Consider the following 56,538-nt stretch of genomic DNA (forward strand, 5'->3'; position numbering starts at 1 on the left):
CGCACTTATTGGTGGAGGTAAGCGGGATCGAACCGCTGACCTCTTGCATGCCATGCAAGCGCTCTCCCAGCTGAGCTATACCCCCTCTGGTGCAGAAATAATAAAAGCCGCCTTCGCGACTTTTGTTTTCACTACTTGTTGCTATCCAGCGTAAAGCCAAACATCAAACAATCAGTACAAACAACGTCAAACTACATCTACTGCTTTACAACTTGGCGTCCCCAGGGGGATTCGAACCCCCGTACTCACCGTGAAAGGGTGATGTCCTAGGCCTCTAGACGATGGGGACCGCGAACAACCAAACTACTTCTTCAACACGATCAGAACCGACTGCATTCTGATACTGGTGGAGGTAAGCGGGATCGAACCGCTGACCTCTTGCATGCCATGCAAGCGCTCTCCCAGCTGAGCTATACCCCCGTGTGCTGCAGAAGCAAGATTATAGCAGGGTTATCGTTTTGTGCAAATACCCTTCTGCAACCTTGCCGGCTTATTCTCTTAGTCGCTAAAAGCAAATTCAGAGAAATTTGGCCAGGCGCGAGAGAATAACGTCTCGGCCGAAAATTTGCAAGACCGAATCGATGGCCGGCGTTTGCAATTGCCCCGTCACGATCAGGCGCAGCGGCATCGCCATCTGCGGCATCTTCAAACCGTTCGCCGCCAGCACTTCCTTGATCATGGCCGACAAGGCTTCCTTGGTCCACTCCACCGTCTTGCAGCGCTCCGCGAATTGCGCCAGCGCCGGCTTCACGGCGTCCGTGAAGTGCTGGGCCAGCAGCGCCGCATCAGGCTTGGGTTCGCGGTAGAACAGCATGGCCGCATCGGCCAGCTCGTTGATGGTGTTGACGCGCTCCTTCATCAGCCCCAGCACGACCGGCAGCGCGGGCGCGCCGTCGAAGTTGGCGCCGTCATCGATCATGTGCGGCATGGCCAGGTCGGCCAGGCGCTGATTGTCGGCCAGCTTGATGTAGTGGTTGTTCAGCCAGGCCAGCTTTTCATTGTTGAACTGGGCGGCCGAGCGGGTCAGGTGATCGAGGTTGAACCATGCGCAGAACTGCTCCATCGAGAACACTTCATCATCACCGTGACTCCAGCCCAGGCGCGCCAGGTAGTTCAGCATCGCTTCCGGCAGATAGCCTTGCGCCGGGTAATCCATCACGCTGACGGCGCCGTGGCGCTTGGACAGCTTCTCGCCGTCCGCGCCGAGGATCATCGGCAGGTGGCCGTACAGCGGCAGCGGCGCGCCGATCGCGCGCAGGATGTTGATCTGGCGCGGCGTGTTGTTCACGTGGTCGTCGCCGCGCAGCACGTGGGTGATGCCCATGTCCCAGTCGTCCACCGCCACGCAGAAGTTATAGGTCGGCGTGCCGTCCGGGCGCGCGATCACCAGGTCGTCCAGCTCCTTGTTGGAGATGGTGATGGTGCCCTTGACCACGTCGTCCCACGTCACATCGCCGTCGAGCGGATTCTTGAAACGCACCACCGGCTTGCGGTCGGCGGGGATGGCCGGCAGCGTCTTGCCCGGCTCCGGGCGCCAGGTGCCGTCGTAACGGGGCTTCTCGCCGGCAGCGCGCATGCGCTCGCGCATCGCCTCCACTTCTTCAGGAGACGAATAGCACAGGTAGGCCGTGCCCTCTTTCAGCATCTGCGCCACCACCTCGCGGTAGCGGTCCATGCGCTGCATCTGGTAGAACGGACCCTCGTCGTGATTCAGCCCCAGCCACTGCATGCCGTCGATGATGGCCTGCACAGCCTCCGGCGTGGAGCGTTCCAGATCGGTGTCTTCAATACGCAGCACGAAGGTGCCGCCGAAGTGACGGGCGAAGGCCCAGGAGTACAGCGCCGTGCGGGCGCCGCCCAGGTGAAGATAGCCGGTGGGGCTGGGAGCGAAACGGGTGCGGACTGGCTTGGCGGGTGCGGTGGTCATCGAAGTAAGAAAGCTTGTGTGTAAAAGAAGCTATTTTACCGCGTTGCCGCGCGATCGCGAACATGGCTTGGCCGATGCACCGGTGTCCACACCGGTGTCAGGTCTGTCATTCGGACAGCCGCCGCGCACCTTTGAGATTTATCAAGCCGCGTCTATTAACGATCAACCGGACCTGGATGAAGGCCACCTACCATAGGTGACCTCTATTCCGATTGATCAAACTCAAAGGTGCGATCTTGGTGTCCGATTGACAGACCTGGCACCGGTTACTTGACTGTCACCTTGATACTGTTGCTCAACTGCGGGCCGTACGACTGGTGCGCGCCGTTGGCGAACTGCAGCGTGAGCGTGTAGCTTCCAGGAGGTAACTGGACCTCCGTTTCCGTCTGCCCCTTGCCGAAGTGCAGATGACTGGCGTCGAACGGCACCGGATCGCCCGCTTTGATGGCGTCCGCGTTGATCAGCAGGTGGTGGTGCCCGGTGTTGGCGCTCATGTCGCCCGCCGGTTTCACCTCCATGCCATCCACGCCGAACTTGACCTTGAACGGACTGCTGACCGTGGCGCCATCGGCCGGCTCGACGATCTTGACCGATTGGGCTTCGGCTTGGGCGCCAGACGCCACGCCGGCCATCAGGACCACGGCAGCCGCCATGCGGCTCATCATGCTTGCTGCGATTTTCATTGCGCGCATCTCCAGGTTAAACCACGGGGTCAAACAACGGCAGCATCAATCGTTCTTGATCACGATGCTGGGGAACTTGCTGGTCATGTCCTTGGCCTTCTCGGACACCTGCACCGCGATCTTGCGCGCGATATCCTTGTAGATGGCCGCCACCGGGCCATCGGGTTCGGCCACCACGGTCGGCTTGCCGGAGTCGGTCTGCTCGCGGATCGCCATCGTCAGCGGCAAGGCGCCGAGGAACTCCACGCCGAAATCCTTGCACATCTTGGCGCCGCCGCCGGAACCGAAGATCTCCTCCGCGTGGCCGCAGTTGGAGCAGATGTGGGTGCTCATGTTCTCGACGATGCCGAGGATGGGGATGCCCACCTTCTCGAACATGCGCAAGCCCTTGCGCGCGTCCAGCAGCGCGATGTCCTGCGGGGTGGTGACGATCACCGCGCCCGTCACCGGCACCTTCTGCGACAGCGTGAGCTGGATGTCGCCCGTGCCCGGCGGCATGTCGACGATCAGGTAATCGAGGTCGCGCCAGTTGGTCTGTTCCAGCAGCTGCTGCAGGGCCTGCGTGACCATCGGGCCGCGCCACACCATCGGCTCGTCCGGGTCGATCATGAAACCGATCGACGACACCTGCAGGCCGTAGTTCTCGAGCGGCTCCATGGTCTTGCCGTCGCGCGTCTCGGGCCGGCCGTTCACGCCCAGCATCATCGGTTGCGACGGGCCGTAGATGTCGGCATCGAGCACGCCGACCGACGCGCCCTCGGCCGCCAGCGCCAGCGCCAGGTTGACGGCGGTGGTCGATTTGCCCACCCCGCCCTTGCCGGAGGCGACGGCGATGATGTTCTTCACGTTGGGCAGCAGCTTCAGGCCGCGCTGCACCGTGTGCGAGATGATCTTCGATTGCACGCTGACGGTCACGGCGCCGGCGCCGGGCAGCGCCCGCAGCGCGTCCGTCACGCTGGCGCGGATCGCGTCGAACTGGGATTTGGCCGGGTAGCCGAGTTCGATGTCGACCGAAACGGCGCCGCCGTCGACCTTGATGTTCTTCACGGCCTTGCCGCTGACGAAGTCCTTCGTTGTATTCGGGTCAAGTACTTTTGCCAATGCCGCTTTGACGTCTTCTGCAGTGATGCTCATGGAAATCTCCGTAAGTGATGCAGCAGTCTAGCGCAAAATAGCCGAAATTACAGGATTGCCCCTGCCCCGAAAGTGCGCATTCCGCACTTCCGCTGTTAAAATGCTTCTTTTATCCACCCACAAAGTGCATCAATCATGACCCGCAAGCTGTTCGTCACCACTGCCCTGCCTTATGCCAACGCCGCCTTCCACATCGGTCACATGATGGAGTACATCCAGGCCGACATCTGGGTGCGCTTCCAGCGCATGCAGCGCGACGGCGACGGCCAGCGCGAGGTGCACTTTGTCGGCGCCGACGACACCCACGGCACGCCGATCATGATCGCGGCCGAGAAGGAAGGCATCACGCCGCAGGAATTCGTGGCCAAGATCGCGGCCGGCCGGGCCCAGTACCTGGACGGCTTCCACATCGCCTTCGACAACTGGTACTCGACCGATTCGCCGGAAAACGTCGAACTGTCGCAGGGCATCTACCGCAAGCTGCGCGACGCCGGCCTGATCGCGACCAAGGTGGTGGACCGCTTCTTCGACCCCGTCAAGGGCATGTTCCTGGCCGACCGCAACATCAAGGGCGAGTGCCCGAAATGCGGCGCCAAGGACCAGTATGGCGATAACTGCGAGGTGTGCGGCGCGGCCTACCAGCCGACCGAACTGGTGAACCCGTTCTCCGTGTTCACCGGCTCCACGCCGATCCTCAAGCCTTCCGAGCAGTACTTCTTCAAGCTGTCCGACCCGCGCTGCTTCCAGTTCCTGCGCGACTGGCTCAACACGCCGGGCCGTCTGCAGCCTGAGATGGTCAACAAGGTCAGCGAATGGCTGGGCGAGGCCGGCGAGAAGCTGGCCGACTGGGACATCTCGCGCGACGCGCCCTACTTCGGCATCCCGATTCCCGACGCGCCGGGCAAGTTCTTCTACGTGTGGCTGGACGCGCCGGTGGGCTACCTGGCCAGCCTGAAGAACTACTGCCAGAAAAAGGGCATCGACTTCAACGGCCTGCTCAACGACCCGGCCACGGAACAGATCCACTTCATCGGCAAGGACATCGTCTCGTTCCACCTGCTGTTCTGGCCCGCCATGCTGAAGTTCGCCGGCCACCCCGTGATCGACAAGCTCAAAGTGAACGTGCACGGCCACCTGACCGTCAACAACGAGAAGATGTCGAAGTCGCGCGGCACCGGTATCTCGCCGCTGCGCTACCTGAACCTGGGCATGAACCCGGAATGGCTGCGCTACTACATCGCCTTCAAGCTCAACGCGAAAGTGGAGGACCTGGACTTCACGGGTGATGACTTCGTGGCCCGCGTGAACTCGGACCTGATCGGCAAATTCGTCAACATCGCCTCGCGCTGCGCCGGCTTCATCACCAAGAAGTTCGACGGCAAGCTGGCGTCGTCGCTGTCGGACAACGCGCAAGCGTGGATCAAGCGCGCCCTGCTCACCGAAGCCGGCGCCGAGCGCCAGGCCAGCATCGCCGCCCACTTCGAGGCGCGCGAGTTCGGCAAGGCCCTGCGCGAGATCATGGAGGTGGCCGACATCACCAACCAGTACGTGGACGACAACAAGCCTTGGGTACTGGCCAAGGATGAAGCCAAACTGGCCGAGCTGCACGACGTCTGCACCACCGCCCTGATCCTGTTCCGCCAGCTGACCATCATGCTGTCGCCGGTGCTGCCGGGCGTGGCCGCCAACGTGCGCAAGTTCCTCAACGATGCGCAGCTGGTGTGGGCCGACACGGAAGTGTCGACCGGCGCCGTCTGGAACACCATGCTGGGCCGCACCATCGGCGCCTACGACCACCTGATGAAGCGCGTCGAGCCGAAGATGATCGACGACCTGTTCGACGCCCCCGCGCAACAGGCTGCGGCAGCGGCGACGCCCGCCGCCAAGCCCGAGAAGGCGGCCAAGGCCAAGGCCGCGCCGGCCGTCGCCGTGACCGAGACCGGCATCGAAGTGATCGCGCCGGAGATCTCGGTCGACGACTTCTTCAAGGTCGACCTGCGCATCGCCAGGATCGTCAACTGCGAACACGTGGAAGGCTCGGACAAGCTGCTGCGCCTGACGCTGGACGCCGGCGAAGGCCGCATGCGCAACGTCTTCTCCGGCATCAAGTCGATGTACCAGCCGGAAGACCTGATCGGCAAGCTGACCGTGCTGGTCGCCAACCTGGCGCCGCGCAAGATGAAGTTCGGCGTCTCCGAAGGCATGGTGATGGCCGCCTCGGCGGTCGATGAGAAGGCCAACCCCGGCATCTACATCCTCAACCCATGGCCGGGCGCCACGCCGGGCATGCGGATCAGCTAACGGACCCGGGCCAGGCAACCGCATGAACATCCTGGTGCGCGAAGCGACGGCGGACGACGCAAAACTGATCGCCGAGCTCACGCGCGCCGCGTGGGCCGGCAAGGTCAGCGTCACCTCCAGCGGCCACCGCGAAACCGCCGTCCTCGTCGCGCAGCACCTGCGCGACGGCGGCGGTTTTATTTTGCTGGTCGATGACGCGCCGGTCGGCTCCGTGCGCTGGCTGCCGCTCGACGCGGAGCCGGACGTGTGGGAGGTGGCGCGCATGGGCGTGCTGCCCGGCCACCGTGGCCAGCACCTGTCGCAGCACTTGCTGGAGGCGGTGATCCACCACGCGCTGGCGAGCGGCATCGAGGAGGTGCGGCTGGCCGTGCGCAGCGACCAGCCCAAGCTGATCGATTTCTACACGGCCTTCGAATTCGAGCTGGCCGGGGAGCTCGAATACTCGCACGCCAATCCGCTCGAACCGGCCCCGGTGGTGATGCGCCGGCTGCTGCGGCGCTGAGCGCCCCATCCATGCAGGCGTTTTTTCACACCGAGATGATTTGACGCATGCACGGCGCCAACACTGGCGCCGTTTGATTTTCACCGGCACGGTATATTGACCAGGACAAGTCAACGCACCGACCAGGCAGTTCCCATTCCACCAGGTTCACCTTCCTGATCATTGGCGCCGGGGTCCGCCGGGACGGCATGGCGCGGGCGCGACGCTACCACAGTCGGAGGGGAAAATGGCGCAGGCGATGGCCGCGGTGACCGGCGAGGAATTGCCGGGTGAAAGTCCACACTACATACGGGCCGCCACGGCGATGGGCGATGCGAGGCCGGTCGTCACCACGGCCGACATCTTCGCCAGCAACGGCATGTTATTGGTGGCCAAGGGGGCGCGCATCGACAGCCGGCAGTTCGAACGCCTGACCTGCCACCGGCTGGCGGCCCCGATCGACGGCATGCTCACCGCCGAGCATGCGGTCGACCCGCACGCGCTGGCGCTGGAGGCGGACCGCATCATCGAGCGCGACCCAGTCTACCGCCGCATCCTCACGCGCGGCGGCGACCCGGGGCGCCTCAAGTACAGCCTGAACAACCTGAAGCTGCCGGCGCCGGCACAGTTCCGTCTGACGGTCATGCGCGAGCAGCGGCCCGAGATCTACCAGCACGGTTTGCGCGCCGCCATGATCGCGTTCGCGATCGCGCACCGGCGCCAGCTGCCCGAGGACGAGTGCAACGGGGCCTTGCTGGCCGCGCTCTTCCATGACGTGGGGGAAATGCACACCGATCCCGACGTGCTCGACCCCGGCCACGCCATCACGACCGCCGAGCGGCGCTTCGTCCACGTGCACCCGATCACCGGTTACGTGCTGCTGCGTGACATGGAGGGCTTCTCGGCGCCGACGGTGCAGGCCATCCTGCAACACCATGAACGGCTCGATGGCAGCGGCTACCCGCATGGTCTGGCCGGCGACAAGATCGGCCGCCTGGGACGGCTGGTGGCGATCGCCGATGTCGCGCAGGCGGTGATCAAGCGCTTCCCTTTGCCGCGGGTCGACATGCTGTTCCGGATCAACCAGGGCCGCTTCGATCCGGCACTGACGGCGACGTTGCGCGACCTGTTGCATGTCGGCCCGGACGATCTGCGCGCCCCGCCCAATGAGGAGGCCGCCGCCGCGCAGGCCAACCATCTGGCCGCGCTGCTGCAAGCGTGGCACCGCATGCGCAAGCCGCTGGCGGCGCCGGTGGAAGGGGCGCTGACGTTTCTGGCTGAGCGCATGGGCAACTTGCGCTCGCTGGTGCTGCAGGCGGGATTCGATCCCGACAATATGAGCGCCTTGCTGGAAGTGGCCCAGGAAGACACCACCATGCAGGTCGAGCTGTGCAGCCTGCTCGACGAGATGGATTGGCTGATGGCCGATATCGCCCACGAAATCGAGCGCCGTTCGCCCGAACTGGCCGGGCTGTCCCAAGGCATCCTGAAGGACATGCTCGGCAAGCTGCGTCAATGAGGGCCGGGCGCACCAGGGTGTGCCGGCCCCGTCCGCTTATTTGCCGCCGCTCAGGCAACCCTTCATGAAGGCCTTGCGCTCGTCGCCCTTCTTGCCGGCCGCGTCGGCGTTGCACGATTTCATCTTTTCCTGCTGGGTCATCGGCGCCGCGGCAGCGGCTGGCTTGTTGCTCAGGCACTCCTTCATAAAGGCCTTGCGCTCAGCGCCCTTCTTGCCGGCGGCGTCGGTGTTGCAGGTGGCCATCTTGGTTTGCTGGGCCGTCTTGGGCGCGGACGCGGTCTCAGGCGCGGCGGCGAAGGCGGCGGTCGAAACCAGGGCGGCGATACATGCGGCACCTGCGGCGATCATCTTTTTCATGGATTTTTCCCTTTTTTAAAATTAAATCAACGTTAACACTGCACCCGCCACACGGCGCCCAGGGCGCCGCGCGGTCATCCCAACCACTTCGCCGCCAGCAGGGTCAACCCCTGCGACAGCAAGCCACCTTCCTGCAACTGGCCACCGGGGCTCAGATGATCTATCAGTTGCGGCAACAATTGCGCCAGGCCGCTGGCCGCGTGTTCCGGTTCCACCCCCGCCTGCTGGGCCACCTGCGCCAGCTGACCGGCCCCCAGGGCCTCGGCCACCTGGCTGGCGGAGACGGGCAGGTTGGCGCCGGTGCCCAGCCACGACGCCACATGCTCGCCCAGGCCGCTGGCCTGCAATTGCGCCAGCACGGCGGGCACGCCGCCCGCGTTGTCGATCATGGTCATCACGCCCGCGATCAGGGTCCCCTGCGGCGCACCTTCCTGGCCTTGTCCGCCGGCCGCCGCCGCGACCTGGCCCACCAGTTGATCTAGCAATCCCATCATGTTCTCCCAAATAAGCGCTGCGCGGAAAGTGAACGATATGTCGCCATGTCAATCTTGCGACATATGAACAACCCTATGTTACTGTAAATGGCTGAGCTCGCAATACCGATTTTCTATCGTGGCGGCCCCGTGCGCCACAGGCGGGCAATTTGCGCTAGATTGGGCAGGTGGCGTGCCCCCGTCCGCTGAGGAGAACAGAATGTCCCTGACGCTGTACTACCATCCGCTGGCATCGTACTGCCACAAGGTGTTGATCGCGCTGTACGAGAACGGCACCCCGTTCGAGAAGCGCCTGATCGACCTGGGGAAGGCGGACGACCGCGCCGCGCTGGGGGCGATCTGGCCGCCGGTCCGCTTTCCCGTGCTGCGCGACCACGCGCGCGGGCGCGACGTGCCCGAGTCCACCATCATCATCGAATACCTCGACCATCACTTCCCCGGCCACCGCCCGCTGATCCCCGCCGACTGGAACGAGGCGCTCGACGTGCGGTTATGGGAGCGCTTCTTCGACGGCTACGTGCAAGACCCGATGCAGCGCATCGTGGCCGACCGCCTGCACAACAGCGGGGCCGACCTGGCGCCGCAACGGGCCATGCTGGCCACGGCCTACGACATGCTGGAACAACAACTGAGCGAGCGCAACTGGGTGGCCGGCTCCGGCTTCAGCATGGCCGATTGCGCGGCGGCGCCGGCCCTGTTCTACGCCAGCACACTGGTGGCCATCCCGGCCGACCGGCACCATCTGCACGCCTATTTCACCCGCCTCATGGCGCGGCCATCGGTGCACCGGGTGCTGGAGGAAGCCAGGCCCTATTTCCAGTTCTACCCGTTCCAGGAGGCGATCCCGCAGCGTTTCCGCTGACCTTCAGCGGCGCGACGACACGACGATGCCGCCCACGATCAGCGCGAACGCGGCCACGTGGTAGCCGTGCGGCGCCTCGCCCAGGAAGGCCGACGACATCAGGGCCGCGAACAGCGGCGTGAGGTTGACGAAGAAGGCGCCGATGGCCGGCCCCGCCTCGCGCACGCCCTCGCCCCAGCAGCGGAACGCGATGATGGCCGGCCCCACGGCCACGTACAGCAGGGCCGCCGCCAGCGGCCAGCTCCATTGCACGGCCGCGCTGCCGAGCGCCCACTCGCCGGCCGCGAACGCGCCCGACCACAGCGCGCCGAACCCCACCTGCGCGAGCAGGAAACCGGCCCAGCTGGCACGCAGGTCGGCCGGTTCCAGCGCGCGCGTGAGCAGCCAGCTGTACAGCGACCAGGCGATGCTGGCCAGGATCATGAACAGGTCGCCCGCCACCAGCCGCAGCGCCATCAAGTGCTGCCATTCGCCGCGCGCCAGCACCAGCAGCACGCCGGCGACCGACAGCACGGCGCCGGCCATCTGGCGCCGCGTGACGCGCGCGCCGAACCACAGCCAGCCCGTGAGCATCATCCACACCGGCATGCCGGAGGCCACCAGCGTCACGTTGATGGGGGTCGACGTCTGCAGCGCCAGGTATTGCAGCGCGTTGTACATGCCGATGCCCAGCAGACCCAGCATGGCGAAGCGGCGCCAGTGCGGCCACAGGCTGCTGCCGCGCCGGAACACGGGGCCGGCCAGCGGCAACAGGATGACCAGGGCGATCAGCCAGCGCAGGAAGTTGAGCAGGATGGGCGGCACCATCTCGTGCACCAGACGGCCGACGATGGCGTTACCGGCCCACAGCAGGGGCGGAATGGTCAACAGCAAGGCGGTCCGGGGCGTGAGGCGATGGGTCATGCGGCGTATCCAATAAGAGCAAACAGGCAAGTGTAGCCCTTGAGCATAACCGATTGCGCACCATCGCGCCGTGACCTGGCAGCAACGGGCCTGTACCGGCGCCGCCACAATGGCCGCGCAATCGTCGTCCAGCCCATCAATTGAAGGTAAAATTGTGTTCAACCTTTTATAACATTGCATGCCGCCGGCGCCGCCGGACATGCCCCCCCCCCGCCAGCCGGACTGAAAGGAACCGCCATGCGCCCCACCCTGTCCGCCCTGGCGGCCGCCTTGTTGCTCTGCCTGGCCGCACCGTGCATGGCGCAGCAGACCGGCGTCCGGGTCTACGGCACGCTCGACGTGTTCGCCGGCAATGTCAACACCAGCGGCGGCGTGGCCGCCAGGGCCGTCAACAACGGCGGCATGACCACGTCCTACTACGGCATCGGCGGCGGCGAGGAGCTCGGGCGCGGGCTGAAGACCGTGTTCGCGCTGGAGGGCGTGGTCCGGCTCGACACCGGCGAATCGGGCCGCTTCGCCAATGATCCGCTGTTTTCCCGCGCCGCCTATGTGGGCCTGAGCGGCGGCTTCGGCACCGTCAAACTGGGCCGGGTGCCCAATCCCCTGTTCCAGGCCTCGGCCGCCGTCAATCCCTACGCCTTCTCGACCCGGTTCTCGCCGCTGATGACGCAGTTGTGGAGCCCGCCCTACGGCGGCGCCGTGGCCGGCGACACGGGCTGGAGCAACGCCCTGCACTACACGTCGCCCACCCTGGGCGGCGTCACGCTGGTGGGCCAGTACGCGCCCGGGGAGAACCCCGCCACGTCCAGCCACAACGCGGCCGCCGTGCTGCGCTACGAGGCCGGGCCGCTGCTGCTGGTGGCGGGCGGCCAGCGGGTCGAGGCGGGGCTGGGCATCACGGCCGCCGCGCCGCGCCAGGACACGTGGCTGACGGGCGTGGCCTACGACCTGCGCACCGTCAAGCTGTATGGCAGCTACGACCGCAACCGCATGGATGGCAGCGGCCGCCGCACGCGCACCACGCAACTGGGGCTGCAAGTGCCGTCCGGCGCCGGCCGCTACCTGCTGGCCTGGGCCCGCTCGCGCGAGGAAGGCCAGAACCGGCCCGAATTCCGGCGCGACACGGCCACGGCCGGCTACGACTACAGCCTGTCGGTGCGCACCGACGTCTACGCCGTGTTCGTGTACGACAGGCTGAGCACATCGAGCGACGGCAACACGACGGCGCTGGGCATACGCCACAAATTCTAGGCGCGGGCGCCTAAACTTGCCCGGTAGCAGCGATAGAATTACCGCCCCCGGCGCCGGGCGCGGTAAAATACGCGCTGCTGACCCACCCAACTCGCTAATATGAAACTCACTAAACAACATCAGTTGTACGAATCCGACCACACCCTGTTCATCAAGGCGCTGAAGGCCAAGCACCCCGAGATCGAAAAAGGCCAGCAGGAAGGCCGCGCCCGCCTGTGGGACAAGGCACCGCTGTCGCTGGACGAGCAGCAACGCCAGCTGGCCTCGGCCGTCAAACAACAAGCGTACGTCTACCAGAACAAAGTCTAAGCACTGCGGGCGGGCACCATGTTGCCAGAGGAAACGGCGAGCGCCGGTACGCTGACGCCGGCCGGTGACGCCGCGCTCGCCGTGGCCGAACCGCCGGCCGACGCGCCGGCTTCGGCCGGCGAAGCGGCCACGGCGGCGGCCAGCGTGCTCGCGCAGGCGGCCGCGCCCGGCGACACCGCCGACGGCGCCCCGGCCCAGGCCGGGGGCGCCGCCTTGGCACGCCTGTACGGCGAGCCGCTGCTGCGCCTGCCGACCGACCTCTACATCCCGCCGGACGCGCTGGAGATCTTCCTCGAAGCGTTCGAAGGCCCGCTCGACCTGTTGCTGTATCTGATACGCAAGCAGAACTTCAACATCCTCGACATCCCGATGGCGCAGGTCACGCTGCAATACCTGAAGTATGTCGACCAGATCCGCCTGTCCAACCTGGAGCTGGCGGCCGAATACCTGCTGATGGCGGCCATGCTGATCGAGATCAAATCGCGCATGCTGCTGCCGCAGAAGAAGGCCGAGCACGAGGACGAGGCCGGCGACCCGCGCGCCGAGCTGGTGCGCCGCCTGCTCGAATACGAGCAGATCAAGCTGGCCGCCTACGACCTCAACACGATCCCGCAGGTCGGGCGCGACTTCGTGCGCACCCAGATCTTCATCGAACAAAGCCTGGTGCCGACCTGGCCCGACGTGGCCACCGTCGACCTGCAGCAGGCGTGGCTAGCCGTGCTCAAGCGCGCCAAGCTGACCCAGCACCACAAGATCAGCCGCGAGGAATTGTCCGTGCGCGAGCACATGACGGCCATCCTGCGCAAGCTGCAAAGCGCGCGCTTCGTCGAATTCGCCGACCTGTTCGAGATCGCCGGCGGCGTGCCGGTGGTGGTGGTCAACTTCGTCGCGCTGCTGGAACTGGCCAAGGAAACCCTGATCGAAATCACCCAGGCCGAACCGTTCGCACCGATCTACGTGCGCCTCGCCTACTCGCCCGCCTGACGGCCGCCCATCGCATTCTTTTTACGCCCATCGCACCCTAGCCATGAAAATCATCTCCTCCATCGAAGAACTGCGCGACCAACTGAGCGGTCAGCTGCGCACCGCGTTCGTGCCCACCATGGGCAACCTGCACGAAGGCCACCTGTCGCTGATGCGGCTGGCGCGCAAGCACGGCGACCCCGTGGTGGCGTCCATCTTCGTCAACCGGCTGCAGTTCGGCCCCAACGAAGACTTCGAAAAATACCCGCGCACCTTCCAGGCCGACGTCGAAAAGCTGGAAAAGGAAGGCGTGTACGTGCTGTTCGCGCCGACGGAAAAGGACCTGTATCCGGAGCCGCAGGAATTCCGCATCCGCCCACCCGACGACCTGGGCAACACGCTGGAAGGCGAATTCCGTCCCGGCTTCTTCGCCGGCGTGACGACGGTGGTGATGAAGCTGTTCGCCTGCGTGCAGCCGCGCGTGGCCGTGTTCGGCAAGAAGGATTACCAGCAGCTCATGATCGTGCGCAACATGGCGCGCCAGTTCGCGCTGCCGACCGAGATCATCGCGGCCGAGACCTACCGCGCCGACGACGGCCTGGCGCTGTCGTCGCGCAATATGTACTTGTCGGAAGCGGAGCGGGCCGAAGCGCCGGCCCTGTTCCAGAGCCTGAACTTCGTGGCCAACGAGATGCGCGCCGGCCACCTCGACGTCTTCCAGCTCGAACACAAGGCGATGGAGGATCTGGCCAAGCGCGGCTGGAAGCCCGACTACATCTCGATCCGCAAGCGGATCGACCTGCAGCCGCCGAGCGCCGGCGACCTGGCCCAGGGCGCGCCGCTGGTGGTGCTGGCCGCGGCCAAGCTGGGCGGCACCCGCCTGATCGATAACCTGGAAATCTAAGCCGCCAGCGGGGTCAGTTCCGGCATCACCGGCTTGGCCCCGGACGAAAAAAAACCAGCCTCGGCTGGTTTTTTTTCGCGCCGGCGCCGGTCAGTTGGCCAGGTTCTGCGCCCAGCACAGGGCCGACAGGTGGGCCTTGTTCACCTCCAGCGGCGTCAGGTTCAGCGACGCCGCCAGCGAGGCCACCAGCGCGGAATTGAGTTCGCACGCTTCGGCCAGCGCCAGGTACGGTCCGTATTTGCCGCCGCGCGTGAGCAGCGCGGCCACCACGTCGTCCGACAGCTGGATCGCTTCCAGCACTTCCTGCATCGGGATGCCGAGCAGCCGGTCCAGCAGCGAGAACATGCCGGCCACGAAGATGTTCTCCGCCTCGCTCTTGCCCAGCGCGCCCTGCCCCAGCAGTTCGGCCAGGCGGCCCCGCACCACGGCCGTCTCCAGCAGCACCGGCGAATAGCCGCTGGTGCTGGCCGTGGCCAGCAGCAAGGTGAGCCAGCGGTACAGCGGCGTGTAGCCGAGCAGGGCCAGGGCCTGGCGCAGCGATTGCACTTCGCGCCCGGCGCCGAAGCCGGCCGAGTTGATGAAGCGCAGCAGCTTGTACGACAGCGTGGCGTCGCGCTTGAGCACGGCTTCGATCTGCTGGATGTCGGCCTCCTGCTTCACCATCTGCATCAGCTGCATGATGATGGTCTGGGCCGGGTTCATGCCCTTGGTGTCGGCGCCGGGCCGCGGCGTCAGGTGCAGCTTGCCGACGAAGGCGTCCAGCCCCAGCGCGGCGCAGGCGTCGAAGTCGGCCCAGGTGGTCACGGGACGGCCCACCATGTGCACCGTCGATTGTTTGAGCAACGCGTAGCTGCGCGCCTGGGCCGCCACGTCGGCGCCCGAGAAGCGCACTTCCACGTAGGAGGCGATGGTGGGCAGGCGGTTGCCGATGCGGGCCAGGTCGGCCTCGCGCAGCAGGATGCCGACGCCGCCGGCGCGCAGCGCCTGCACCGCCTGCAGCGTGGAGGGATTGGCCAGCTCGCTGGTCCTGATCGACAGCACCGTGTGCTCGGGCGGCATGTTGTACAGGGCGTCCGTCGACAACATGGCCGGCACCGCTTGCAGGAACAGGGTCTTGTCGCGCAGCAGCCAGCCGCCGTCGTCGCCGTTGACCTGGCCGGCCACGAAGCCGACCAGCTGCTCCAGGTCGTCGGCCGTGAAGGCGGCCGCCGACGCTTGTTGCCACGTGAGTTCGTACCCGACCACGCGCTGCTTGGGATCGAGCAAAGGCTCGCGGACTAGAAAATTGGTTTGATGCATGGTGATGTTCCGCCGGTCGGGGCTACCCGCGGCCCGTTCAGCAAGCTGTTTTCATGCCCCTTGCGCATCGCTTCGGGGCGCCGCTGGGATGCGGCCCCCTCTCATCAGGCCCCGAGTTTCTCGAAGATCTTGTTGAGCTTTTCGTCCAGCGTGGCGGCCGTGAACGGCTTGACCACATAGCCATTGGCGCCGGCCTGGGCCGCCGCAATGATGTTTTCCTTCTTCGCTTCGGCAGTCACCATCAACACGGGCAGCTTGGCCAGCGCGGGATCGGCACGGATGTTCTGCAGCATGGTCAGGCCGTCCATGTTCGGCATGTTCCAGTCCGACACCACGAAGTCGAACTGCTCGGCGCGCAACTTGGCCAGCGCCATCACGCCGTCCTCAGCCTCGTCGACGTTGGCATAACCCAGTTCTTTCAACAGATTCCGGACGATGCGGCGCATCGTCGAAAAATCGTCTACGACTAAAAATTTCATCTTTGGATCAGCCATGAATTACTCCGTTGATTCTCTTACGCGTTGTTAATAGTGACTACAATTGCCAGCAAGTTGTAGGATAGCATTTTCGTTGCTTGAAGGCGAACAAAGTAGCAGTAAAACGTCATCCTTGCACGGATTACACGCGCAACGCCCGCATGCCGTGGGCCGCCAGGTAACCGAGCACCATGCCGGGCAGCGCCTGCAGCGCGCCCACCTCGTGCGCGGCGCCGATCGCGATCGCCTCGCGCGGCATGCCGAACACCACGCAGCTGGCCTCGTCCTGCGCAAAATTATACGCGCCGGCCGTTTTCATCTCCAGCATGCCCTGCGCGCCATCCTTGCCCATGCCCGTCAGGATCACGCCCACCGCGTTCTTGCCCGCGCACTGGGCGGCCGAGCGGAACAGCACGTCCACCGACGGGCGGTGGCGGTTGACCGGCTCGCTCTGCTCGATCTTGGTCATGTAGTTGGCGCCGCTGCGCGTGAGCAGCAGGTGCGAGTGGCCGGGCGCGATGTAGGCGTGGCCCGGCAGCACGCGTTCGTTGCCGGCCGCCTCCTGCACCGAGATCTTGCACAGCGAGTCGAGCCGCTTGGCGAACGAGCGCGTGAAGCCCTCGGGCATGTGCTGGGTGATCAGGATGCCGGGGCAGTCGGACGGCATCTGCATCAGGAATTCGCGGATCGCCTCGGTGCCGCCGGTGGAGGCGCCGATGATGATCAGTTTTTCGGACGAGGTCAGCGGATTGCGCAGCTGCGGCAGCGGCGCGTGGCCGTCCGCGCCCGGCTGCGGCAGGGTGCGGGCCCGCACGCGCGCCTTGGAGGCGGCCCGGATCTTGTCCGTGATCAGCTCCGTGTATTCGCGCATGCCGGCCTGGATCGAGATCTTGGGCTTGGTGACGAAATCGACGGCGCCCAGCTCCAGCGCCCGCATCGTGATCTCGGAGCCGCGCTCGGTCAGCGACGACACCATCACCACCGGCATCGGGCGCAGCCGCATCAGCTTCTCCAGGAAATCGAGGCCGTCCATCTTCGGCATCTCCACGTCCAGGGTCAGGACGTCGGGGTTGTGCTGCTTGATCAACTCGCGCGCCACCAGCGGGTCGGGGGCGGCGGCCACCACTTCCATGTCGGGCTGGCTGTTGATAATTTCCGTCATGACGCTGCGGATCAGCGCGGAGTCATCGACGATCAGGACTTTGATCTTCATACAGGTCTTTCCGGGCTTGTCGCCCTCTTCTTGTCAGAACAGATCAGAACAGATCGATGGCGCCGGCCACCGGCGCCACCTTGAGGCGGCTGGCGTATTCGATCTCGCGCCGCGCCAGCGTATCGTTGTGGGTCTGCATCAGCTTCTTGACCAGCACCTTGCCGGTGCGGGGGAAGAAATACACCTTGCGCGGGTGGATATCGTTCAGATCCTCGGCCACCACGCGGATGCGCTCGACCTTGAGGAAGTTGAGCACGAAGGCGGCGTTGCGCTCGCCCACGTTGATGGCCGTGAAGCCCTTGAGCACGGCGCCGCCGCCGAACACCTTGGCCTCCAGGTTTTCGCGCTTGGCGCCGGCCTTGAGCAGGTCGTTGATCAGCACCTCCATCGCGTAGGTGCCGTAGCGGGCCGAGGCCGACACGGGGCTGCCGTCGCCGCCGCCGTCGGGCAGCATGAAGTGGTTCATCCCGCCCAGCCCCGTGGTGCGGTCGCGGATGCAGGCCGACACGCACGAGCCGAGCACGGTCACGATCAGCATGTCCTTGTTGGTGTAGTAGTACTCACCGGGCAGGATCTTGGCGGCGTCGCAGTCGAACGTCCTGTCGTAATAGACGTTCGTGGCAAATTGTTCGAGGTCCATGTTCTAGTCTCACGCGCGGTGGGCCGCGACCTTGTGCACCGGGCCCTGGTGCTGGGTATCGAGCTCGTACACGGTCTTGCCGCGCAGCTTCAGCGAGTCCGACACGTACAGGAAGTTCTCCGAATGGCCCGCGAACAGCAGGGCATGGGGCTTCATCAACGGCACGAAGCGCGACAGGATCTTGCGCTGGGTGGCCTTGTCGAAGTAGATCATCACGTTGCGGCAGAAGATGACATCGAACGGGCCCGTGATGGGCCAGCTGTCGGCCAGCAGGTTGAGCTGCTTGAAGGTGATCAGCTGGCGCAGCTCGGGCCGCACCCGCACCAGGCCCTCGCGCTCGCCCTTGCCCTTGAGGAAGAAGCGGCGCTGGCGCTCGGGCGACATCTTCTCGATCCGGTCCATGCCGTAGACGCCGTTGGCGCCCGTGGCCAGCACGTTGGTGTCGATGTCGGTGGCGATGATCTGGCACGGCGGGGTCAGCGTGTTGAACGCCTCGCACACGGTCATGGCGATCGAATACGGCTCCTCGCCGGTGGAACTGGCCGAGCACCAGATGGTGATCGGCCCCTGCAGGTGGCGCACATGCTCGGCCAGCAGCGGGAAGTGGTGGGCCTCGCGGAAAAACGACGTGAGGTTGGTGGTCAGCGCGTTGGTGAACGCTTCCCACTCCTCGCCCAGGCGGCCCGCTTCCAGGTCGTCCAGGTATTTGCCGAAACTGCCTATGCCGGTGGCGCGCAGACGCCGCGCCAACCGGCTGTACACCATCTCCTGCTTGCTGTCGGCCAGCGAGATGCCGGCCCGTTTGTAGATCAGGCCACGGACCCGTTCGAAGTCCCTGGCGTTGAAATCAAACTCCTTGATGGTGTCTTTACCATTCGGCATTTGTTTTACCCTTCAATGAATCTTGTAACAATGCCTGTCCCGCTCGACTGCCTCAGAACTCTTCCCAGTCGTCGCCGGGCGCCGAGGCGGCCAGCTTCCTGGGGGCGGCCGGGCGGGCCGTGACGGCCGGACGCACGGGCGCCGGGGCCGGACGCGGCGCGGCCACCACGGCGGCCGGGGCCGGACGCACCGGCGCCGCCGGACGGCGGGCCTGCTCGTCATGCGACAGCTTGAAGATGCTGACGGCCTCGGCCAGGTTGTGGGCCTGCTCCTGCATGCTCTCGGCGGCGGCGGCGGCCTGCTCCACCAGGGCCGCGTTCTGCTGCGTCATCTCGTCCATCTGGGTGATGGCCTGGTTCACTTCCTCGATGCCGTTGCTCTGCTCCTGGGTGGCGGCGGTGATCTCGCCCATGATGTCGGCCACCTGCTTGATCGAGGTGACGATCAGGTCCATGGTCTGGCCGGCCTCGTCCACCAGCTTGCTGCCGGCGTCGACCTTGTCGACCGAGTCGCCGATCAGTTCCTTGATCTCCTTGGCGGCGCCGGCCGAGCGCTGGGCCAGGTTGCGCACCTCGGCCGCCACCACGGCGAAGCCGCGGCCCTGCTCGCCCGCGCGGGCCGCTTCCACGGCCGCGTTCAGGGCCAGGATGTTGGTCTGGAAGGCGATGCCGTCGATCACGCCGATGATGTCGACGATCTTGCGCGACGATTCCTTGATCGACCCCATGGTGTCGACCACCTGCGACACCACGGTGCCGCCCTTCTCCGCCACCGACGAGGCCGACACGGCCAGCTGGTTGGCCTGGCGCGCGTTGTCCGCGTTCTGCTTCACGGTGGAGGTCAGTTCCTCCATCGAGCTGGCCGTCTCCTCCAGCGAGCTGGCCTGCGCCTCGGTGCGCGAGGACAGGTCGGCGTTGCCCGAGGCGATCTCCTGCGAGGCCACGGTGATGGTCTCGGTGCCGGCGCGCACGTCGCCGACGGTCTTGACCAGGCTCTCGTTCATGTCCTTCAGCGCCTGCAGCAGCGCGCTGGTCTCATCCTTGCCTTCCACCGTCACCTGCGAGGTCAGTTCGCCGGCCGCCACCTTCTGGGCCACGGCCACGGCGCCCGACAGCGGCACGGTGATGGAACGGGTGATGATCAGCGCGCACGTCACGCCCAGCGCCACGGCCACGGCGCCCAGGCCGAACAGCATGAACATCAGCTGCGTGTCGGCCGAGACGGAACTGTCCATCACGTCCTTGGCGGCGGCCTGCTGGATGTCGACCACCTTGTTCAGCAGCGCCAGCGTCTGCTGGTTCAGCGGGTCGATGCGGCTGGCGATCACCTTGGCCGCGCCCTCGCTGTTAAAGGCCAGCACCTGGCCGATGGCCTCCTTGAAGGCGGCGTCGGTGTCGGCGTCCAGCGTGGCGATGTCGCCCAGGATCTTCTTTTCCGCGTCCGTCAAGCCCAGGCTCTTGAGCTGGCCGATGGCCGTCTCATACACCTTGCGCTGGTCCTTGACCTTCGCCTCCTCCTTCTGCATCAGGCTCACGTCCGACTGCAGGCCGATGTTGCGCATCGCGATGCCGGTCTCCAGCATCGAGCTTTTCATGATGGCCGCCTGCAGGCTCTTGGCGGTCGACAGCTGCAAGCCCTTGGTCAGCTTGGCCTTGTTGCTGTAGTTGAGGAAGTTGGCCGACAACACCATGGCCACCAGGATCAGCAGGATGATGCCGAAACCAGCCATCAACCGGGACCCAATCTTAACGTCGCGTAAATTCATTTCAGTTCTCCCCTTGTGCCTGCTCATTTTTGCGCGCCCCGCTGCGCTGGGGCGCTATGCCGCTCTCCGGCTCTCTGCGGAGCGTCGACGGCGTGGTCTGCGATGCCGCTCGCGCGGCGCCTCTACATCGGCCTCAGGCGGCCAGCGATTCGATCAATCCCATCTCCGGGCTGGCCATCAATTTATCGATGTCCACCAGGATCAGCATGCGCTCGTCGATCGTGCCCAGGCCGATCATGTACTCGGTGCTGAACGCGGTGCCCATTTCGGGCGCCGGTTTGACCTGCTCCGGCGTCAACGTGGTCACGTCCGACACCGAATCGACCACCATGCCGACGATTCGTCCGCCGATGTTCAGGATGATCACCACGGTAAATTGGTCGTAGACCGGGGTGCCCAGGTTGAACTTGATGCGCATGTCCACCACCGGAATGATGATGCCGCGCAGATTAATCACACCCTTGATGAACTCCGGCGCATTGGCGATCCGGGTCACGGCTTCGTAGCCGCGGATCTCCTGCACCTTCAGGATGTCGATGCCGTACTCCTCCTTGCCCAGCGTGAATGCCAGGAATTCGTGGCCGGCGATCTCTTTTGCTCCTATGGTAAGCGCTTCCGCCATGATGCGTCCCTATTTATATGTCAAACAATTCATGAAAAGATCGATTCGTCGGCCAGCTGGCGCGACGAACGTATCAAGGCCGCCACATCGAGGATCAACGACACGCCGCCGTCGCCCAGGATGGTGGCGCCGGAAATGCCGGCCACCTTGCGGTAATTCGATTCCAGGTTCTTGACCACCACCTGCTGCTGCCCCACCAGGTCGTCGATGAACAGGCCGGCCTTGCGCCCCTCCGTCTCGATGATGACGACGATGCCCTCGGACGGGCAGGTGAAGCGCGGCGTGATGTCGAACATCTGGTACAGCGGCACCAGCGGCAGGTATTCGCCGCGCACCTTGACCACCTTGCCCTTGCCGCTGATCTCCTTGACGTCCTCGGGGGCCGGCTGCAGCGATTCGATCACGAAGCCCAGCGGCAGGATGTAGACCTCCTCGCCGACCCGGATCGACATGCCGTCCAGGATCGCCAGCGTGAGCGGCAGCGAGATCGAGATGGTGGTGCCGTAACCCTTGGCCGAGCGGATGTCGACCACCCCGCCCATGGCCGTGATGTTGCGCTTGACGACGTCCATGCCCACCCCGCGGCCGGACACGTCCGTCACCTGTTCGGCGGTGGAGAAGCCGGGCGCGAAGATCAGCTGCCAGACGTCGGCGTCGGCCATGGTGTCGCTCACGGGCAGGCCGCTCTGCACGGCCTTGGCCAGGATCTTCTCGCGGTTCAGGCCGCCGCCGTCGTCCGACACCTCGATGATGATGTTGCCGCCCTGGTGGCTGGCCGACAGGAACAGCCGGCCGGCGTCGGCCTTGCCGGCCGCGCGCCGCACGTCGGGCATCTCGATGCCGTGGTCGATGCTGTTGCGCACCAGGTGGGTGAGCGGATCGACGATGCGCTCGATCAGGCCCTTGTCCAGTTCCGTGGCCGCGCCGTTGGTGATGAAATCGACCTTCTTGCCCAGCTTGGCCGCCAGGTCGCGCACCATGCGCGGGAAGCGCGAGAACACGAAGTCCATCGGCATCATGCGGATCGACATCACCGCTTCCTGCAGGTCGCGCGTGTTGCGCGTGAGCTGGCTGACGCTGTTGAGCAGGCGCTCGTGCACCATCGGGTCCAGCGTGTCGACGCGCTGCTCGATCATGGCCTGGGTGATCACCAGTTCGCCCACCAGGTTGATCAGCTGGTCGACCTTCTCGATCGAGACGCGGATCGAGGACGACTCGGCGCCCGGCGCGGGCGTGGCCTTGTCCTCCTTCTTGCCCGGCTTTTTCTCGTGCTCGTCGTGGTGCGGCTGCGCCGCCACCACGGGCGCCGGTTCCGGCGGCAGGCCGGCGGCGGTGCGGATCTGTTCGAGCGGCTGGAAGAAGCCATAGCCGCGCGCGTCGTCGGCGCCTTCGGCGGCGGCGGCGCGGATCTCGTCTAGCGGCTGGAAGAAGCCGTAGCCGGGGCCGGCGGCGGCCGATGCCGCCTGCGCCGGCGCCGGCGCGGCCGGCGTCAGATCGACCGGGTCGAAGAAGCCGTAGCCGAGCGCGTCCTCCGTCCTGGCCCGCTCGGCCTGCTCCAGGCCGGCCTGCTCGGGCGTGAGGGCCGGCAGCTCGGTGACCGCCATCTGGTCCGGATTGAGCACGAACGAGCAGATGGCGATGATGTCGTCCAGGCTCTCGTGGGTGGTGACCACCATCGCGTTGCGGTCGTGGTCGAGCGGGGTGATGGCCACGTGGCCCATCAGGCCCAGCTCCGCGCCCAGCGCCGTCACCTCGCGGTGCGCCATGGCCGGCAGTTCGAGCCGGTAGCGGCGCCCGCCGCTGTGGTCGACGGCGGCCGCCTCGGGCGCGCTGTTGTGGAACGACGGCGCGATGTGGGCCAGCGCGGCCACCGGCGCGTCCTGCGACAGCGACTGCAGCATCATGCGCACGTCGGCCACGGCGTCCTGGTCGACCTCGGCGCCGTGGCGGTGGCCGTCCAGTTGCATCTTGAGGATGTCCTTGGCGGCCAGGAAGGCGTCCACGTGCTCGGAGGTGAGCGCCATCTCGCCCTTGCGCACGCGGTCGAGCAGGGTCTCCAGGATGTGCGTGACCTCCGTCATGTCGGTCACGCCGAACGTGGAGGCGCCGCCCTTGACGGAGTGGGCGGTGCGGAAGATCGCGTTCAGGTCCTCGGCGTCGGGCGCGTCGATGTCGACGGCCAGCAGCAGCCGCTCCATTTCAGCCAGCAGTTCCTCGGCCTCATCGAAGAAGACCTGGAAGAACTGGCTAATATCGATGGTCATGGTGAGACTCCGTGAAGTTCGCTTTGCATCAGTGCACTCGCTTCATCAGCCGATGACCTTTTTCACGACCTCGATCAGGCGCTGCGGGTCGAACGGCTTGACCAGCCAGCCATTGGCGCCCGCGGCGCGCCCCTTGGACTTCATTTCGTCGGACGACTCCGTGGTCAGCATCAGGATCGGCACCTTCTGGTAGGCCGGCAGCTCGCGCAGCAGCTTGATCAGCTGCAGGCCGTCCATGCGCGGCATGTTCTGGTCGGTCAGCACCAGGTCCACGGTTTGCAGCTTGGCTTTTTCCAGACCGTCCTGGCCATCGACCGCCTCCACCACCTGGTAGCCGGCAGCCTTGAGGCTGAAGGCCACCATCTGGCGCAGGGAACTGGAATCATCAACTGCAAGTATTGTTTTAGCCATCTTTGCTCTCACTCTTCAATTCCGGGGACGGGCCCCTCTTTTTTAAATCGATCATGCGCCGGACCGGGCTAGAACAGCTCGATGTCGCCGCTCTCCAGGTGTTTTTGACTGACGGCCTTGCGCAGCACGCTGCGCAGTTCCAGACTCTGTATCGCCAGCGCCATGCTGACCTTGCCCAGCAACGCGACGATCTCCTCGTTGTCGCTCTCGGGCAGCATCTCGGCGCCGTGCGCGCCCAGCGTGCCGAGGAATTCGCGCAAGCCCGTGACCCGCTTGAGGGTGCGGTCGATCAGCTGGCTCGTCATGTCCTGGAACTGCATGCTGGTGATGGCCGCGTTCACGTGGTTGCCGACCTGCGCGTGCAACTCCTCCAGCCTGGCTTTCTGCTCGGGCGTCGGGGTGCCGCCGGCCAGCAGCAGCTTGATGGTGTCCTGCTCGGCCTCCACGGCCTGGTGGATGGCCATGAAGTTGAAGGTCAGCTTCTCGATCGCCTCCTCCAGCAGCAGGCCGGTCTGGATCAGATCCGTCTCCACCTCCGTCAGGTGGCGCCGGCCATGGTCGGACACGCCCGACAACAGCCGCTTCACGTGGGAGCCCAGTATTTTTTTTCTCGTCATAACAGTCTCATTCTCCTGCTCATCCTTCCGCGCGCCGCGCCGGCCTCATTTGCCGGCCGCGGCGGCCGCCGCCCTGGTTGCGGGCTCGGCGATGCCGACATCGATTTTGGCGCTGTCGCGCATCACATTCTCTTCCGTCTTCTTGTTCATCACGATGATGCTGATCCGGCGGTTGATGGGGTTGAACGGGTCTTGCTTGTCGAGGTAGGCGGCCGAGGCCAGGCCCACCACGCGCAGGATCTTGTTCTCGTTCATGCCGCCGGCCACCAGCGCCCGGCGCGAGGCGTTGGCGCGGTCGGCCGACAATTCCCAGTTGCTGTAGCCGGCGTCGTTCATGTAGGGGGTGGCGTCGGTGTGGCCGGACAGGCCGATCTTGTTGGGCACATCGTTGAGCACGAAGCCGATCTCGTACAGGATGTCGCGCGCGTACGGCTCCAGCTCGGCCTTGGACAGCGCGAACATGGGCCGGTTCTTCTCATCGACGATCTGGATCCGCAAGCCTTCGCTGGTCAGGTCCAGCAGCAGCTGGTTCTTGTATTTGTTGAGCAGCGGATCGGACGAGATCTTGGCCTCGATCTTCTCCTTGAGCGCCTGCAGCCGCACGGTCTCCTCGTGCTCGAGCGCCTGCTTGGCGGCCGACAGGTTGTAGGTCTTCTTGATCGAGGGGTCGTCGGTGGCCTTGACCTGGCCTTCCTTGCGCGTCAGGTCCTTGCCGCCGCCGGGGATGACGGACGAGCTGTCGCCGCTGCCGGCGCCGCCCTGCATGGCGACCTTGAGCGGGGTCTTGAAGTATTCGGAGATGCCGTTCAGGTCGCCCTTGGTGGTCGAGCCGAGCAGCCACATCAGAAGGAAGAAGGCCATCATGGCCGTCACGAAGTCGGCGTACGCGATCTTCCATGCGCCGCCGTGGTGACCGCCGCCGCTCTTCTTGATGCGCTTGACGATAATTGGCCGCAAGCCCTCTTCAGCCATGTCCAGTCCTTGTGATGTGCGTCATTCCCGAGATCATACCGTGCGACCGGACTTACTTCGACTTCGATTTCTTGATATGGTCCTCTAACTCGGCGAAGGTCGGACGTTCCGTCGAGTACAGCACCTTGCGGCCGAATTCCACCGCCAGCGCGGGCGCGTAACCGTTCAGGCTGGCCAGCAGCGTGACCTTCACGCACTGGAACATCTTGGTCGATTCCTCCAGCTTCTGCTCCAGCAGGCTGGCCAGCGGACCGACGAAACCATAGGCGAGCAGAATACCGAGGAAGGTGCCGACCAGCGCGTGCGCGATCAGGATGCCCAGCTCGGCCGGCGGGATGCCCACCGATTCCATCGTGTGCACCACGCCCATCACGGCCGCCACGATACCGAAGGCCGGCATGCCGTCGCCGAGCTTGGCCAGCGCGTGCGCCGGCACCATGCCCTCGTGGTGGTGGGTCTCGATCTCGTTGTCCATCAGGTTCTCGATCTGGAACGCGTCCATATTGCCCGACACCATCAGGCGCAGGTAGTCGGACATGAACTCGATGATGTGGTGGTCATGCAGCACGCCGGGATACTTGTTGAACAAGGGGCTCTCATGCGGCGAATCAATATCGCCCTCGATCGACATCAAGCCCTCCTTGCGGACCTTGGACAGGATGTCGAACAGCAGCGACATCAGCTCCATGTACAGGTCCTTGGTGTAGCGCGAACCCTTGAGCAGGGTCGGCAGCGCGGCCAGCGTGGCCTTGATGGCCTTGCCATTGTTACCGACCAGGAAGGCGCCCATCGCACCCCCGCCGATCATCACCAGTTCCAGCGGCTGCAGCAGCGCGGCCAGGTGGCCGCCATTGAGCGCGAAACCGCCGAACACGCCAGCGCAGACTACGATATATCCGATTATGACTAACAAGTGCGCTGACTCCCCTCATTACGCTGCGCCGCAGCATCCGACTCCGTCACGGTGGTGAACAAGGACGCCGGATGCGCGAAGAGGGACAGAATGTAAGCTCATCCGCCCTCTGAATTCAATAAATTTATACGTGGAACTACAATAACGTGAGAATGGCGACCCGGCAAGTAAATAACGCCAAATGATGCTTAAAAGTACCATGCGTACAGAGGGGGGCCGCCCGCGATCGGCGTCACGGTGCGGTCGGGCGCGCGGGCGGCGATGGCGAACTCATAACTGAGCAGCATGGCGCCAGGCCGCATCTCCGCTGACGCCTTGCGCCACAGGCCATCCATGGCGGCCGGCGACAGGTAGGCGAACACGAGATCGAATTGAGCGAAATCAAGCAATTCGTAATCGCCGCGCAGGAACCGGGCCGCGCCGCCGGCCAGCCTGGCCCGCACGGCGCTCACCGCCCACGGCAACGGCGCCAGTTCGATGCCCACGCAATCGGCATCGGGACGGCGGCGCGCCAGGTACAGCACCAGTCCGCCCAGTCCGCTGCCGATGTCGATCATGCGCGCGGGACCGGCCGGCAGCAATTGCTCGACCGCCTGCCACACGGCCAGCCGCGACGGGTAGTACGGCACCTGGGTGCGGAAGGTCGACCAGTACAGCACCAGCAAGAACAGGAAGGCGCCCAGGAACAGCGACGGCGGCAGGTGCAGCGCGCTGGCCGCCAGCACGGCGACGGGGAACAGCAGTTGGATCGTGCGCCACCAGGACGCCAGGTCCAGCTTGTAGGTGACGAGGGCCGCCAGCGCGCCCTGCAGCAAGGCCACCGTCAGCAAGGTGACGGGCAGGCGCAGGGTGGCGAGCAGGTAGACGAGGAACAGCGTGGGCAGCACGACCACGCACTGGATCAGCAAGGCTTGCACGGCGGGCGCGCGCAGCAGGCGGCGCGGCCCGGTCGGCGCGGCGGCGGTGCCGGCGCCGTTTTTGCGGGAGGCTGGACGATGGGACCGGCTCACGCCCTGCCCCGCCCGGTTGCGGGCACCGGCGGGCGTGGCGTCACGCGGCCAGGCTGTCGGAATCGCGCGATTTCTTGGTCTTGCCGGCGCGCGAAGGCATGTGGCACAGGCCGCACACGTAGCTGCCGTTCAGGTCCATGCTGTCGACGATGAACTTGCCCTGGCATTTGCCGCACGGCGCCAGTTCCAGCATCTTGCTGCCGAAGAAGCGCACCAGGGTCCAGGCGCGGGTCAGCGAGAGCAGCGGCTCCTGGCCCGGTTCGGGCGGCATCTGCTCCAGATACAGCTTGTAGGCCTTCATGATGGCTTCGATGCCGGTGGCGCCCGCATGATCGACCAGAAACTTGTAGATATTAATGAACAGCGAGGAATGGATGTTCGGCTGCCAGGTGAGGAACCAGTCCGTCGAGAACGGCAGCATGCCCTTGGGCGGCGACACCCCCCTCAATTCCTTGTACAGCTTGAGCAGGCGCTCGCGCGACAGCGACACTTCCGATTCAAGCAACTGCAGGCGGGCGCCCAGCTGGATCAGTTCGATCGCAAGCTGGATCTCCTGGGCTTCCGATACGACACTTTTCGTGGCCATGATGTGCTCTCCTCGCTGTTGCCGGTTATTGCTGGTATGGAAGATAGAATCTTAAACGATTTCTTCCACCGGCTGGCCGGCCATCAGGATGGCGGCGTGCGATTGGGCCAGGGCGCGGTCCTTGTTGTGGCTGGTGAGCATCGACAGGATGGCGCTGTCGTCGAAGCGGAAGCGGGCCAGCATCATGTTGCCACCGGCGAGCTTAAGGATCTGGGCGTTGCTCATGCCCTCGATCAGATCGGCGATTTCAGCGGCGATACCCAGGCGGAAGATTGCCGTCACCTTGTCCGCACGGATCATCTGCTGAGCCAACATCAGGTAGCTCAGGTTAGCGTCGCGAATTTCGGCCATCATATCGTTAGCAGTCATTTCCATCTCCTCGATCCGTTATCTTCAGCGCGGAACACAATTGCGTTTCCAGTGAGATACATTCTGCGGGAGCAACAAAAAACCGAGTAGAGGCAACCCTCTGTATTTTTCGTCGGGAAATAGCAGGTGCGACCTGTCGGTGTTTGTCTTACAAACACTCGCAGATCGGTGTCCTACGCCCTTGCGGCGCGGGTTCCAAGCGGTCGGGAAGCTTCAACAACATCCGGTCCTAAGCAAAAAAATAGTGCGTTATGGCGACGCATTTTTGCCACATCTAACCCGGTTACGGCAGCCTTTTCAGGAACTTTAGGGTCTGGACGAAAAAAATTTGAAAATTTTTCGAATTTTTACATCCACCCCGCCGACACCGTCCGAAGCGCCTTTTCAGCCGCTTCTTAAAACTGGTAACGGCAGCGTTTTCGGGAACTTTAGGTTTTTTTTGAATTTTTTTGAAAATTTTTGAAAAAAGTCGGGCGACCGGGCGCAAAGCCCCTGTTCATGCGGGTTTGCGGGCGATCTGCGTGCCCGGAGAACTGCCGGCGCAGGCCGGTTTTTGGCTAAAACACATAAAAAATTGCTACACTCGCGGCTAGCGCCTTAAATGTTGAGGCCTCAAGTATTTCCTCTACCCGAAGAAAGCTACTTAATGACAACTCGCACAGACTGTCAGGAACGCGACGCGCGTGATCCGCTCGCCGCCCTGCGCGACCAGTTCGACCTGCCGCAAGGCGTGATTTATCTGGATGGCAACTCCCTGGGCGCCCGCCCCAAAGCGGCGCTGGCCCGCGCCCAGCACGTGATCGCCCAGGAATGGGGCCACGACCTGATCCGCAGCTGGAACACGGCCGGCTGGTTCGACCTGCCGCGCCGCCTCGGCGACCGGCTGGCGCCGCTGATCGGCGCGGCCGCCGGCGAGGTCGCGATCACCGACACCACCTCGGTCAACCTGTTCAAGGCGCTGGCCGCCGCCCTGCGGATGCAGGCCGACGATCCGCAACGGGCCAGCCGCCGCGTGATCGTCACCGAGCGCAGCAACTTCCCCACCGATATCTATATGGCCGAGGGCCTGTCGTCGTGGCTCGAACGCGGCTACACGGTGCGCCTGGTCGACGCGGTGGACGAACTGCCCCACGCGATAGCCGCCGACACGGCCGTCGTCATGCTCACCCACGTCAACTACCGCACCGGCTACCAGCACGACATGGCCGCCACCAGCGCGCTGGCCCATGCGCATGGCGCCCTGATCGTGTGGGACCTGGCCCACTCGGCCGGCGCCGTGCCGCTCGACCTGCACGCGGGCGGCGCCGACCTGGCCGTCGGCTGCACGTATAAGTACCTGAACGGCGGCCCCGGCGCGCCCGCCTTCATCTGGGTGCCGGCGCGGCACCAGGCCCGCTTCCGGCAACCGCTGTCGGGCTGGTGGGGCCACGCGGCGCCGTTCGCGATGACGCCCCACTTCACGGCCACGGACGGCATCGGCCGCGCGCTGTGCGGCACCCAGCCCGTGCTGTCGCTGGCCATGGTCGAATGCGGCCTGGACGTGTTCGCGCAGACCACCATGGAAGCGATCCGCGCCAAATCGCTGGCCCTGACCGACCTATTCATCGCACTGGTGGAGCAGCGCTGCGCCGCCCATCCGCTGGCGCTGGTGACGCCGCGCGCCCACGCGCTGCGCGGCAGCCAGGTCAGCTTCAGCCACCCGCATGGCTACGCCGTGATGGCGGCCCTGATCGCGCGCGGCGTGATCGGCGACTACCGCGAACCGGCCATCATGCGCTTCGGCTTCACGCCGCTGTACACCAGCTACGCCGACGTATGGGACGCGGTCGAGATCCTGCGCGACATCCTCGACCGGCAAGCCTACGACGTGCACGCCAAGCGCGACGCCGTGACCTGACAACACCGACAAGAGCACACCATGACCGAGCAGAACAAACAAGGCGCGGCCGGCGGCTGCCCGCACGCGGCCGGCGCCAACGCGGGCGCCGACGCCCAGTGGCACGGCGCCCAGATGGACTTCAGCAAATCGATGAGCTACGGCGACTATCTGGGCCTGAACCAGATCCTCAACGCCCAGCACCCGCTGTCGCCCAACCACAACGAGATGCTGTTCATCGTCCAGCACCAGACCAGCGAACTGTGGATGAAGCTGATGCTGCACGAGATGCACGCCGTGCGCGCCCACCTGCGCGCCGACGACCTGGCGCCGGCCTTCAAGATGCTGGCCCGCGTGGCCCGCATCATGGACCAGCTGGTGCACGCGTGGGACGTGCTGGCCACCATGACGCCGCCCGAATACACGGCGATCCGCCCCTACCTGGGCGCCTCGTCCGGCTTCCAGTCCTACCAGTACCGCGAGATCGAATTCATCCTGGGGAACAAGAACGCCGCCCTGCTCAACGTGCACAGCACCGCGCCCGACGTGTTCCAGCTGCTCGACACGGCGCTGCGCACGCCATCCTTGTACGACGAGGCCATCCACCTGCTGGCCCGCAACGGCCTGGCCATCGCGCCCGAGCGCCTGCACGCGGACTGCACCCAGCCCACCGTGGCCGACGCCTCGGTCAAGGCGGCCTGGCTGGAGGTCTACCGCGACCCCGGCCACCATTGGGCGCTGTACGAGCTGGCCGAAAAACTGGTCGACCTGGAGACGGCGTTCCGCTTCTGGCGCTTCCGCCATGTGACGACGGTCGAGCGCATCATCGGCTTCAAGACCGGCACCGGCGGCACGGCCGGCGTCAGCTACCTGCGCAAGATGCTGGACGTGGTGCTGTTCCCCGAACTGTTCGCGCTCCGCACGGAACTGTAACGGCGGTGGCGCAGGTTCCTTATCCCAGCAGGAGGAACTCCTCCTTTTGCGACGCGGTCTAACGGTGGCGGGCGACAGTCCGTCCGCCGTTTCACGAACCAGCAAAGGAGATAAGATGAACAAGCAAATCCGACATGGCGCGGCAGCGCTCGCGCTGCTGCTCTCGACCATGACAGCGGCCCACGCGGCCAGCTACGCCGTCCTGCTCGACGGGGCGCACGAGGACCCGGCCAACGCCTCCAAAGGCATCGGCGCGGCGGTGATCGACTTCAACGACCTGATGCACCAACTGCAGGTGACGGTGGCCTATGGCGGGCTCGATGGCGTGACGACGGCGGCCCACATCCACTGCTGCACGGCGGCGCCAGGCACCGGCAGCGCGCCGGTGGCCACCGAACTGCCCAGCTTCCCCGGCTTCCCGCTGGGCGGCCATGGCGGCGCCTACACCCACCTGTTCGACACGTCGCAAACGAGCAGCTGGAACCCGGCCTTCCTCACGGCCCATGGCGGCACCACGTCCGGCGCGGAACAGGCGTTGCTGGCCGGGCTGACGAGCGGCGAGGCCTACCTCAACATCCACTCGGACACCTACCCGGACGGCGAGATCCGCGGCTTCACGCCGGCCGCGCCCGTGCCGGAGCCGAGCGGTCTGGCGATGCTGACATTGGGCCTGCCCGCGCTGCTGCTGGGACGGCGCCGCCGTCAAAGCTGACGCGCTTCGGCCCGCCCCAAAAAAAAGCGTCATGCGCACTTCCGTGCACATGACGCCAGGGTGTTCCGGCCATGCGGCCCGAGGGCCGGGCTCAATCCCGCACGCTTACTTGGCCGCGCCGCCCAGCAGCATTTCATTCAGGCGCTTGACGAAGGCGGCGGGATCGCTGAGCGAACCGCCTTCGGCCAGCATCGCCTGGTCGAACAGGATGTGGGCCCAGTCGTTGAACTGGCTGCCCGCGTCCTGGTACTTCAGACGCGTCACCAGCGGGTGGTTGGGGTTGATTTCCAGGATGGGCTTGGACTCGGGCGCGTTCTGGCCGGCCGCCTTCAACATGCGCAGCAGGTTGCCCGACAGCTCGTGCTCGTCCGCCACCAGGCAGGCCGGCGAATCGGTCAGGCGGAACGTCACGCGCACGTCCTTGGCCTTGTCGCCCAGCGCTTCCTTCATCTTGGCCACCAGGTCCTTGTAGGAGGTCTCGGTTTCCTCGTGTTCCTTCTTCTCGGCCTCGTCCTCCAGCTTGCCCAGGTCCAGGCCGCCCTTGGCCACGGACACCAGTTCCTTGCCCTCGTAGTCCTGCAGGAACGACAGCATCCACTCGTCCACGCGGTCCGTCAGCAGCAGCACTTCCACGCCCTTCTTGCGGAAGATCTCCAGGTGAGGGCTGTTCTTGGCGGCCTTGTAGTTATCGGCCGTGACGTAGTAGATCTTGTCCTGGCCTTCCTTCATGCGCGCCACGTACTGCTCGAACGAGACGTTCTGCTCGTCGCTGTCGTTCTGGGTCGAGGCGAAGCGCAGCAGCTTGGACAGGCGCTCCTTGTTGGTGGCGTCCTCGCCGATGCCCTCCTTCAGCACCTGGCCGAACTCCTTCCAGAAGGTGGTGTACTTGTCCTTCTTGTCCTGCTCGTCGGCGTTGGCCAGTTCCTCCAGCATGCCGATCACGCGCTTGGTCGAACCGTCGCGGATCACCTTCACGTCGCGCGACTCCTGCAGGATCTCGCGCGACACGTTCAGCGGCAGGTCGGCCGAGTCGATCACGCCCTTCACGAAGCGCAGATAGGTCGGCATCAGCTGCTCGGCGTCGTCCATGATGAACACGCGCTTGACGTACAGCTTGATGCCGCTGCGCTTGTTGCGGTCCCACAGGTCGAACGGCGCCTTGGCCGGGATGTACAGCAGCTGCGTGTATTCACTGCGGCCTTCCACCCGGTTGTGGGTGTGGGTCAGCGGCGCCTGGAAGTCGTGCGAGACGTGCTTGTAGAATTCCTCGTACTGCTCGTCGGTGATGTCGGACTTGTTGCGGGCCCACAGCGCGCTGGCCTGGTTGATGGTTTCCAGCTCGTCCTTGAGCACGGTCTCCTTCTTCTCCTCGTCCCACTCCTCCTTGCGCATCACGATCGGCAGCGAGATGTGGTCCGAATATTTGCGGATGATGGACTTGAGCTTCCAGCTCGACAGCAGTTCATCCTCGCCTTCGCGCAGGTGCAGGATGATGTCGGTGCCGCGCGACGCCTTCTCGATGGTCTCCACGCTGTAATCGCCCTCGCCGCCCGATTCCCAGCGCACCGCCTCGTTGGCGGCCGCGCCGGCGCGGCGGGTCTCGACCGTGATCTTGTCGGCCACGATGAAGCCCGAATAGAAGCCCACGCCGAACTGGCCGATCAGGGCCGCGTCCTGCTGCTGGTCGCCCGACAGCTTGCCGAAGAATTCCTTGGTGCCCGACTTGGCGATGGTGCCCAGGTGCGAGATGGCTTCCTCGCGGCTCATGCCGATGCCGTTGTCGGAAATGGTGATGGTGCGCGCTTCCTTGTCGAAGCCAACCTTGATTTTCAGTTCGTGATCGTTGCCGTACAAGGCGTCGTTGTTGATCGCCTCGAAGCGCAGCTTGTCGGCCGCGTCCGACGCGTTCGACACCAGCTCGCGCAGGAAAATCTCCTTGTTCGAGTACAGCGAGTGGATCATCAATTGCAGCAGCTGCTTCACTTCAGCTTGAAAGCCCAGGGTTTGCTTTTCGTTGTCAGCCATTTTTACCTCTAGTTAGTCTCGGTTGATACAGGTTTGTTGCACGGATTTTTCGAAGGTGGGGATTATAAGATCGAATTCAAGCCCACAGGAAAAAATGGCTGCCCAAACGTAAAACTTTCATCTTAGCGTGTGACAATTGGCGTATTTCCCCGGGGTTTTACTGCCTATAGTGAACACAGCCGCGCTCGCTCCCACCCATGCGGCGGGGAGCGCGCCGCCAGCATTCCTGATCCACGATGCATCCGGCGTGCATCCAAAAACGGGGGGACGTCATGATCGGCATGGCCACCAAACTGGCGGCGCTGCAGCTGCTAAAACAACGCCTGCTCGCCGCACCGGACCCGCAACTGGCGGCGCTGGGCAACCTGATCTCCAACCAGGCGCGCTACGCCAACTTCGGCGCGCTGGGCACGGCCATCGGCGACTTCGCCCCCGTGCGCCTGCCCGCCAGCGGCACCTTGGGCGGGGCCGGCGCCAATCCCTACATCGCCTTGTGGAAGCTGGTGTTCAACGTGTTCGGCGGCGACGGCACGGCCGCCAACCCCGGCCTCAAGCCGGTGCTGGACCGCATCCGCGACCTGCTCGACCGGCTCGACACGGTGGCCGCCGCCGAGGACCTGGACGCGCTGCAGGCGATGAGCGGCGAAGTGGACACGCTGAACCAGATCGCCACCGACCTCAGCGCCATCCTGGTCGCCATCAAGGGTGACGGCACGCTGAGCAATCTGGGCATCGTGCCGCAGGTGGCGGACCTGATCGGCACGCGCATGATGCCGGCCTCCGTGCGCCCGCGCGCGGGCGGCGGTGCCGGCTTCCCGCCGCGTTTCTGGACCCTGCGCGAATTCCTGTCGCAGCGGCGCACGGGCCGCTTCGCCCAGCGGCTGTGGGAATCGGCCCAGGCCAGCGGGCGCGACGAATTCAAGGCCTACGCGCTGGGCTGGTTGTCCAGCTGGTCGCTCAGCGCGGGCGGCGCCAGCGCCGTGGCCAGCATCGTCGGCGCGCCGTACCGCAACCAGTGGTGGCGCTCGCGCTTCGTCGGCAACTACATCGACCTGTGGTCCTATGGTTACGCCACGGTCGGGCCGCGCCCCAAGCCCTACACGGACTGGCCCAACCTGTGCGCGCAGGCGCTGCACGAGCAGATCGCCGTGCCCGGCGCCGCGTTCGACGCCGACCACATGATGGACGATCTGCGGCTCGGCAACGCGCTCGGCACGGGCCTGCCGGCCGATTTCGTCAGCTACTGGCTGGACGCCTACGAACACGTGTACGGCGACCTGGGCATGGACCGCCCGCAAATGGACGCCGACCGCCTGCAGGACGCCTACGCCATGGCGTGGCTGGTGCTGTGGTTCCAGACCAGCCCGCAGACGCTGGGCTGCAACGCCGTGGCCCCGGTGGCGCCCACCGACTGCGGCGGCGCGCCGCCATGGACCAATCCCGTGGTGCCGGGCGACGCCGGCGGCGGCGCGGGCGGCCCGCCGCCACCGGAGATCGACAAGAAGGTCAAGCCGGCCAACGTGGTGTGCGCCGTCCTGCTGGCCATCCTCGGCATCGTGGCGCTGTGCTTCGGCGGCTGGGTGGCCGGCGGCGCGGCCATCGCCGGCGCCATCGCGCTGGCCGTCAGCGCCGGCACCATCGACTGGGACAAGTTCCGCTGCAGCCTGGTGTGGTACCGGCTCTACATGTACAACGGTTTGCGCGCGCTGCACGACGTGATGAGCCTGGGCGGCCTGGTGCACCCGTACACGCCAGAACTGAGCACCGACGACACGGTGGTGCAGCTGCTGTCGGCCATCCCCACCCACATCCGCACCGGCGACAACATCGTGCTGACCCGGCCCTCGCGCGAAGGCTATCCCGTGGTGCCGTGGAATGGCATGGGCTTCTCGTGGTTCGACGACGCCAGCGGCGCGCTGGAGCAGCCAGGCACGCAGCCGGCGCTGGCGGCGGCCTACCCGTCCGGCTTCCTCGACGATCCGGCCAATCCGCTGGGCAGCCGCTCGCCGTTCGACGCCAGCCCGTGGCCGTTCGCGCCCGGCATGAACAACCAGCCGGCCGGCTTCATCAACACGGTGGACGCCATGCTGGCCTGGCTGGGCGCGCCCACGTCCGAGCTGCCCGACCACGACCTGGACGGCGACCGCGGCCTGGGCTTCCAGAACTGGCATTTCGTGGCGGACGACTGGACCAATCCGGTCGACATCGAACCTAGCACGTGAGGCCCATCATGCCCGACCTGAAACCGGCAAAGCGCGGCGACCAGCGGCCGCGCGACAAGCGCGACGAACAGCAATGGCTGGATGAATGGCAGCGCACCCAGGAAGCGCTCGACAAGCAGGAACAGGCGCGCCGGCGCGCGTGGCTGGCCTGGCTCAAGGAACAGGGCGGCCGCGCCCAGTACACGGCGTGGATGGTCCTGCCCTGCAACCTGGGCGACTACGGCCTGCGTCCGCTGGCCTCCGGCACGCCGTACTGGGCCTCGCCCTTCATCTGGGTCGAGAGTCCGGACCCGTCCGGCCGGCCCCAGGCCGGCGCCGAGAACCACCTGGTGGCGCGCGTGTTCAACCTGGGCGCGGGCACGGCGGCGCCGGCCAAGATCGACTTCTACTGGGCCGATCCATCCGTGGGCCTGGGGGCGGCCGACGCCCATTTCATCGGCACCGAGTGGGCCGAGATCGGGCCGATGACGTCGCGCGTGGTGCGCTGCGCCACGCCGTGGGTGCCGAGCTATCTGAACAACGGCCACGAATGCGCCTTCGTCAACTGCGACAACCACGTGCTCGATCCGCTGCTGCTGCCGTTCCAGCCCTGGGCCGACCGCCACGTGGGCCAGCGCAACCTGGCCGTACTGCCGGCCGTGGCGCAGCCGTTCCACTTCTGGGCGCCCGGCGGCACCCGCGCCGAACTGCATGTGACGGCCCTGCGCGGCGTGCTGCGCGAAATGCCCAAACAACCGACCAACGCCGTACGCCTGCTGGGCGAAGCGGCCGCCCACCTGCTGGCCGGCCTGCGGCCACAGGCCGTGACGGCGCGCCGCCCGCCGGGCGGGCCGCGCCAGCCGCCCGTGGCTGGCCAGCAGATCCCGGCCAAGACCGTGATCGCCGGCGCGCGCCAGACCGGCGCCACGCGCGTGCTGGCGCGCCCCGACGACAAGCTGCGCCCGATGCCGCTCGACGGCCGCGCGCCGCTGGGCGAACACCTGTTCAAGGTGGACGGCCAGGCCGGCATGGCCCAGCAGATCGAACTGCAACTGCAGGAGCTGACGCTGCCGCTCAACACCTTCGTGGTGCTCAATATCTGCCACACCACCGCCCAAGCCGTCACCGGCGGCTACCTGCTGGTCCTGGCCCATCCGGCCTGGTTCCGCGCCACCCCGCATTTACCTATGGAGGACGAGTCCATGAAGATTCCCAGCCAAGATCCGCAAGACGCCGCGCTGCAGGCCATGGTGATCGCGCAGTTTCCCCAGGCCCGCCTGACGCTGCAGATCGCCCGCGCCATGCATAAGCACCTGCCCATTTCCTCGATCGAGGAAATCGAGCGCGCGGTCCAGTACGTGCACGTGGACGATATGTATCTGGACCCCGGCATGGTGGAGCGCTTCGGCTTCGAGTCGCTGCTGCCGATCCGCGACAGCGCCGACCTGGTGGCCAAGATCGCCGGCATGCTGCGCATCGCCGCGCAACAGGGCCAGGGCGGGCCGTCGTCGCTGCTGACCGGCGCCTTGCCCGGCAGCCGCGGCGCCTCCATCCCCGCCGCCCATTTCGCCGGACCATCGCTGTTCGGCTCCACCGTCGCCAAAGGAGAATAGCCATGGTCTGGGCAGTGACACTCGTGGTGCACGACTGCGCCACCAATGCGGGCTTACAGGGCGCGCTGATCAGCGACGGCTACGGCGGCGGCGGCTACACCGACAGCTATGGCCAGTTCATCGCGCTGATCGACGACTACTACAGCGGCTACATCGTGCAGATCTCCAAGTCCGGCTACTCGTCGCGCAACTTCACGTTCGACCGATCGCAGATAGGCAAGCCGCAATCGACCTGCCTGAGCGTGTACGTTGCGCCGCCGCCACCGCCGCCGGGTTCGGGCGGAGGAGGCGTCAGCTGCTTCATCGTGACGGCCGCCAGCGGGTCCGAACAGTCGCGGGAGGTGACGGGCATGCGCGCGCTGCGCGACGAGGTGGCGGCGCGCGCGCCGCTGGCCGGTCGCCTGATCGACGCCATCTACGACCAGTACTGGCGCTTCAGCCCGGCCCTGGCCGATCAGATCAGGGAAAGCGACGCGTCGCGCATGGGCGTGATGGCGCTGGTGGTGCGGCCGCTGTTCGCGTGGTTCCAGCTGGCCGGCCAACTGGCGCTGGCGCCAGACGACGCGGCGGCGGTGCGCCAGGCCGAGAAGGAACTGCGCTCGGCCTGCCCGCGCTACCTGAGCCCGGCCCGGGTGGCTTCCTACCTGACGCTGCTGCTGCGCGGCGAACCCTTGCCGGCCGGTGCGCCGGGTCTGGTGACGCAACTGGAGCCGCAATTGCGCGCGGCGCTGGCGCTGCCGCTGGTGCAATGGGCCATCTTCGAACCGCTGCAACGGACCTGGCACGGCGCAGCCGAGCGGCTCGACATGCGGGACCAGGTGGCGGCCTGGCTGGGCGCCGCGCCGCTGGACTGTGTGATGTCGCCCACGCCGCAGCAGCTCGACGCGGAACTGGCGTCGCTGGCGTCGCTGGTGCGGTTCGACCCGCGCGCGCGCAGCCGGATCGGGGCCACGCTGAAAACGGCCTGGCCAGGCACCCACGCCGCGCTGGCACAAGCGGGCTTGATTGATGCAGGGACCTGAAGCACGCCTTTTCTTGGGCACCCGGCTGGCCTGGAGTGTGGGGTTGGCCGGGTTTTGGGCGCTGGGCTATTTTATGGCCGGCATATGGCTGCATCCAGCGCCCATTTTTAATCCATCGTCCGCGCTCGACGCGGCCATCCCGTTCGCCGGACTTGCACTGTGGCCCTATCTGTTCGGCATTGTCTGGATGGGCATGCCGGCTGTACTGCTACAGTCGCCCGCACTGTTCCGGCACACAGCCCGCAGCTATGCGCTGCTGATCGCCTTCTCCATCCTGTGTTTTGTGCTGGTGCCGGCGGCGGCGCCTGAACTGCGTGCCCGGGCCAGCACCGCCGGACTGGACCCGCTCACGGCCTGGGCCCTGCTCCATCTGCACGCGATCGACCCGCCGCGCAACCTGCTGCCATCGCTGCACGTATCGCTGACGGCGCTGGCCGCCCGCGCGCTGTCGCGCCACGACGCCCGCTGGCGCCTGCCAGGCGCCCTGGTGCTGGCCACCATCGTGGCCGCTGTCTGCCTGTCCAAGCAGCACACGGTGGCCGACGCCGCCGCCGGCCTGCTGGCGGCCGGCCTGTGCGACGCCTTGGCACGCCGCCTCAATCCTGCGCCGCCCCCGCTGCCGCCGTGAGCGGCGCGATCATGCCCTGCTCCAGCAGATAGCGCACCAGATAGCTGGCCGTCTGTTCCAGCGAGGGATCGGCCCGCCCGTCCGGCAAGCCATCGCGGGCCTGTCGGTAGGCGCTGCTGCTGTAGCGCTTGAGCTGCATGGCGGCGATCTTGTCGGCCGAGCGGTTGAAGAAGTCGAGTAGCGGAAACACGGGATCGCTGGCCGAGCACCGCAGGTTGAGCTGGTCGATGAAATGGGGGATGTCGTAATAGCGGAAGCGATAGCCGAAGTCGCGCTCGATCACCCGGGTCAGGGCCGTCATGCTGTAGTAATTGTCCGCCGTCACATGCAACGGGGTGGCCGGCGCCTGCGGCCGGCGCGCGATGGCCACCATATTGTGGGCGATCACGTCCGCCGCCACGATGCTGAGCTGATTGGGCGTATCGACGGCGATCCCGTGGCGGATCATGAAGGCCAGCATGCGCAGCGCAACGTCGTTGTCATCGCCCGCGCCCCGGGTCGAGACGGAAATCAGCGAAGGCCGGTAGACGCGCACGTCCATGCCGGCCGCGCGCGCGGCCAGCGCCTGCTGTTCGGCCACCCATTTGCTTTGCGCATAGCCGAAGTCCAGCGCTTCCATGCCCGCGTTGCAGTCCGATTCCAGCAGCACGCCCTTGGCGCTCCAGCCGAAAATGAAGGTGCTCGACACCAGATGCAGGCAACGCGCGCCACTGTCGCGGGCCAGCCGCAAGGCTGTGCGCGTGCCATCCACATTGGTGGCGCGCATGGCTTCATAGGTCATCACGTAATTGACGCAGGCGCCGTTGTGGAACACTTCACCCACGCTATGCGCCAACGCCTGCCACTGCGCAGCGTTCAATCCCCACGACGGCAACGCCAGGTCGCCGCACACGGCGCGCACGCGCGCGCGCAACTGCGCCTGCAGCGCGGGCGTGAGCAGGCGCGCGTGGCGCAGGGCCGCCTCCACCCGCGCCATGGCGGCGCCAGGATCCGATGCCCGCACCAGCACCACCACCTCGTCGTCGCCCTGGCGCAGCAGCGCATCAAGCAGGAAGGGGCCGAAGAAACCCGTCACGCCCGTCAGCAAGAGGGCCCGACCGGCCCGACCGGTGGGCGGCGCGAAGTCTTCCGTGACGGGCAGCGCTCGGCCCCGGTCTTCCAGCATGCGCGCCGCGATGGCGTCGTCCAGCGACGCGCGCAGCTGCGCCAGGGCCGCCATGGCCGCATCGGCGCCGCCCGTATCGCCGTGATCGAGCGGCGCCAGCGCGGACAACAGGCTACGCTGCGACAGGCGTTGCAGCAGCTGGGCATCGAGCGCCTCGGCCAGCGCGCCCGAACCGAAGCCACGCAGCACGTCCTCCAGCTCCAACTGGATTTCCGTCAGCGCCAGCGAGTCGATGCCAAGGTCGGCCAGCGCCACGCTGTCGCTGGCGATCCCCTGGCGGGCGAATGCGCGTTGCACGGCGCTGCGCCAGTTAGATTGTTCCCCATCGGCTTCGCCTTCCCGCAGCATGCAAGGCGCGTCGTTACGCCAGCTTGCCAGCGATTCAGCCTTGCCGGCTTCGAACAGGGCGCGCGTTTCGGCACGCGCGATCTTGCCCGAGGTGGTCATGGCGACCGTGCCCGGCGCGACCACGTGCAACTGGTCCGGCAGCAGGCCGCACACGGCACGGATGGCCAGCGCCAGCACTGCGGGATCAGGCAAGGCGTCGGCGCGCTGCGGCTCGGCCAGCACAGTCACACTTCCGTCGTCGCATTGAAATGCGCAGATGCCGCGTGGCCGCACGGCCGCACCGCTGGCCGCCACCGCTTCCTCCAGGTCGTCCGGGAAGAAATTGGCGCCGCCGATGATCAGCATGTCCTTGCTACGGCCACACACGTACAACTGGCCTTGGTGGAGGAAACCCAGGTCGCCCGTGCGCAGGGGCCAGCAGTTACAGCTGTGGCTGGTGTAGCTGGTGTGGCTGGTGTGGCTGGTGTGGCTGGTGTGGCTGGTGTGGCTGGTGTGGCTGGTGTGACTGGTGTGGCTGGTGTGACTGGTGTGGCTGGCGTCGCTGGTGCCGCTGCCCTCGCCTGCCTGCTCGCCCAACAGCGCGCGGGTGGCTGCCACATTATTCCAGTAGCCGGCGGTGACGCACGGGCCGCCCACCCTGATCTCGCCCACTTCCAGTTCCGCCAGCGGCAGGTCACTTCCCGGCGCGCAGATCCGCACGTCCACGCCGGGCACGGGGGTGCCGCAGCTCGCGTATTCCACGGCGCATCCGGCATCGCCCGCTTTGGCGAGAATTTGCTTGTGCGTTTGCGTTTGCGTTTGCATGCGCGTGTGCGTTTGCGCGTCCGCGTGTCCGTTCCCGCCCGCGCGCGGGTCGCGCAGCACGGCCAGACTGCTGCAGCCGCCGTGCGTGACGTTGAGCGTGTTCTCCGCCAGTCCGTAGGCCACCGTGCACGCCTCGCGTGCCAGGCCAAAGCGGGCGAAACGGCGATGGAAGCGCCGTATGGTGTCCGGCCGCGCAGGCTCGCCCGCGTTCATCAACACCCGCAGGCAGGACAGGTCCACCCCATCCAGTTCGGCGTCCGACACTTTGCCCTCGCGCAGGCAGTATTCGAAGCCGAAGTTGGGCGACGAACTATAGGTCGCGCCCACTTCCGCGATCATGCGCAACCACAACGCGGGGCGGCGCAGGAAGTCGACCGGCGCGAAGCCGTAATTGCTGCCTCCCGAGATGATGGGGAACAGGTAGTAGCCGATCAGGCCCATATCGTGATGCTGCGGCAGCCACGAAACGCCTGTCGGCACATGATCGAGCGTGGCGCGCGCGTTCGCGATCACGTTCTCGTGGCTGACCATGACGCCGCGCGGCAGGCCCGTGGAACCGGACGTGTATTGCAGGAACAGCAGCCGTTCATGGCGGGGCGGCGGCAAGCCGGCGCCGGCGGACAGGGGATCGGACGCGGTCGCGCCGTCGTCCAGCGCCAGCAACGGCCACGGTGGCGCCATGCCGGAGGCGGCGAACAATTGCGCCAGCCGCGCCGCGTGCACGTCATCCGTCAGCAAGGCCGCCGCGCCGCAATTCTCGCCAATCGCGCGCAGGCGGCGCATGGCCGTGTCGCCGGCCGTGCGCGGCAAGGCCACCGGCACACCGATCATGCCGGCGCGTGCGCAGGCAAGCAAGGCGGCCACCCCTTCCAGTCCGGCCAGATGCGCCAGCAGCACGCGCGCGCCGGGCGCCAGGCCGGGCGTGGTGATCAGGCGCGCGGCCAGGGCTAGCGTGTACGCGTGAAAAGTGCGGTAGGTGTGGCGCGCGCTGGTCTGTCCCAGCCGGTCGCGGAACTCGAACAGGACTTTGTCAGGCTGCCGCTCAGTCCAGTGTTCGAGCAGATCGAAGATGGAATCCATAGGCGCAAGCTCCGGCGGTGCACGGCGTCATGCTGCAACACGTGCAGTGTGAAAGTGACCAGTGATGCGTATGCAGCGATGCTTGATCGGTGATGCTTGATCTTTGATGTTTGATCTGTGAAGCCTGATTTGTGTAGCACGACGCCGGCTTCCGCCGACAGCCCATTCTAGCGCGCCGCGCGCCCGCGCGGCAGCTCCCGTTCAAGAAAACGCCACACGGCCGGATCCTGCATGGCCGCCACGTTGAGCCGCATGCGGGTGGACGGCAGTTGCTGCGGCGAGAACAGGCTGCCCGGCGCCAGCAGCAATCCTTCCGCCGAGGCTCGTTCAGTCAGCGCGTTGGTGTCGCAGCCCGCGTCGGCCCACACGAACATGCCGGCCGTGGGCGCCACGTCGATCGTCATGCCGAGCCGCTCCAGCTGGCGTATCGTCTTGGCGCGCACGCCATCGAGCCGCGCGCGCACCCGGTCGGCGTGCTTGCGGTAAGCGCCCTCCGACAGCACCTTGTACACCACCCGCTCGCCGATGTCGCTGGTGGTCAGCGTGGTCAGCATCTTGCGGTCGGCCAGGCGCTCGGCCCATGCATGCGAGGTGACGATGTAACCGACCCGCAGGTTGGCGGCCATGGTCTTGGAGAAGCCGCCCAGGTAGATCACGCGCCGCAACTGGTCGAGCGCCGCCATGCGCGTGGCCGGCTGCACCGCGCTGCCCGGATGCAGGTCGCAATAGATGTCGTCCTCCACGATGACGAAATCGTATTCCTCGGCCAGCCGCAACACCTGGAACGCCTTGGCCGCAGACAGCGAGGTGGAGCTTGGGTTGTGCAGCACCGAATTGATGACATACAGCTTGGGCCGGTGGATGGCCGCCAGTTGGGTGAGCTGCGCGATGTCCGGGCCATCGGCCAGGCGCGGCACGCCCACCACCTTCGCACCCAGCGCGGCGAACGAGCCGAACATCAGGAACCAGGCCGGGTCGTCGACGAAGATGGTGTCGCCGGGCCGCACGAATTCGCGCGCCACCAGATCCAGCGCCTGGGTCACGCCGGCCGTGGTGACGATCTGCTCGGGCGCCGCGCCAATTTCCAGCTCCGCCAGCTTGCGCTGCAACTGCTGGCGCAACAGCAGCGAGCCGTGGGGCACGCCGTAATTGAGCAAGGTGCCCGGATGCTGGCGGCTGACGGCGCGCAGCGCGTTGGCCACCATGGGGCCATCGAGCCATTCGGCGGGCAGCACGCCCGTGCCGGGCATCTGCTGGTGCGGCACCTGGCGGAACATGTTCCGCACCAGCCAGACCACGTCGATCGGCTTGGTATCGAAGCGCTCCTGCATCGGGCGCGCCACCTGCCCCGCTCCCGGCGCGGCGGCACCCGGACCGAGCGCGGGCCGTTCGCGCACATAGAAACCGGCGCCGCGCCGCGATTCCAGGTAGCCGCGCGCCACCAGCTTGTCGTAACTGGCCACCACCGTGAAAGCCGACACACCATGCGCGGCGGCGAACTGGCGGATAGACGGCATGCGCGCACCGCCGCGCAGCAGCCGGTCGTCGATGCGGGCCGCCACGGAACGGACGATCTGGTCGATCAGCGATTCGCCCGATTCGCGCGACAGCAACCCCACCAGCGCCACGGGCCGCGCCTTGCCGGCCGGCGCGGATGGAGTGGTAGATGCGGGCGCGGCTGCGCGCACGGACAGTGTATTGGTCATATTACCGTCACAGTATTTGAAATTATGTGGAAAAGTGTATTGGTACTGTACTGGTGTTGTCGCTTAGGATACACCTGAAACGCCCGCAAATCCACCACCAGAGGAACCCAAACCATGTCCCTGCCCACCTGCTCCGAGCTCGACGCCGCCGGCGCCACCGTCTATGCCGCCATGCCGCCCACGCCCCAATACAGCTGGCCCCTGCTGAACGAGGCGCTGGGCGTGGAAACGTGGATCAAACACGAAAATCATACCCCCACCGGCGCCTTCAAGGTACGCGGTGGACTGGTCTATGTGGAAGCACTTGCACGCCGTTTGCCCGGCGTCAAAGGTATCGTGCTGGCCACGCGCGGCAACCACGGGTTGTCGCTGGCCTACGCGGCGCGCCGCCATGGCCTGCAGGCGACCATCGTCGTACCGCACGGGAACAGCACGGAGAAGAACGCCGGCATGCGCGCGCTGGGCGCGCGGCTGATCGAACATGGCGACGAATTCCAGGAAAGCCGCGAGCACGCGCTGATGCTGGCCGAACGCGATGGCCTGCACATGGTCCCGTCCTACCATCCGGACCTGATGGCCGGCGTGGCCACGGCCTGGATGGAACTGCTGCGCGCCCGCCCCGGCCTGGAACTGCTGCTGGCGCCGATCGGCCAGGGTTCCAGCATCTGCGCCGCCATCGCCGCCCGCGACGCGCTCGGGCTGAGCATGCCCATCATCGGCGTGGTGTCGCAACATGCGCCGGCCTACCAGCTGTCGTTCCGGGCGCGCCGCAGCGTCGAATCGCCCGTCACCACCGTGCTGGCCGATGGCCTGGCCTGCCGCGTGCCCGATCCGCACTCGTTGGCCATGATCCTGGAACACGTGGAGGACGTGGTGACAGTCAGCGACGAGCAGGTGGCGGACGCCATGCGCCTGTACCACCGTGCAACCCACAACGTGGCCGAAGGGGCCGGCGCCGCCGCGCTGGCCGCCGCCCTCGCCCTGCAGCAGGATCCGCGCTGGCGCGGCCGCAGCATCGGCCTGCCCCTGACGGGCGGCAATGTGGACACGGCCATGCTGGCCGGTGTTCTGCAAGGCGCCTGAACGGCCCGGCCACACTGCCAGGAACCGTACCGGCACAGACCATCACAACAAGGAAACACCATGCAACCACCAGCCGCCGTTACCCGGCCCGTGCCCACCACCGCCCGCCTGGGCGACGATGCCGCCGGCATGCTGCTCGGCCTGATCGGGGTGGCCATGTTCAGCCTGACCCTGCCCTTCACCCGGCTGGCCGTGGCCGACCTCGATCCCGCCTTCGTGGCGCTGGGCCGGGCCGTGGCTGCGGCCTGCTGCGCCGCCCTGTGGCTGGGCTGGCAGCGCGCGCCGTGGCCGCCGCGCGCCGCGCTCCTGCCGCTCGCTTGCGTGGCCGGCGGCTGCATCGTCGGTTTTCCGTGGTTGTCGTCGATCGCCATGCGCACCGTACCGGCCACCCACGGCGCTGTGCTGGTCGGCATGCTGCCATTGGCCACGGCCGTGTGGGCGGCGTTGCGCGGCGGAGAGCGGCCCTCGGCCGGCTTCTGGTGCATGGCCATGCTGGGCACGGCGCTGGTGGCCGGCTTCGCCCTGCACGGCAGCGGCGGCCACTTGCTCCCGGCCGACCTGGCCTTGCTGGGCGCTGTGGTGCTGGGCGCGCTCGGCTACGCGGAAGGAGGCAAGTTGTCCCAAACCCTGGGCGGGCCGCAAACGATCTGCTGGGCGCTGCTGCTGGCCGCGCCCGTGCTGGCGCCGGCCGTGGCCTGGCTGGTCTGGCGCGATGCCGGCCAGATCGCCGCTGCCGGCGGCCGCGCCTGGGCCGGATTCGCCTACGTGTCGCTGATCTCCATGTTCATCGGTTTCTTCTTCTGGTACCGGGGCATGGCGCTGGGCGGCGTGGCCCGGGTCGGCCAGGTGCAGCTGGTGCAGCCATTCCTGACCATGCTCGGCGCAGCCCTGTTCCTGGGCGAGGCGCTGGAATGGCAAACCCTGTTATTCGCACTGGCAGTGATTATTGTGGTGGGCGCGGGCCGCAAAATGCAGGTCAAGCGGCGTTAAAACCGTAGAGAATTCTGATTTTGCCTGCTTTGTGGGCAGCGCCCCCGGCACGACGTACAATATCGGTCTGCCGCGCACGACGCGCTCACTCTATGCCACCAGCCGCACAGCCACGGCCAAATACGCAGACTAAATACACACGATAAACAAACCCGTCGCTCGTTCGACTTCACCTATTGGAACCCTCATGTCCGTCTACGAAAAACTCAAAGCCCTCGACATCACCCTGACCGCGCCTGCCGCGCCGGTGGCCGCCTACGTCATGTACGTCCAGAGCGGCAACCTGGTATTCCTGTCCGGCCATATCGCGCGCAAGGACGACGGCTCGCCATGGGTGGGCCAGCTGGGCAAGAACATCAGCACGGAAGAAGGCAAGGCGGCCGCGCGTGGCGTGGCCGTGGCCCTGATGGGCACCCTGCAGGAAGCCGTGGGCGGCGACCTGACGCGCGTGCGCCGCATCGTCAAACTCACCAGCCTGGTGAACTCCACGCCCGACTTCACCGAGCACCACCTGGTCACCAACGGCGCCTCCGAGCTGCTCGGTGAAGTGTTCGGCGACGCCGGCAAGCACGCGCGCGCCGCCTTCGGCGTGGCCCAGATTCCGCTCGGCTGCTGCGTCGAGATCGACCTGGTGGTGGAAGTCGCGTAATTCCCGGGCGGCGCCCTACCCGGCGCCGCCCATCCGCAGGCCGCCACAAGCGCGCCTGTCCCTAGTCCGGGCCAGCCCGGCATCTACTCAGTGAGACAAGTATGAAAATTGAAAACCCGAATCCGATGCCGTGGCGCTTCGCCGAGCGCGCGCAGCAGATGCAAAGCTCCTTCATCCGCGAGATCCTGAAGATCACCCAGCGCCCCGAGATCATCTCGTTCGCCGGCGGTCTGCCCTCGCCCGCCACCTTCCCCGTGGCAGAGATGAAGGAAGCGTTCGACCAGGTGCTGACCGACTCGGGCAACGTGGCGCTGCAATACGGCCCCACCGATGGCTACCTGCCGCTGCGCCAGTGGATCGCCGACTCGCTGTCCACCAACGGCGCGAAGATCGTGCCGGAACAGGTGCTGATGACGTCCGGCTCGCAGCAGGCGCTGGACCTGCTGGGCAAGGTGCTGATCGACGAAGGCAGCCGCGTGCTGGTGGAGACCCCGTCCTACCTGGGCGCGCTGCAGGCGTTCTCGGTGTACCGCCCCGAATTCGCGTCGGTGGAGACGGACGACCACGGCCTGGTGCCGTCCTCGCTGGACAAAGTGGCCCAAGGCGCACGCCTGCTGTACGCGCTGCCCAACTTCCAGAACCCCACCGGCCGCACGCTGTCGGTGGAGCGCCGCCAGCAGCTGGTGGAGACCTGCGCCCGCCTCGGCCTGCCGCTGATCGAGGATGATCCGTACGGCTCGCTGAGCTACAAGGGCGAACCGCTGCCGAAGATGGTGGCCATGAACCCGGACGGCGTGATCTACATGGGCTCCTTCTCCAAGGTGCTGACCCCCGGCATCCGCCTCGGCTACGTGGTGGCGCCGCTGCCGCTGGTGCGCCGCCTGGAGCTGGCCAAGCAGGCGGCCGACCTGCACACCTCGCAGCTGACGCAGATGGTGGTGCACCGCGTGATCAAGGACGGCTTCCTGGAGCGCCACATACCGAAGATCCGCCATCTGTACGGCGACCAGTGCCAGGTGATGCTGGACGCGATGGCCGAGCACTTCCCCGCCAGCGTGAAGTGGACCAAGCCGGAAGGCGGCATGTTCATCTGGGTCACCCTGCCCAAGCACGTCGACGCCATGGCGTTGCTGGACGAGGCCATCGCCAACCAGGTGGCCTTCGTGCCGGGCGCGCCGTTCTACGCCAACGAACCGGAGACCAACACCTTCCGCCTGTCGTTCGTGACGGTGCCGCCGGAGCGCATCCGCGCCGGCATCGCCACCCTGGGCAAGCTGATCGCCGCCAAGGTCTGAGGCGCCCCTCCCCCCACCCGCGCCGCCGCCGGCACCACCGGCGGCGGCGCGCCGTGGCGGCACCGGCGGCACACCGTTGTGCGCCGCCACTTTATCACCAAAAGTAACAAAAATTCCCTTCGGAAATGGCAAGCATGCCAAAAATGCATGCAAATCACCGCATTTACGGCAGTCCCGCATAAATTCTGAGGTTTCCCTCGAATAAGCCTGCATTTTTTTTCACAATTGCACATTGCAAAGCGGTATTATTTGGACGGATAGTCACCTTACCGTCAGGCCAGCCTTTGTACGCAAGCGCACACCATTCCGCCCTCAGCCCCGTCGCCGCCGCATCGCGGCGCGACGCCGCCATCCTGATCGTGGACGACGCGCCGGACAATCTCGGCGTGCTGCGCAAGATGATGGTGCAGCAGGGTTACCAGACCTTCGTCGCCACCTCCGGCGAACGGGCGCTGCAGATCGCGCGCCGCGTCCATCCGGACCTGATCCTGCTGGACGTGGTCATGCCCGGCATGGATGGATTCGAGACCTGCCGCCAGCTCAAGAGCCACGCCGCCACCCAGCGCATCCCCGTCATCTTCATGAGCGCGCGCACCGAGACGGAGGACGTGGTGGCCGGCTTCGACATCGGCGCCGTGGACTACATCGGCAAGCCGCTGCGCATGGCAGAAGTGTGCGCCCGCGTGCGCACCCAGCTGCAAATCCGCAGCAACAGCGAGAACCAGGAGGAGCAGGCCGAGCGCCTGCGCACCATCGTCAACAACATGGCCGAGGGCTTGCTGATCATCGAGGCGGACGGCCGCATCCAGTTCACCAACCCGGCCTGCGACAAATACCTGGGCTACCAGGAGAACGAACTGGCCGGGCGCTCCATCACCGACCTGCTCAACCCCATGGTGGCGCAGGAATACCTGGACTACTTCGAGCGCTACGCGGCCGCGCCGCAGACGGCCCACAACCACGGCACGCGCGAGGTGATCATCCGCCACCGCAACGGCAGTTCCGTGTGCATGGACCTCACGCTCACGCCCATGTATCTGCGCCAGCCGCTGTTCATCGGCCTGCTGCACGACATCACCCACCACAAGCAGTCGGAGGACGCGCTGCAGCGCGCGGCCATGGTCGATCCGCTGACCATGATCGCCAACCGCCGCCACTTCGACGCCTTCCTGGAAAAGGAATGGCAGCGCGCCCTGCGCAGCGGCATGCCGCTGTCGCTGGTGGTGCTGGACGTGGATCACTTCAAGCTGTACAACGACACGCTGGGCCACCCGGCCGGCGACGCCTGCCTGCAGCAGGTGGCGCAGGCCATCGCCTCGCACGCGCTGCGCCCCACCGACCTGGCGGCCCGCTACGGCGGCGAGGAGTTCGTGCTGCTGTTCGCGGAGACGGACGCCGATTCGGCCTACCTGCTGGCCGAATCGATCCGCGCCCACGTGGAGTCGCTGCAGCTGCCCCATCCGCGTTCGTCCACCTCGCCGTGGATCACGGTCAGCATCGGCGTCTCGACCATCCTGCCGCACCAGCTCGACAGCACGGAATCGCTGTTCGTGGCGGCCGACCGCGCCATGTACGTGGCCAAGGAGAGTGGCCGCAACCAGGTGCAGGCCACCCTGCCCGGCAACGCGGCCCTGGACGCCATCAAGGCGCTCACTGCGCGCTGAGCGCGCTGCCCCCTACAGCTGTTCCGGATAGCCGGTGATGGCCGCGATCTCGGCGTACATGGGCTGCAGGCGCTCGTACATCTTCAGGTAGACGCGCCGGTACAGCCGGTCGTACATCCGCTGGTTGGCAGCGTTGGGCTGGAACACGCGGCCCGTGCGCGTCATGGCGCGGATGGCGGCGTCGAAGTCCGGGTGCAGTCCCAGCCCGGCCGCGATGGCGATGGCCGCGCCCAGGCCCGACGTCTCGTACACGTGCGCGCGCGCGGCCGGCAGGCCGAAGATGTCGGCCGTCAGCTGCATCGCCGCGTCGCTCTGCGAGCCGCCGCCGGCCACGCGCAACTCCGTCACGGCCACGCCGCTGCGCTTCTCGATGCGCTCCTTGCCCTCGCGCAGCGCATAGGCCAGCCCTTCGAGGATGGCGCGGTACATATGGGCGCGCGTGTGCACGTCGCCAAAGCCGATCATGGCGCCCTTGGCCTCCGGCCCCGGCACGCGGATACCGGGACTCCAGTACGGTTGCAGCATCAGGCCCATGGAACCGGGCGGCACCTGCTCGACCAGCTGGTCGAACATGGCCTCCGGCGCCGTGCCCCGTTCGCTGGCCGTGGCCTGCTCCAGGTGGCCGAACTGCTCCTTGAACCAGTTCACCATCCAGTAGCCGCGGAAGATCTGCACCTCGGTGCTGTAGGCCCCCGGAATGGCGGCCGGATACGGCGGGATGAACGGCGTGACCTCCACGTATTTTCTGGTGGTGGTGTTGATGGTGGCCGTGGTGCCGTAACTGAGGCAGCCGATGTGCGGCGCCAGCCCGCCGGCGCCGATCACCTCGCACGCCTTGTCGGCGGCGGCGGCCACCAGCGGCGTGCCGGCCGGGATGCCGGTGGCCTCGGCGGCGGCGGCCGTGATGGCGCCGATCACCGTGCCCGGCTCCACCAGCTCCGGCAGCATGTCCGGTTTGATGGCCAGCGCCTGCCACTTCCAGTCACGCTTGCCGGCCCACTTGTGGCCCTTGTAATCGAATGGCAGATAGGCGACCTGCGAGCCGATGGAGTCGACCATGCGCCCGCACAAGCGGTAGTTGAGGAAGCCGGACAGCAGCAGGAACTTGTCGGTCTTGGCCCAGATGTCGGGCTGGTGGGCGGCGATCCAGTTGATCTCGGCTTCGCGCCGGAAGTATTCGATGGTGCTGCTCACGCCGGCCACCTTGAAGGCCGTGCGCCACAGCGCGTTCAGCGGCGGCACCTGCTCCGTGCGGCGCTGGTCCAGCCAGGTGATGGCCGGGCGCAGCGGGTTGCCGTCCTTATCGAGATTGATGACCGTGCCGCGCTGGGTGGTGACGGCCACGCCCTTGATGGCGGACTTGGGTATGTCCGTTTCCGCCCACAACCGCTGGCAGGCCACGCACACGGCCTTCCAGTAGCCGTCCGCGCTGTGCTCGGCCCAGCCGGGATTGTCCGAGAAGTACGGCTGCAGATGGACCTGGGTCTTGGCCGCCAGGTTGCCGTGCAAATCGAACAGTAGCGCGCGCACGCTCTGGGTGCCGTTGTCGATGGAGAGAAGATATTGTTCGGCCATGTCGTTCTTGTTCTAGATGGTGGCGGCGCGCTGCGCCGGCAGGCTGTAGTGGCTGGCCCATAATGCCAGATAGGCGCGCTGTTCGTCATCCCAGCGCTGGTCGCTCCAACCCAGCTCCTGCTGGCAGATGGCGCGCACGCGCGGCAGGATCTCCACCCCGCCGCCGCGCAGCTGGATGCCGATGCGGCTGCGGCGCAGCAGCAGGTCGTCCAGCTTCTGCACCGATTCGCAGCGCGCGGCCCAGCGCAGCTGGACCCACAGCGTTTGCGTGCCCGGTATGGTGGCCAGCTCGCCCTCGTGGGCCGCGTCAACCAGCGCCTGCGCCTGGGCGCCGTAGCGGCCCTGCAGGCGCTCCGCCTGCGTCACCGATAGCCGGCGGTCGTAGCGCAGCGGCGCGGCCGCATCGAAGATCGGACGCGGTTCCAGCTTGTCGCGCCAGTCCGGCAGCAGCGTGGCGGCCTTGCGCAACGCGTCGAGCGCGATCACGCGGAAGGTGGTCATCTTGCCGCCGGTGACGGTCAACAGGCCGTCCTCCAGCCACAGCGCATGGTCGCGCCCTTCCTTGGACGGATCGCTCTTGCCGCTGTCGATCACGGGGCGCACGCCCGCGTAGCTGGCCACAATGTCGCTCTCCTGCAAACCCAGTTGCGGGAACTGGTCGTGCAGCGCCGCCATCAGGTAATCGACCTCGGCCCGGGTGATGGCGGCCTCGCGCGCCATGTCGCCCTTGTGGTCGACGTCCGTCGTGCCCACCAGGGTCACACCCTCCCACGGGAAGGCGAACACGGGACGGCCATCGGCCGGATGCATCAGGCTCACAGCCTGCGCCAGCGGCAATCGCCAGGCCGGCAGCACCAGGTGGCTGCCGCGCAGTGGCCGCAGCCGGGGCGCCGCCCCGCCCTGCGCCCGCAGGCCGTCGGCCCAGGCGCCGGTGGCGCTGATGACGAGCCGCGCCCGCACTTCATGCGGCTGCCCCGTCACGCCGTCGCGCACGCGCGCGCCGCACACCTTGCCGCCATGGCCCCCGGAACGCAGCAGCGATTCCACCGCCATGTAGTTGAGCGCCACGCCGCCGTGCCGCTGCGCCTCGCCCAGCACGCGCAGCACCAGCCGCGCGTCGTCGGTCTTGGCGTCGGTGTAGCACATACCGCCCTGCAGGCCGGCGTCGGCGATGTTGGGCGCCAGCGCCAGGAAATCATCATGGGGGAAATAGTGGCGCGCACGCTGGCCCGCCATCAGATCGTAGATGGCCAGGCCGAGCAGGAACATGCGGCGGCCCGGCTTGCGGCCCTGGTAATCGCCGAACGCGAAGCTTTGCGGCTCCACCAGCCCGGCCGCGTCGCGCAGCAGCTGCTGGCGTTCGTGCACGGACTCGCGCGTGAGGCCGAACTTGCCCTCCTTCAGATAGCGCAAGCCGCCGTGCACCAGCTTGGACGAGCGGCTGGACGTGCCCCATGCGAAATCGCGCTGTTCGACCAGCAGCGTCTTCAGGCCGCGCCGCGCCGCCTCCAGCAGGATGCCGGCGCCCGTGATGCCGCCGCCGATCACGACCAGGTCCCAGTCGCGCGTCAGCAGCTCGGCCGCGCCGGCCCGCCCACCGCTGTTCCAGTGCGCGCTCATGACGGCACGGCCTCGGACGGCAGCAGTTTGCCGGGGTTCATGATCTGCTGCGGGTCGAAGTGCCGGAACAGCGCGCCCATGGCGCTCAGGCCCAGCGCTCCTTTTTCCGCCGCGATGTAGGGCGCGTGGTCGCTGCCCACGCCATGCTGGTGGCTGATGGTGCCGCCATTGGCCACGATGGCCTGGCTCACGGCCTGCTTGAGCGTGCGCCAGCGTGCCAGATCCTGCTCGAAATTGCCGGCCAGGCGGTAGACGAAGGTGGTGTACACGCTGGCGCCCTGCGTGTACAGGTGCGACAGGTGGGTGTAGGTGTGCACTTTCTCGCCGTGCTGGCCCAGCGCCGCCGTGGCGGCCGCCTCCACGGCCCCCATCATGCCGGCCACGCGCGGCCAGTCGACGGCCGTTTCCACCGTGTCGATGGCGTAGCCGTGCTGCCAGGCCGCGTTGCGCAGGTAGACGTTGCGGAAGCGGTTCTGCTTCCACTTGTCGCCCATGTGGCGGCCGATGTGCACGCCGCCGCGCGCGCGCGTGAGCGCCAGCGCGTCCTTCAGGGCGGCCCTGGCGGCGGCTTTGCGGCCGCTCACGCCTATCATCAGCATGCACTTGCCTTCGCCGCAGCCGCGCAGGCGCAGCCACGTTTCCAGCGCGCCGATCAACGTCTTGTGGCCGGCCAGCGCCAGCATGGTGACCGTCTCCAGCGGATTGGACAGGCGCAGCATGGACAGCGACAGGCCGGCCTGCACCACGGCGCGCACGGCCTGCTCGGCCCGATCCCAATCGGGGAAGAACACGGCGTGGAACGATTCATACTCGGGCAGCGGCGTCACGCGCACGGTCGCTTCCGTCAGGATGCCGAGCCGGCCTTCGGAACCGAGCACCAGTTCGCGCAGGTCGGTGCCGGCGGCCGAGGCGGGGAAGGTGGGGATGTCGAGCGTGCCGGCCGGCGTCTCCACCTTGCCGCCCCTGAACATCTGCTCGATGCGGCCGTAACGCAGCGATTGCTGGCCCGACGAGCGCGTGACCACCCAGCCGCCCAGCGTCGAATATTCGAACGACTGGGGGAAGTGGCCGAGCGTGTAGCCGTGGGCGCGCAGTTGCGCCTCCAGGTCCGGACCGAACACGCCGGCGCCGAACGTGGCCAGCTGCGACTGGGTGTCGAGGCTGAGCAGGTTGCGCAGGCGCGTCAGGTTCACGGCCAGCACGGGGCGCGGGCCGCCCGGCGCCGTCAGGTGGCCGGCCACGCTGGTGCCGCCGCCCTGTGGAATCAACGCCACATGGTGTTCGGCCGCGTAGTCCAGCAGTTCGCGCACCTGCTCCGGGCTTTCCGGGTAGGCCACGCCGTCGGGCGCCGTGTCGATGGCGCCGTAGCGCAGGCGCAGCCAGTCGGGCAGGCTCTGGCCCAGCGCGTTGCGCAGGCGGACGGCGGGCGTCGTGTCGATCAGGCGATGGGGCGCCAGCCGCGACGGGCGCAATTGCGCGCAAGCCGACTCGAAGGCGGCGTCTGGGAACGGCGTGCCGCCCCCGATGCGCTGCGCCAGGAAGCCCAGCGCGTCCTCGCCCAGCGCGAATTCTATGGTGTCGTCACCCCAACCGTTCCAGCGTCTCATCGTTTTCTCGTCCACGTTGCGGCGCGCTTGCAGCAATTGTTATACTGGCGCGCACCTGGCTAATCATGGCAGCAGAATAAGACAGAACCCACACGAGGTATTGCGTATTCATGACATCCGCATTGTTCTATCATGCCAAGCGCCACGCCTGACGCGCGCGCGCCGCGCGGCGGGCGCGTGGCCGGCTCCTATCTGCAGCCGCTGCTGGAGGCGGCCGCCGCGCGCGGCGTGCGGACGGGTGAACTGGAACGGGCCGCAGGCCTGCCCTCCGGCGCCCTGACCCCGCTGCCCGAATCGCTGGCCGCCGACGACTACGTGCGCCTGCTCGACGCGGGCGCCGACCTGGCCGGCGATCCCCATTTCGGCCTGCACGTGGGCGAACGCTTCAAGCTGGGCACCTACAACGTGTACGGCCTGGTCCTGCTCAGTTGCCGCGACTTCGGACAGGCCTTCGAGCAGACCATGCGCTACGAGCAGCTGGCGCACGACCTCGGGCGCTCGGCCCTGCGCGTGAGCGATGGCATGGCCCACTACACCTGGCATTGCCACTACGGGCCGGACCGGCGCCACCTGACCGACAGCGTGTTCGCCGGCATCCGCGTGTTCGGCAACTGGCTGGCCGGGACGACGCTGCCACCGGCCGAACTGGCGCTCGGCCACGCCGGCGGCGATCCGGCCGGCCATGACGAATATCTGCGCGTGTTCGGCGCCCTGCCCCGCTTCAACGCCCCGGCCAACACGGCCAGCTTCGACGCGCAGCTGCTGTCCTGGCCCGTGCCGAACGCGGACACGGGCCTCTATCCGGTGCTGCGGCAGCACGCCGAACAGCTGCTGCAATCGCGGGCACGGGCCGGGGCCGGCATCAACCAGCTGGTGCACGACGCCATCGTGCGCAACCTGGCCCAGGGCCAGGTGCGGCTGGCCTCCATCGCCGACGAGCTCAAACTGTCGCCGCGCACGCTGCAGCGCAAGCTGAGCGACGCGGGCGCCACCTTCCAGCAGGTGCTGGACCAGGCCCGCTTCGCGCTGGCGCGCGACTACCTGGGCCAGCCGGAACTGAGCCTGGTCGATATCGCCTTCCTGCTCGGCTACCAGGAGCAAAGCGCGTTCAATCACGCGTTCAAGGAATGGTCGGGCATGAACCCGGGCGCGTTCCGCGAGCGTGGCTGAGCCGGGGCGCCCGGCGCCGGCTCAGGTGGTGCTGCCGCGCACCCGGATGAAGGGGCCGATGCAGCTGTGGGTGTCGCGCTCGAAGCACATCAGGAACATGTCGCCGCTGGGGTGGAACAGGATGTAGCTGGTGGCCACATGCCCCACCTCCGTCACCTCGCCCGTGCAATCGGGCTTGCCGTTGTCCTTGATGATGGTGTCCACGTGCTTGTAGAAGCCCAGCGTGTCGGGCTGGTCGGCCACGTCGAAGGCCGATTCGGCCACCTCCTCGTTGCTCGTGACCAGGCTGCTGCCATCGTCGTGGATATGATAGGTTTCACTGCACGAGCCATCGGCCAGCGTGATCTGCCAGGTGCCGATCAGCGGATGGTCGTGGCGCAGCGGCGCGGCCTGCCCGCCAGCGGCCGCCAGCGCGCACAGGGCCACGGCCACGCAAGCGGGAATGATTTTTTTAAGCATGGGAGCCTCCGCTGGCGACATCGTCTTGGATACACGCTAGCCTAGCACTTTTTCGCGCTCAGGTCCGGCGCGCCAGCAAGCTGACGGGCAAGGCGCTGGGCGAATTGGTGAAGGTGAAGGTCTCCTCGGCCGGGGCGGCGCCGGGCACGGGCGCGATCGTGAAATGGCGCGCCAGCATAGCCATCA

The 56,538-nt window shown here is 66.5% G+C and carries 50 protein-coding genes and 3 tRNA genes (1 of these 53 cut by a window edge); 21 read left to right on the plus strand and 32 right to left on the minus strand.

Features of this window, described 5'->3' with window-relative positions:
* Positions 1-9: 9 nt before the first annotated feature.
* The 6 genes from AC1RQG_RS20770 to apbC form a co-directional block, all read right to left on the minus strand.
* Positions 10-85, minus strand: a tRNA-Ala gene (locus tag AC1RQG_RS20770).
* 128 nt (positions 86-213) lie between these two features.
* Positions 214-289, minus strand: a tRNA-Glu gene (locus AC1RQG_RS20775).
* 55 nt (positions 290-344) lie between these two features.
* Positions 345-420, minus strand: a tRNA-Ala gene (locus AC1RQG_RS20780).
* A gap of 97 nt (positions 421-517) precedes the next feature.
* Entirely contained in the window at positions 518-1,927 is a 1,410-nt protein-coding gene (gene gltX, locus AC1RQG_RS20785; protein ID WP_493134161.1) for a glutamate--tRNA ligase, read from the minus strand.
* Positions 1,928-2,193: 266 nt separating this feature from the next.
* Positions 2,194-2,610 carry a DUF4399 domain-containing protein gene (locus AC1RQG_RS20790; protein WP_493134163.1) on the minus strand — a complete coding sequence of 139 codons (417 nt, stop codon included), beginning with the start codon at positions 2,608-2,610 and terminating at the stop codon, positions 2,194-2,196.
* A 45-nt stretch (positions 2,611-2,655) separates the two neighbouring features.
* Complete coding sequence (apbC, locus tag AC1RQG_RS20795; protein ID WP_493134165.1) at positions 2,656-3,744, minus strand: iron-sulfur cluster carrier protein ApbC; 1,089 nt, start codon at positions 3,742-3,744, stop codon at positions 2,656-2,658.
* 135 nt (positions 3,745-3,879) lie between these two features.
* Here apbC and metG point away from each other — a divergent pair, with 135 nt between their 5' ends.
* The 3 genes from metG to AC1RQG_RS20810 all read left to right on the plus strand — a co-directional run bounded on the left by metG (position 3,880) and on the right by AC1RQG_RS20810 (position 8,045).
* Positions 3,880-6,045 (plus strand): methionine--tRNA ligase, encoded by a 2,166-nt coding sequence (gene metG / locus AC1RQG_RS20800; RefSeq protein ID WP_493134167.1) that lies wholly within the window; start codon positions 3,880-3,882, stop codon positions 6,043-6,045.
* 22 nt (positions 6,046-6,067) lie between these two features.
* Complete coding sequence (locus AC1RQG_RS20805) at positions 6,068-6,547, plus strand: GNAT family N-acetyltransferase (RefSeq protein WP_493134169.1); 480 nt, start codon at positions 6,068-6,070, stop codon at positions 6,545-6,547.
* Between the two features lie 226 nt (positions 6,548-6,773).
* The gene (locus AC1RQG_RS20810; RefSeq protein ID WP_493134171.1) at positions 6,774-8,045 is read left to right on the plus strand and encodes an HD-GYP domain-containing protein; all 1,272 of its coding nucleotides are present in this window, start codon (positions 6,774-6,776) and stop codon (positions 8,043-8,045) included.
* Positions 8,046-8,081: 36 nt separating this feature from the next.
* Here AC1RQG_RS20810 and AC1RQG_RS20815 read toward each other — a convergent pair whose 3' ends face one another.
* Both AC1RQG_RS20815 and AC1RQG_RS20820 read right to left on the minus strand, forming a co-directional pair.
* Complete coding sequence (locus AC1RQG_RS20815; RefSeq protein WP_493134173.1) at positions 8,082-8,402, minus strand: PsiF family protein; 321 nt, start codon at positions 8,400-8,402, stop codon at positions 8,082-8,084.
* 74 nt (positions 8,403-8,476) lie between these two features.
* On the minus strand, positions 8,477-8,893 hold the full coding sequence (locus tag AC1RQG_RS20820) for a YidB family protein (protein WP_493134175.1): 417 nt from the start codon (positions 8,891-8,893) through the stop codon (positions 8,477-8,479).
* Positions 8,894-9,095: 202 nt separating this feature from the next.
* On the opposite strand from AC1RQG_RS20820, the gene AC1RQG_RS20825 reads away from it, so the two are divergent.
* Positions 9,096-9,758: a glutathione S-transferase family protein gene (locus AC1RQG_RS20825; RefSeq protein ID WP_493134177.1), complete on the plus strand. Its 663-nt coding sequence runs from the start codon at positions 9,096-9,098 to the stop codon at positions 9,756-9,758.
* Between the two features lie 3 nt (positions 9,759-9,761).
* On the opposite strand, the gene AC1RQG_RS20830 is transcribed toward AC1RQG_RS20825, so the two are convergent.
* Positions 9,762-10,661 (minus strand): DMT family transporter, encoded by a 900-nt coding sequence (locus tag AC1RQG_RS20830; RefSeq protein WP_493134179.1) that lies wholly within the window; start codon positions 10,659-10,661, stop codon positions 9,762-9,764.
* Between the two features lie 237 nt (positions 10,662-10,898).
* Here AC1RQG_RS20830 and AC1RQG_RS20835 point away from each other — a divergent pair, with 237 nt between their 5' ends.
* From AC1RQG_RS20835 to panC, 4 genes are all read left to right on the plus strand, one after another.
* Complete coding sequence (locus AC1RQG_RS20835; RefSeq protein ID WP_493134181.1) at positions 10,899-11,912, plus strand: porin; 1,014 nt, start codon at positions 10,899-10,901, stop codon at positions 11,910-11,912.
* Positions 11,913-12,011: 99 nt separating this feature from the next.
* Positions 12,012-12,221, plus strand: coding sequence for a DUF3460 family protein (locus AC1RQG_RS20840; RefSeq protein ID WP_182220259.1), 210 nt, complete (start codon positions 12,012-12,014; stop codon positions 12,219-12,221).
* 18 nt (positions 12,222-12,239) lie between these two features.
* On the plus strand, positions 12,240-13,205 hold the full coding sequence (locus tag AC1RQG_RS20845; RefSeq protein WP_493134183.1) for a segregation and condensation protein A: 966 nt from the start codon (positions 12,240-12,242) through the stop codon (positions 13,203-13,205).
* A 43-nt stretch (positions 13,206-13,248) separates the two neighbouring features.
* Entirely contained in the window at positions 13,249-14,088 is an 840-nt protein-coding gene (gene panC, locus AC1RQG_RS20850) for a pantoate--beta-alanine ligase (protein ID WP_493134185.1), read from the plus strand.
* 90 nt (positions 14,089-14,178) lie between these two features.
* Here panC and AC1RQG_RS20855 read toward each other — a convergent pair whose 3' ends face one another.
* From AC1RQG_RS20855 to flhD, 15 genes are all read right to left on the minus strand, one after another.
* Positions 14,179-15,387, minus strand: coding sequence for an EAL and HDOD domain-containing protein (locus tag AC1RQG_RS20855; RefSeq protein ID WP_493134187.1), 1,209 nt, complete (start codon positions 15,385-15,387; stop codon positions 14,179-14,181).
* A 104-nt stretch (positions 15,388-15,491) separates the two neighbouring features.
* The gene (gene cheY / locus AC1RQG_RS20860) at positions 15,492-15,881 is read right to left on the minus strand and encodes a chemotaxis response regulator CheY (RefSeq protein ID WP_028104141.1); all 390 of its coding nucleotides are present in this window, start codon (positions 15,879-15,881) and stop codon (positions 15,492-15,494) included.
* Between the two features lie 124 nt (positions 15,882-16,005).
* A complete protein-coding gene (locus AC1RQG_RS20865) occupies positions 16,006-17,076 on the minus strand; it encodes a protein-glutamate methylesterase/protein-glutamine glutaminase (RefSeq protein ID WP_493134190.1) in 1,071 nt (356 codons plus the stop codon).
* Positions 17,077-17,119: 43 nt separating this feature from the next.
* Positions 17,120-17,716, minus strand: a complete 597-nt coding sequence (cheD, locus tag AC1RQG_RS20870; RefSeq protein WP_182159289.1) for a chemoreceptor glutamine deamidase CheD — start codon at positions 17,714-17,716, stop codon at positions 17,120-17,122.
* A 9-nt stretch (positions 17,717-17,725) separates the two neighbouring features.
* Complete coding sequence (locus AC1RQG_RS20875) at positions 17,726-18,598, minus strand: CheR family methyltransferase (RefSeq protein ID WP_493134192.1); 873 nt, start codon at positions 18,596-18,598, stop codon at positions 17,726-17,728.
* Positions 18,599-18,650: 52 nt separating this feature from the next.
* Positions 18,651-20,363 (minus strand): methyl-accepting chemotaxis protein, encoded by a 1,713-nt coding sequence (locus AC1RQG_RS20880; protein WP_493134194.1) that lies wholly within the window; start codon positions 20,361-20,363, stop codon positions 18,651-18,653.
* Positions 20,364-20,496: 133 nt separating this feature from the next.
* Positions 20,497-20,985, minus strand: coding sequence for a chemotaxis protein CheW (locus tag AC1RQG_RS20885; RefSeq protein ID WP_182159298.1), 489 nt, complete (start codon positions 20,983-20,985; stop codon positions 20,497-20,499).
* 29 nt (positions 20,986-21,014) lie between these two features.
* Positions 21,015-23,249: a chemotaxis protein CheA gene (cheA, locus tag AC1RQG_RS20890; RefSeq protein WP_493134197.1), complete on the minus strand. Its 2,235-nt coding sequence runs from the start codon at positions 23,247-23,249 to the stop codon at positions 21,015-21,017.
* 45 nt (positions 23,250-23,294) lie between these two features.
* Positions 23,295-23,660 carry a response regulator gene (locus AC1RQG_RS20895; protein ID WP_182152942.1) on the minus strand — a complete coding sequence of 122 codons (366 nt, stop codon included), beginning with the start codon at positions 23,658-23,660 and terminating at the stop codon, positions 23,295-23,297.
* A gap of 68 nt (positions 23,661-23,728) precedes the next feature.
* A complete protein-coding gene (locus AC1RQG_RS20900; protein ID WP_493134199.1) occupies positions 23,729-24,277 on the minus strand; it encodes a chemotaxis protein in 549 nt (182 codons plus the stop codon).
* 45 nt (positions 24,278-24,322) lie between these two features.
* The gene (gene motB / locus AC1RQG_RS20905; protein ID WP_493134201.1) at positions 24,323-25,249 is read right to left on the minus strand and encodes a flagellar motor protein MotB; all 927 of its coding nucleotides are present in this window, start codon (positions 25,247-25,249) and stop codon (positions 24,323-24,325) included.
* A 52-nt stretch (positions 25,250-25,301) separates the two neighbouring features.
* On the minus strand, positions 25,302-26,162 hold the full coding sequence (motA, locus tag AC1RQG_RS20910; RefSeq protein ID WP_493134203.1) for a flagellar motor stator protein MotA: 861 nt from the start codon (positions 26,160-26,162) through the stop codon (positions 25,302-25,304).
* Positions 26,163-26,350: 188 nt separating this feature from the next.
* On the minus strand, positions 26,351-27,070 hold the full coding sequence (locus tag AC1RQG_RS20915; RefSeq protein ID WP_493134317.1) for a class I SAM-dependent methyltransferase: 720 nt from the start codon (positions 27,068-27,070) through the stop codon (positions 26,351-26,353).
* A 142-nt stretch (positions 27,071-27,212) separates the two neighbouring features.
* Positions 27,213-27,758 carry a flagellar transcriptional regulator FlhC gene (flhC, locus tag AC1RQG_RS20920; RefSeq protein WP_493134205.1) on the minus strand — a complete coding sequence of 182 codons (546 nt, stop codon included), beginning with the start codon at positions 27,756-27,758 and terminating at the stop codon, positions 27,213-27,215.
* Positions 27,759-27,809: 51 nt separating this feature from the next.
* Positions 27,810-28,127 carry a flagellar transcriptional regulator FlhD gene (gene flhD, locus AC1RQG_RS20925; protein WP_182159314.1) on the minus strand — a complete coding sequence of 106 codons (318 nt, stop codon included), beginning with the start codon at positions 28,125-28,127 and terminating at the stop codon, positions 27,810-27,812.
* 646 nt (positions 28,128-28,773) lie between these two features.
* On the opposite strand from flhD, the gene kynU reads away from it, so the two are divergent.
* The 3 genes from kynU to AC1RQG_RS20940 all read left to right on the plus strand — a co-directional run bounded on the left by kynU (position 28,774) and on the right by AC1RQG_RS20940 (position 31,648).
* A complete protein-coding gene (kynU, locus tag AC1RQG_RS20930; protein ID WP_493134207.1) occupies positions 28,774-30,024 on the plus strand; it encodes a kynureninase in 1,251 nt (416 codons plus the stop codon).
* A 21-nt stretch (positions 30,025-30,045) separates the two neighbouring features.
* Positions 30,046-30,936, plus strand: a complete 891-nt coding sequence (kynA, locus tag AC1RQG_RS20935) for a tryptophan 2,3-dioxygenase (RefSeq protein WP_493134209.1) — start codon at positions 30,046-30,048, stop codon at positions 30,934-30,936.
* 115 nt (positions 30,937-31,051) lie between these two features.
* On the plus strand, positions 31,052-31,648 hold the full coding sequence (locus AC1RQG_RS20940; RefSeq protein ID WP_493134211.1) for a CHRD domain-containing protein: 597 nt from the start codon (positions 31,052-31,054) through the stop codon (positions 31,646-31,648).
* A 105-nt stretch (positions 31,649-31,753) separates the two neighbouring features.
* Here AC1RQG_RS20940 and htpG read toward each other — a convergent pair whose 3' ends face one another.
* Complete coding sequence (htpG, locus tag AC1RQG_RS20945; protein WP_493134213.1) at positions 31,754-33,673, minus strand: molecular chaperone HtpG; 1,920 nt, start codon at positions 33,671-33,673, stop codon at positions 31,754-31,756.
* 272 nt (positions 33,674-33,945) lie between these two features.
* On the opposite strand from htpG, the gene AC1RQG_RS20950 reads away from it, so the two are divergent.
* The 4 genes from AC1RQG_RS20950 to AC1RQG_RS20965 all read left to right on the plus strand — a co-directional run bounded on the left by AC1RQG_RS20950 (position 33,946) and on the right by AC1RQG_RS20965 (position 39,137).
* Complete coding sequence (locus AC1RQG_RS20950) at positions 33,946-35,895, plus strand: hypothetical protein (RefSeq protein ID WP_493134215.1); 1,950 nt, start codon at positions 33,946-33,948, stop codon at positions 35,893-35,895.
* Between the two features lie 8 nt (positions 35,896-35,903).
* Positions 35,904-37,487, plus strand: a complete 1,584-nt coding sequence (locus tag AC1RQG_RS20955; protein ID WP_493134217.1) for a hypothetical protein — start codon at positions 35,904-35,906, stop codon at positions 37,485-37,487.
* 2 nt (positions 37,488-37,489) lie between these two features.
* A complete protein-coding gene (locus tag AC1RQG_RS20960) occupies positions 37,490-38,509 on the plus strand; it encodes a CFI-box-CTERM domain-containing protein (RefSeq protein ID WP_493134219.1) in 1,020 nt (339 codons plus the stop codon).
* A gap of 73 nt (positions 38,510-38,582) precedes the next feature.
* Positions 38,583-39,137, plus strand: coding sequence for a phosphatase PAP2 family protein (locus tag AC1RQG_RS20965; protein WP_493134221.1), 555 nt, complete (start codon positions 38,583-38,585; stop codon positions 39,135-39,137).
* Here AC1RQG_RS20965 and AC1RQG_RS20970 read toward each other — a convergent pair.
* A complete protein-coding gene (locus AC1RQG_RS20970; protein ID WP_493134223.1) occupies positions 39,106-42,534 on the minus strand; it encodes a thioester reductase domain-containing protein in 3,429 nt (1,142 codons plus the stop codon). The genes AC1RQG_RS20965 and AC1RQG_RS20970 overlap by 32 nt on opposite strands.
* A gap of 167 nt (positions 42,535-42,701) precedes the next feature.
* Positions 42,702-44,240 carry an aminotransferase-like domain-containing protein gene (locus AC1RQG_RS20975; RefSeq protein WP_493134225.1) on the minus strand — a complete coding sequence of 513 codons (1,539 nt, stop codon included), beginning with the start codon at positions 44,238-44,240 and terminating at the stop codon, positions 42,702-42,704.
* 114 nt (positions 44,241-44,354) lie between these two features.
* Between AC1RQG_RS20975 and AC1RQG_RS20980 the strand changes: the two genes are divergently transcribed.
* The 5 genes from AC1RQG_RS20980 (at position 44,355) to AC1RQG_RS21000 (ending at position 49,921) form a co-directional block, all read left to right on the plus strand.
* Positions 44,355-45,323, plus strand: coding sequence for a threonine dehydratase (locus AC1RQG_RS20980; RefSeq protein ID WP_493134227.1), 969 nt, complete (start codon positions 44,355-44,357; stop codon positions 45,321-45,323).
* Positions 45,324-45,383: 60 nt separating this feature from the next.
* Complete coding sequence (locus tag AC1RQG_RS20985) at positions 45,384-46,313, plus strand: DMT family transporter (protein WP_493134229.1); 930 nt, start codon at positions 45,384-45,386, stop codon at positions 46,311-46,313.
* A gap of 187 nt (positions 46,314-46,500) precedes the next feature.
* The gene (locus AC1RQG_RS20990; RefSeq protein WP_493134231.1) at positions 46,501-46,962 is read left to right on the plus strand and encodes a RidA family protein; all 462 of its coding nucleotides are present in this window, start codon (positions 46,501-46,503) and stop codon (positions 46,960-46,962) included.
* Positions 46,963-47,063: 101 nt separating this feature from the next.
* Positions 47,064-48,257, plus strand: a complete 1,194-nt coding sequence (locus AC1RQG_RS20995) for an aminotransferase-like domain-containing protein (protein WP_493134233.1) — start codon at positions 47,064-47,066, stop codon at positions 48,255-48,257.
* A 284-nt stretch (positions 48,258-48,541) separates the two neighbouring features.
* Complete coding sequence (locus AC1RQG_RS21000; RefSeq protein WP_493134235.1) at positions 48,542-49,921, plus strand: diguanylate cyclase; 1,380 nt, start codon at positions 48,542-48,544, stop codon at positions 49,919-49,921.
* A 12-nt stretch (positions 49,922-49,933) separates the two neighbouring features.
* On the opposite strand, the gene AC1RQG_RS21005 is transcribed toward AC1RQG_RS21000, so the two are convergent.
* Genes AC1RQG_RS21005 through AC1RQG_RS21015 form a run of 3 tightly spaced genes read right to left on the minus strand, consistent with a single transcriptional unit; the run spans position 49,934 to position 54,723 of the window.
* Positions 49,934-51,496 carry an FGGY-family carbohydrate kinase gene (locus tag AC1RQG_RS21005; RefSeq protein ID WP_493134237.1) on the minus strand — a complete coding sequence of 521 codons (1,563 nt, stop codon included), beginning with the start codon at positions 51,494-51,496 and terminating at the stop codon, positions 49,934-49,936.
* A 12-nt stretch (positions 51,497-51,508) separates the two neighbouring features.
* Positions 51,509-53,116, minus strand: coding sequence for a glycerol-3-phosphate dehydrogenase/oxidase (locus tag AC1RQG_RS21010; RefSeq protein ID WP_493134239.1), 1,608 nt, complete (start codon positions 53,114-53,116; stop codon positions 51,509-51,511).
* Entirely contained in the window at positions 53,113-54,723 is a 1,611-nt protein-coding gene (locus tag AC1RQG_RS21015) for an FAD-binding oxidoreductase (RefSeq protein WP_493134241.1), read from the minus strand. The genes AC1RQG_RS21010 and AC1RQG_RS21015 overlap by 4 nt, the downstream gene beginning before the upstream one ends.
* Positions 54,724-54,855: 132 nt before the next feature.
* Here AC1RQG_RS21015 and AC1RQG_RS21020 point away from each other — a divergent pair, with 132 nt between their 5' ends.
* Entirely contained in the window at positions 54,856-55,893 is a 1,038-nt protein-coding gene (locus AC1RQG_RS21020; RefSeq protein ID WP_493134242.1) for an AraC family transcriptional regulator, read from the plus strand.
* A gap of 21 nt (positions 55,894-55,914) precedes the next feature.
* Here the strand turns inward: AC1RQG_RS21020 and AC1RQG_RS21025 are convergent, their stop codons facing one another.
* Both AC1RQG_RS21025 and AC1RQG_RS21030 read right to left on the minus strand, forming a co-directional pair.
* On the minus strand, positions 55,915-56,352 hold the full coding sequence (locus AC1RQG_RS21025; RefSeq protein ID WP_493134243.1) for a hypothetical protein: 438 nt from the start codon (positions 56,350-56,352) through the stop codon (positions 55,915-55,917).
* A 58-nt stretch (positions 56,353-56,410) separates the two neighbouring features.
* Positions 56,411-56,538 carry the end of a cytochrome P450 gene (locus AC1RQG_RS21030; RefSeq protein WP_493134244.1) on the minus strand. 1,327 nt of this gene lie beyond the right edge of the window, so only the last 128 of its 1,455 coding nucleotides appear in the window; its start codon lies off the right edge, out of view — the gene reads right to left on this strand; the stop codon is at positions 56,411-56,413.

Source organism: Rugamonas sp. GW822-FHT03B10 (genome assembly GCF_058801745.1).

Excerpts from the sequence above, each read along its gene's own strand:
- gltX (WP_493134161.1), bottom strand. The coding sequence starts at position 1,927 with ATGACCACCGCACCCGCCAAGCCAGTCCGCACCCGTTTCGCTCCCAGC.
- AC1RQG_RS20790 (WP_493134163.1), bottom strand. The coding sequence starts at position 2,610 with ATGAAAATCGCAGCAAGCATGATGAGCCGCATGGCGGCTGCCGTGGTC.
- apbC (WP_493134165.1), bottom strand. The coding sequence starts at position 3,744 with ATGAGCATCACTGCAGAAGACGTCAAAGCGGCATTGGCAAAAGTACTT.
- metG (WP_493134167.1), top strand. The coding sequence starts at position 3,880 with ATGACCCGCAAGCTGTTCGTCACCACTGCCCTGCCTTATGCCAACGCC.
- AC1RQG_RS20805 (WP_493134169.1), top strand. The coding sequence starts at position 6,068 with ATGAACATCCTGGTGCGCGAAGCGACGGCGGACGACGCAAAACTGATC.
- AC1RQG_RS20810 (WP_493134171.1), top strand. The coding sequence starts at position 6,774 with ATGGCGCAGGCGATGGCCGCGGTGACCGGCGAGGAATTGCCGGGTGAA.
- AC1RQG_RS20815 (WP_493134173.1), bottom strand. The coding sequence starts at position 8,402 with ATGAAAAAGATGATCGCCGCAGGTGCCGCATGTATCGCCGCCCTGGTT.
- AC1RQG_RS20820 (WP_493134175.1), bottom strand. The coding sequence starts at position 8,893 with ATGGGATTGCTAGATCAACTGGTGGGCCAGGTCGCGGCGGCGGCCGGC.
- AC1RQG_RS20825 (WP_493134177.1), top strand. The coding sequence starts at position 9,096 with ATGTCCCTGACGCTGTACTACCATCCGCTGGCATCGTACTGCCACAAG.
- AC1RQG_RS20830 (WP_493134179.1), bottom strand. The coding sequence starts at position 10,661 with ATGACCCATCGCCTCACGCCCCGGACCGCCTTGCTGTTGACCATTCCG.
- AC1RQG_RS20835 (WP_493134181.1), top strand. The coding sequence starts at position 10,899 with ATGCGCCCCACCCTGTCCGCCCTGGCGGCCGCCTTGTTGCTCTGCCTG.
- AC1RQG_RS20840 (WP_182220259.1), top strand. The coding sequence starts at position 12,012 with ATGAAACTCACTAAACAACATCAGTTGTACGAATCCGACCACACCCTG.
- AC1RQG_RS20845 (WP_493134183.1), top strand. The coding sequence starts at position 12,240 with ATGTTGCCAGAGGAAACGGCGAGCGCCGGTACGCTGACGCCGGCCGGT.
- panC (WP_493134185.1), top strand. The coding sequence starts at position 13,249 with ATGAAAATCATCTCCTCCATCGAAGAACTGCGCGACCAACTGAGCGGT.
- AC1RQG_RS20855 (WP_493134187.1), bottom strand. The coding sequence starts at position 15,387 with ATGCATCAAACCAATTTTCTAGTCCGCGAGCCTTTGCTCGATCCCAAG.
- cheY (WP_028104141.1), bottom strand. The coding sequence starts at position 15,881 with ATGGCTGATCCAAAGATGAAATTTTTAGTCGTAGACGATTTTTCGACG.
- AC1RQG_RS20865 (WP_493134190.1), bottom strand. The coding sequence starts at position 17,076 with ATGAAGATCAAAGTCCTGATCGTCGATGACTCCGCGCTGATCCGCAGC.
- cheD (WP_182159289.1), bottom strand. The coding sequence starts at position 17,716 with ATGGACCTCGAACAATTTGCCACGAACGTCTATTACGACAGGACGTTC.
- AC1RQG_RS20875 (WP_493134192.1), bottom strand. The coding sequence starts at position 18,598 with ATGCCGAATGGTAAAGACACCATCAAGGAGTTTGATTTCAACGCCAGG.
- AC1RQG_RS20880 (WP_493134194.1), bottom strand. The coding sequence starts at position 20,363 with ATGAATTTACGCGACGTTAAGATTGGGTCCCGGTTGATGGCTGGTTTC.
- AC1RQG_RS20885 (WP_182159298.1), bottom strand. The coding sequence starts at position 20,985 with ATGGCGGAAGCGCTTACCATAGGAGCAAAAGAGATCGCCGGCCACGAA.
- cheA (WP_493134197.1), bottom strand. The coding sequence starts at position 23,249 with ATGACCATCGATATTAGCCAGTTCTTCCAGGTCTTCTTCGATGAGGCC.
- AC1RQG_RS20895 (WP_182152942.1), bottom strand. The coding sequence starts at position 23,660 with ATGGCTAAAACAATACTTGCAGTTGATGATTCCAGTTCCCTGCGCCAG.
- AC1RQG_RS20900 (WP_493134199.1), bottom strand. The coding sequence starts at position 24,277 with ATGACGAGAAAAAAAATACTGGGCTCCCACGTGAAGCGGCTGTTGTCG.
- motB (WP_493134201.1), bottom strand. The coding sequence starts at position 25,249 with ATGGCTGAAGAGGGCTTGCGGCCAATTATCGTCAAGCGCATCAAGAAG.
- flhC (WP_493134205.1), bottom strand. The coding sequence starts at position 27,758 with ATGGCCACGAAAAGTGTCGTATCGGAAGCCCAGGAGATCCAGCTTGCG.
- flhD (WP_182159314.1), bottom strand. The coding sequence starts at position 28,127 with ATGACTGCTAACGATATGATGGCCGAAATTCGCGACGCTAACCTGAGC.
- kynU (WP_493134207.1), top strand. The coding sequence starts at position 28,774 with ATGACAACTCGCACAGACTGTCAGGAACGCGACGCGCGTGATCCGCTC.
- kynA (WP_493134209.1), top strand. The coding sequence starts at position 30,046 with ATGACCGAGCAGAACAAACAAGGCGCGGCCGGCGGCTGCCCGCACGCG.
- AC1RQG_RS20940 (WP_493134211.1), top strand. The coding sequence starts at position 31,052 with ATGAACAAGCAAATCCGACATGGCGCGGCAGCGCTCGCGCTGCTGCTC.
- htpG (WP_493134213.1), bottom strand. The coding sequence starts at position 33,673 with ATGGCTGACAACGAAAAGCAAACCCTGGGCTTTCAAGCTGAAGTGAAG.
- AC1RQG_RS20950 (WP_493134215.1), top strand. The coding sequence starts at position 33,946 with ATGATCGGCATGGCCACCAAACTGGCGGCGCTGCAGCTGCTAAAACAA.
- AC1RQG_RS20955 (WP_493134217.1), top strand. The coding sequence starts at position 35,904 with ATGCCCGACCTGAAACCGGCAAAGCGCGGCGACCAGCGGCCGCGCGAC.
- AC1RQG_RS20960 (WP_493134219.1), top strand. The coding sequence starts at position 37,490 with ATGGTCTGGGCAGTGACACTCGTGGTGCACGACTGCGCCACCAATGCG.
- AC1RQG_RS20965 (WP_493134221.1), top strand. The coding sequence starts at position 38,583 with ATGGCCGGCATATGGCTGCATCCAGCGCCCATTTTTAATCCATCGTCC.
- AC1RQG_RS20970 (WP_493134223.1), bottom strand. The coding sequence starts at position 42,534 with ATGGATTCCATCTTCGATCTGCTCGAACACTGGACTGAGCGGCAGCCT.
- AC1RQG_RS20975 (WP_493134225.1), bottom strand. The coding sequence starts at position 44,240 with ATGACCAATACACTGTCCGTGCGCGCAGCCGCGCCCGCATCTACCACT.
- AC1RQG_RS20980 (WP_493134227.1), top strand. The coding sequence starts at position 44,355 with ATGTCCCTGCCCACCTGCTCCGAGCTCGACGCCGCCGGCGCCACCGTC.
- AC1RQG_RS20985 (WP_493134229.1), top strand. The coding sequence starts at position 45,384 with ATGCAACCACCAGCCGCCGTTACCCGGCCCGTGCCCACCACCGCCCGC.
- AC1RQG_RS20990 (WP_493134231.1), top strand. The coding sequence starts at position 46,501 with ATGTCCGTCTACGAAAAACTCAAAGCCCTCGACATCACCCTGACCGCG.
- AC1RQG_RS20995 (WP_493134233.1), top strand. The coding sequence starts at position 47,064 with ATGAAAATTGAAAACCCGAATCCGATGCCGTGGCGCTTCGCCGAGCGC.
- AC1RQG_RS21005 (WP_493134237.1), bottom strand. The coding sequence starts at position 51,496 with ATGGCCGAACAATATCTTCTCTCCATCGACAACGGCACCCAGAGCGTG.
- AC1RQG_RS21010 (WP_493134239.1), bottom strand. The coding sequence starts at position 53,116 with ATGAGCGCGCACTGGAACAGCGGTGGGCGGGCCGGCGCGGCCGAGCTG.
- AC1RQG_RS21015 (WP_493134241.1), bottom strand. The coding sequence starts at position 54,723 with ATGAGACGCTGGAACGGTTGGGGTGACGACACCATAGAATTCGCGCTG.
- AC1RQG_RS21020 (WP_493134242.1), top strand. The coding sequence starts at position 54,856 with ATGCCAAGCGCCACGCCTGACGCGCGCGCGCCGCGCGGCGGGCGCGTG.
- AC1RQG_RS21025 (WP_493134243.1), bottom strand. The coding sequence starts at position 56,352 with ATGCTTAAAAAAATCATTCCCGCTTGCGTGGCCGTGGCCCTGTGCGCG.